The organism is Variovorax sp. P1_H2, from assembly GCF_056405295.1.
Window position 1 is genome coordinate 1 of record NZ_JBFUCJ010000050.1, and the last position, 44,273, is coordinate 44,273.

The 44,273-nt window shown below is 69.2% G+C and carries 40 protein-coding genes and 1 pseudogene; 10 read left to right on the top strand and 31 right to left on the bottom strand.

Annotated elements, in window-relative coordinates; genetic code table 11:
- Positions 1 to 99: 99 nt before the first annotated feature.
- Together tldD and rodA are read right to left on the bottom strand one after the other, a co-directional pair.
- Complete coding sequence (tldD, locus tag AC1D2E_RS18040) at positions 100 to 1,560, bottom strand: metalloprotease TldD (protein WP_478198661.1); 1,461 nt, start codon at positions 1,558 to 1,560, stop codon at positions 100 to 102.
- A 274-nt stretch (positions 1,561 to 1,834) separates the two neighbouring features.
- Positions 1,835 to 2,989, bottom strand: a complete 1,155-nt coding sequence (gene rodA, locus AC1D2E_RS18045) for a rod shape-determining protein RodA (RefSeq protein ID WP_478198662.1) — start codon at positions 2,987 to 2,989, stop codon at positions 1,835 to 1,837.
- 79 nt (positions 2,990 to 3,068) lie between these two features.
- Between rodA and AC1D2E_RS18050 the strand changes: the two genes are divergently transcribed.
- The 8 genes from AC1D2E_RS18050 (at position 3,069) to ruvC (ending at position 10,862) form a co-directional block, all read left to right on the top strand.
- Positions 3,069 to 3,659: a YqiA/YcfP family alpha/beta fold hydrolase gene (locus AC1D2E_RS18050; RefSeq protein WP_478198663.1), complete on the top strand. Its 591-nt coding sequence runs from the start codon at positions 3,069 to 3,071 to the stop codon at positions 3,657 to 3,659.
- A gap of 36 nt (positions 3,660 to 3,695) precedes the next feature.
- Complete coding sequence (locus AC1D2E_RS18055; protein WP_478198664.1) at positions 3,696 to 5,756, top strand: ribonuclease catalytic domain-containing protein; 2,061 nt, start codon at positions 3,696 to 3,698, stop codon at positions 5,754 to 5,756.
- On the top strand, positions 5,753 to 6,610 hold the full coding sequence (locus AC1D2E_RS18060; RefSeq protein ID WP_478198665.1) for an energy transducer TonB: 858 nt from the start codon (positions 5,753 to 5,755) through the stop codon (positions 6,608 to 6,610). Before AC1D2E_RS18055 ends, AC1D2E_RS18060 begins: the two co-directional genes overlap by 4 nt.
- Before the next feature lie 160 nt (positions 6,611 to 6,770).
- Positions 6,771 to 7,616 (top strand): shikimate dehydrogenase, encoded by an 846-nt coding sequence (aroE, locus tag AC1D2E_RS18065; RefSeq protein WP_478198666.1) that lies wholly within the window; start codon positions 6,771 to 6,773, stop codon positions 7,614 to 7,616.
- Positions 7,613 to 8,362, top strand: coding sequence for a monofunctional biosynthetic peptidoglycan transglycosylase (gene mtgA / locus AC1D2E_RS18070; RefSeq protein ID WP_478198667.1), 750 nt, complete (start codon positions 7,613 to 7,615; stop codon positions 8,360 to 8,362). The genes aroE and mtgA overlap by 4 nt, the downstream gene beginning before the upstream one ends.
- A gap of 69 nt (positions 8,363 to 8,431) precedes the next feature.
- On the top strand, positions 8,432 to 9,217 hold the full coding sequence (locus AC1D2E_RS18075; RefSeq protein WP_478198668.1) for a lysophospholipid acyltransferase family protein: 786 nt from the start codon (positions 8,432 to 8,434) through the stop codon (positions 9,215 to 9,217).
- A 13-nt stretch (positions 9,218 to 9,230) separates the two neighbouring features.
- Positions 9,231 to 10,295: a phosphatidate cytidylyltransferase gene (locus AC1D2E_RS18080; RefSeq protein ID WP_478198669.1), complete on the top strand. Its 1,065-nt coding sequence runs from the start codon at positions 9,231 to 9,233 to the stop codon at positions 10,293 to 10,295.
- A gap of 18 nt (positions 10,296 to 10,313) precedes the next feature.
- Positions 10,314 to 10,862 carry a crossover junction endodeoxyribonuclease RuvC gene (ruvC, locus tag AC1D2E_RS18085; protein ID WP_478173301.1) on the top strand — a complete coding sequence of 183 codons (549 nt, stop codon included), beginning with the start codon at positions 10,314 to 10,316 and terminating at the stop codon, positions 10,860 to 10,862.
- 15 nt (positions 10,863 to 10,877) lie between these two features.
- Here ruvC and AC1D2E_RS18090 read toward each other — a convergent pair whose 3' ends face one another.
- The 29 genes from AC1D2E_RS18090 to AC1D2E_RS18230 all read right to left on the bottom strand — a co-directional run bounded on the left by AC1D2E_RS18090 (position 10,878) and on the right by AC1D2E_RS18230 (position 42,937).
- Entirely contained in the window at positions 10,878 to 11,054 is a 177-nt protein-coding gene (locus tag AC1D2E_RS18090; RefSeq protein WP_478198670.1) for a hypothetical protein, read from the bottom strand.
- Positions 11,055 to 11,075: 21 nt separating this feature from the next.
- On the bottom strand, positions 11,076 to 11,999 hold the full coding sequence (gene lpxC / locus AC1D2E_RS18095) for a UDP-3-O-acyl-N-acetylglucosamine deacetylase (RefSeq protein ID WP_478198671.1): 924 nt from the start codon (positions 11,997 to 11,999) through the stop codon (positions 11,076 to 11,078).
- Positions 12,000 to 12,204: 205 nt separating this feature from the next.
- The gene (gene ftsZ / locus AC1D2E_RS18100; RefSeq protein ID WP_478198672.1) at positions 12,205 to 13,410 is read right to left on the bottom strand and encodes a cell division protein FtsZ; all 1,206 of its coding nucleotides are present in this window, start codon (positions 13,408 to 13,410) and stop codon (positions 12,205 to 12,207) included.
- Positions 13,411 to 13,572: 162 nt separating this feature from the next.
- Complete coding sequence (gene ftsA, locus AC1D2E_RS18105; protein WP_286368870.1) at positions 13,573 to 14,802, bottom strand: cell division protein FtsA; 1,230 nt, start codon at positions 14,800 to 14,802, stop codon at positions 13,573 to 13,575.
- Positions 14,803 to 14,824: 22 nt separating this feature from the next.
- On the bottom strand, positions 14,825 to 15,607 hold the full coding sequence (locus AC1D2E_RS18110) for a cell division protein FtsQ/DivIB (RefSeq protein ID WP_478198673.1): 783 nt from the start codon (positions 15,605 to 15,607) through the stop codon (positions 14,825 to 14,827).
- The gene (locus tag AC1D2E_RS18115) at positions 15,604 to 16,587 is read right to left on the bottom strand and encodes a D-alanine--D-alanine ligase (RefSeq protein ID WP_478198674.1); all 984 of its coding nucleotides are present in this window, start codon (positions 16,585 to 16,587) and stop codon (positions 15,604 to 15,606) included. Before AC1D2E_RS18115 ends, AC1D2E_RS18110 begins: the two co-directional genes overlap by 4 nt.
- A gap of 58 nt (positions 16,588 to 16,645) precedes the next feature.
- Positions 16,646 to 18,097, bottom strand: coding sequence for a UDP-N-acetylmuramate--L-alanine ligase (murC, locus tag AC1D2E_RS18120; protein ID WP_478173307.1), 1,452 nt, complete (start codon positions 18,095 to 18,097; stop codon positions 16,646 to 16,648).
- A gap of 154 nt (positions 18,098 to 18,251) precedes the next feature.
- Positions 18,252 to 19,313: an undecaprenyldiphospho-muramoylpentapeptide beta-N-acetylglucosaminyltransferase gene (gene murG, locus AC1D2E_RS18125; protein ID WP_478198675.1), complete on the bottom strand. Its 1,062-nt coding sequence runs from the start codon at positions 19,311 to 19,313 to the stop codon at positions 18,252 to 18,254.
- Between the two features lie 76 nt (positions 19,314 to 19,389).
- Positions 19,390 to 20,682, bottom strand: coding sequence for a putative lipid II flippase FtsW (gene ftsW / locus AC1D2E_RS18130; protein WP_478173309.1), 1,293 nt, complete (start codon positions 20,680 to 20,682; stop codon positions 19,390 to 19,392).
- The gene (gene murD, locus AC1D2E_RS18135; protein WP_478198676.1) at positions 20,679 to 22,451 is read right to left on the bottom strand and encodes a UDP-N-acetylmuramoyl-L-alanine--D-glutamate ligase; all 1,773 of its coding nucleotides are present in this window, start codon (positions 22,449 to 22,451) and stop codon (positions 20,679 to 20,681) included. The genes ftsW and murD overlap by 4 nt, the downstream gene beginning before the upstream one ends.
- Before the next feature lie 4 nt (positions 22,452 to 22,455).
- Entirely contained in the window at positions 22,456 to 23,634 is a 1,179-nt protein-coding gene (gene mraY, locus AC1D2E_RS18140) for a phospho-N-acetylmuramoyl-pentapeptide-transferase (protein ID WP_478198677.1), read from the bottom strand.
- A 54-nt stretch (positions 23,635 to 23,688) separates the two neighbouring features.
- Positions 23,689 to 25,146, bottom strand: coding sequence for a UDP-N-acetylmuramoyl-tripeptide--D-alanyl-D-alanine ligase (locus tag AC1D2E_RS18145; protein WP_478198678.1), 1,458 nt, complete (start codon positions 25,144 to 25,146; stop codon positions 23,689 to 23,691).
- Entirely contained in the window at positions 25,143 to 26,651 is a 1,509-nt protein-coding gene (locus tag AC1D2E_RS18150; protein WP_478198679.1) for a UDP-N-acetylmuramoyl-L-alanyl-D-glutamate--2,6-diaminopimelate ligase, read from the bottom strand. The genes AC1D2E_RS18145 and AC1D2E_RS18150 overlap by 4 nt, the downstream gene beginning before the upstream one ends.
- Positions 26,651 to 28,399: a peptidoglycan D,D-transpeptidase FtsI family protein gene (locus tag AC1D2E_RS18155; protein ID WP_478198680.1), complete on the bottom strand. Its 1,749-nt coding sequence runs from the start codon at positions 28,397 to 28,399 to the stop codon at positions 26,651 to 26,653. The genes AC1D2E_RS18150 and AC1D2E_RS18155 overlap by 1 nt, the downstream gene beginning before the upstream one ends.
- Positions 28,399 to 28,740: a cell division protein FtsL gene (ftsL, locus tag AC1D2E_RS18160; protein ID WP_478198681.1), complete on the bottom strand. Its 342-nt coding sequence runs from the start codon at positions 28,738 to 28,740 to the stop codon at positions 28,399 to 28,401. The genes AC1D2E_RS18155 and ftsL overlap by 1 nt, the downstream gene beginning before the upstream one ends.
- An 89-nt stretch (positions 28,741 to 28,829) precedes the next feature.
- Positions 28,830 to 29,753, bottom strand: a complete 924-nt coding sequence (gene rsmH, locus AC1D2E_RS18165) for a 16S rRNA (cytosine(1402)-N(4))-methyltransferase RsmH (protein ID WP_478198682.1) — start codon at positions 29,751 to 29,753, stop codon at positions 28,830 to 28,832.
- A gap of 8 nt (positions 29,754 to 29,761) precedes the next feature.
- Entirely contained in the window at positions 29,762 to 30,190 is a 429-nt protein-coding gene (gene mraZ, locus AC1D2E_RS18170) for a division/cell wall cluster transcriptional repressor MraZ (protein WP_478198693.1), read from the bottom strand.
- A gap of 514 nt (positions 30,191 to 30,704) precedes the next feature.
- Positions 30,705 to 32,027: an ATP-dependent protease ATPase subunit HslU gene (gene hslU, locus AC1D2E_RS18175; protein ID WP_478198683.1), complete on the bottom strand. Its 1,323-nt coding sequence runs from the start codon at positions 32,025 to 32,027 to the stop codon at positions 30,705 to 30,707.
- A gap of 17 nt (positions 32,028 to 32,044) precedes the next feature.
- On the bottom strand, positions 32,045 to 32,593 hold the full coding sequence (gene hslV, locus AC1D2E_RS18180) for an ATP-dependent protease subunit HslV (protein WP_478173318.1): 549 nt from the start codon (positions 32,591 to 32,593) through the stop codon (positions 32,045 to 32,047).
- Between the two features lie 52 nt (positions 32,594 to 32,645).
- Entirely contained in the window at positions 32,646 to 34,205 is a 1,560-nt protein-coding gene (locus AC1D2E_RS18185) for an STAS domain-containing protein (RefSeq protein WP_478198684.1), read from the bottom strand.
- A gap of 31 nt (positions 34,206 to 34,236) precedes the next feature.
- The gene (gene dksA, locus AC1D2E_RS18190; protein ID WP_478198694.1) at positions 34,237 to 35,037 is read right to left on the bottom strand and encodes an RNA polymerase-binding protein DksA; all 801 of its coding nucleotides are present in this window, start codon (positions 35,035 to 35,037) and stop codon (positions 34,237 to 34,239) included.
- A gap of 280 nt (positions 35,038 to 35,317) precedes the next feature.
- On the bottom strand, positions 35,318 to 36,364 hold the full coding sequence (locus AC1D2E_RS18195; protein ID WP_478198685.1) for a CobW family GTP-binding protein: 1,047 nt from the start codon (positions 36,362 to 36,364) through the stop codon (positions 35,318 to 35,320).
- A 95-nt stretch (positions 36,365 to 36,459) separates the two neighbouring features.
- Positions 36,460 to 37,662 (bottom strand): class I SAM-dependent rRNA methyltransferase, encoded by a 1,203-nt coding sequence (locus AC1D2E_RS18200; protein ID WP_478198686.1) that lies wholly within the window; start codon positions 37,660 to 37,662, stop codon positions 36,460 to 36,462.
- The gene (locus AC1D2E_RS18205; protein WP_478198687.1) at positions 37,659 to 38,660 is read right to left on the bottom strand and encodes a tyrosine recombinase XerC; all 1,002 of its coding nucleotides are present in this window, start codon (positions 38,658 to 38,660) and stop codon (positions 37,659 to 37,661) included. Before AC1D2E_RS18205 ends, AC1D2E_RS18200 begins: the two co-directional genes overlap by 4 nt.
- Before the next feature lie 156 nt (positions 38,661 to 38,816).
- The gene (locus AC1D2E_RS18210; protein WP_478198688.1) at positions 38,817 to 39,425 is read right to left on the bottom strand and encodes a YdcF family protein; all 609 of its coding nucleotides are present in this window, start codon (positions 39,423 to 39,425) and stop codon (positions 38,817 to 38,819) included.
- Complete coding sequence (locus tag AC1D2E_RS18215; RefSeq protein ID WP_478173325.1) at positions 39,422 to 40,111, bottom strand: DUF484 family protein; 690 nt, start codon at positions 40,109 to 40,111, stop codon at positions 39,422 to 39,424. Before AC1D2E_RS18215 ends, AC1D2E_RS18210 begins: the two co-directional genes overlap by 4 nt.
- Positions 40,108 to 40,983: a diaminopimelate epimerase gene (gene dapF, locus AC1D2E_RS18220; RefSeq protein WP_478198689.1), complete on the bottom strand. Its 876-nt coding sequence runs from the start codon at positions 40,981 to 40,983 to the stop codon at positions 40,108 to 40,110. The genes AC1D2E_RS18215 and dapF overlap by 4 nt, the downstream gene beginning before the upstream one ends.
- Positions 40,984 to 41,125: 142 nt before the next feature.
- Positions 41,126 to 41,626, bottom strand: a complete 501-nt coding sequence (locus tag AC1D2E_RS18225) for an ABC transporter ATP-binding protein (protein WP_478198690.1) — start codon at positions 41,624 to 41,626, stop codon at positions 41,126 to 41,128.
- A 111-nt stretch (positions 41,627 to 41,737) separates the two neighbouring features.
- Positions 41,738 to 42,937: an amidohydrolase family protein gene (locus AC1D2E_RS18230; protein WP_478198691.1), complete on the bottom strand. Its 1,200-nt coding sequence runs from the start codon at positions 42,935 to 42,937 to the stop codon at positions 41,738 to 41,740.
- Positions 42,938 to 43,117: 180 nt separating this feature from the next.
- On the opposite strand from AC1D2E_RS18230, the gene AC1D2E_RS18235 reads away from it, so the two are divergent.
- Positions 43,118 to 43,738, top strand: coding sequence for a hypothetical protein (locus tag AC1D2E_RS18235; RefSeq protein ID WP_478198692.1), 621 nt, complete (start codon positions 43,118 to 43,120; stop codon positions 43,736 to 43,738).
- A gap of 71 nt (positions 43,739 to 43,809) precedes the next feature.
- Positions 43,810 to 44,273, top strand: a pseudogene (locus AC1D2E_RS18240) (intradiol ring-cleavage dioxygenase); the annotation flags it as partial.

Sequence of the window (44,273 nt, forward strand, 5' to 3'; positions counted from 1 at the left end):
CTTTAGCACAGAAAAGGCCGGCGCCGGGCCGCCCCAAGGCGGCCTGCGGCCCCCTCGGGGGGCAGCGAGTACACGAAGTGACGGAGCGTGGGGGCCATTTCAGGCGGTACCGCCGACCGTCAATCCGTCGATCCGCAGCGTCGGCTGGCCGACGCCCACAGGCACGCTCTGGCCCTCTTTGCCGCAGGTGCCGACACCCGAATCGAGCGCCATGTCGTTGCCGATCATGGTGACGCGCGTCAGTGCATCGGGGCCGTTGCCGACGAGGGTCGCGCCCTTCACCGGGTACTGGATCTTGCCGTTCTCGACCCAGTAGGCCTCGCTGGCCGAGAACACGAACTTGCCGCTCGTGATGTCGACCTGGCCGCCGCCGAAGTTGGTGGCGTAGAGGCCCTTCTTGATGCTGGCGACGATTTCCTCCGGCACCCGGTCGCCGCCGAGCATGTAGGTGTTGGTCATGCGCGGCATCGGCGCATGGGCGTAGCTCTCGCGCCGGCCGTTGCCGGTCGGCTTGGCCTTCATGAGGCGAGCGTTGAGCGAATCCTGGATGTAGGCCTTGAGGATGCCGTCCTCGATCAGCACGTTGCGCTGGGTCGCGTTGCCCTCGTCGTCGACGTTGAGCGATCCGCGGCGGTCGGCGATGGTGCCGTCGTCGAGCACGGTGACGCCCTTGGCCGCCACGCGCTCGCCGATGCGCCCCGAGAAGGCGCTCGAGCCCTTGCGGTTGAAGTCGCCTTCGAGCCCGTGGCCGATGGCCTCGTGCAGCAGGATGCCGGGCCAGCCCGGCCCGAGCACGACGGTCATTTCGCCGGCCGGCGCCGGGCGCGAATCGAGATTGGTCAGGGCCGACTTGACGGCCTGGTCGACATACTCGGCGATGTGCGCGTCATCGAAGTAGGCCAGGCCGAAACGCCCGCCGCCGCCGCCGGAACCGACTTCGCGGCGGCCGTTCTGTTCGGCGATCACGGTGACCGACAGGCGCACCAGCGGCCGGATGTCGGCGGCCAGGGTGCCGTCGGCGCGCGCCACCAGCACCACGTCGTATTCGCTCGCCAGCCCGGCCATGACCTGGGCCACGCGCGGATCGCGCGATCGGGCCAGCTGCTCGACCTTCTCGAGCAGCTTGACCTTGGCGGTGCTGTTCAGCGTCGAGATCGGGTCGACGCCGTTGTAGAGCGAGCGGCTGCCGGCGATCTTGCGCGTCGGCGCCTTGACCCGCGCGTTCTTGCCGGCGGCCGAGATGCTGCGCACGGTGCGTGCGGCATCGAGCAGCGAGGCTTCGGAAATGTCGTCCGAATAGGCGAAGGCCGTCTTCTCGCCGCTGACCGCGCGCACGCCGACGCCCTGGTCGATGCTGAAGCTGCCGGTCTTGACGATTCCCTCCTCGAGGCTCCAGCCCTCGCTGCGGGTGTACTGGAAGTAGAGGTCGGCGTCGTCCACCTGGTGCGCCTTGATCTCGGCGAGCGCACGCGACAGGTGCGATTCGTCGAGGCCGAAGGGCGTGAGCAGGAGCTGTTGCGCCGTGACGAGGCGCTCGATGGTGGGTTCGCGGGAGATCATGCCGGGATTCTATGGCTCCCCCCCAGGTCGCGCTCACTTCGTGTAGCGCTCCCACCCCCTGCCGGGGGCAACACCAGCGGCCCGGCGAAGCCGGTTCCGCGGTGTTCCACGAACGGGCCTGGCTGCGCCGGCCAAGGAAATCGGCGCTGTCACTCTTATACGGCTGCGCGCAGCGCGTCTGTTCGGGGGCTGCCGCGGAACCGGMTTTGCCGGGCCGCCGGCAGCGCCCCCTGAAAGGGGGTGGGCGGCTACACGCAGTGAGCCAACCTGGGGGTCAGCTTTGTATCATTCGCTTGGCACGGGAAATGGACATCAGGATGCCCAGCCCCAAGCCCAGCGTGACCATCGCGGTGCCGCCGTAGCTGATGAAGGGCAGCGGCACGCCCACCACCGGCAGGATGCCGCTCACCATGCCCATGTTCACGAAGGCGTAGGTGAAGAAGATCATCGTGACCGCGCCCGCGAGCAGCCGCGAGAACAGCGTCGGCGCATCGAGCGCGATCGCCAGGCCGCGGAAGATCAGGAAGATGAAGGCGGCGATCAGCGCCAGGTTGCCGGCCAGCCCGAATTCCTCGGAATAGGCGGCGAAGATGAAGTCGGTGGTGCGCTCGGGGATGAACTCGAGGTGGGTCTGCGTGCCCTGCATGAAGCCCTTGCCGCCGATGCCGCCGGAGCCGATCGCGATCATGCCCTGGATGATGTGGAAGCCCTTGCCGAGCGGGTCCTTGGTCGGGTCCAGCAGGGTGCAGACACGCTGCTTCTGGTATTCATGCAGGATCTTCCAGTCGAAGCCGTTGGCGCACAGCTGGGATTCGAAGCCGACGATCAGCGCCACCACGATCAGGCCGATCACCACGGGCGGCACGATCAGCTTCCACGACAGCCCGGCAAAGAAGATCACCGACAGCCCGGTCGCCAGCACCAGCAGCGCGGTGCCGAGGTCGGGCTGCTTCATGATCAGCCCGACCGGCACCGCCAGCAGCACCGTCGCAACGACGAAATCGAGCGGCCGCAACTGGCCCTCGCGGCGCTGGAACCACCAGGAAAGCATCAGCGGCATCGCGATCTTGAGGATCTCGCTGGGCTGGATCACGACGCCGACGTTGATCCAGCGCTGGGCGCCCTTCTTGGTGATGCCGAACATCGCCACCGCCACCAGCAGGGCCACGCCGACGGTGTAGAGCGGCACGGCGGCGGTCATCAGGCGCTGCGGCGGCACCTGCGCCACCACGAACATGATGAAGCCGGCCAGCAGCATGTTGCGGCCGTGGTCGACGAAGCGGGTGCCATGGTCGTAGCCGGACGAGTACATGGTCAGCATGCCGGCGCAGGCCAACAGCAGCACGGCGAAGGCGAGGAAGCCGTCGAAGCCCTGGAACACGGGCAACAGGCGCCGCGCGAGCGAAGGTTGGTTGAAGACGGCCGACATGGGGCGCAATTATCCCCGCCCGGGGCCCGTCCGAAGGGCTCCAGGGGCATTTTCGGGCCCGGTTCCCGATAATCGCGGCATGCCGCCCACCACCCACCTGCTCTATCTCCACGGCTTCCGCTCCTCGCCGCGGTCGACCAAGGCCAGCCAGATGGCGCGTCGCGTCGCCAGCCAGCACCCGAACCTGCGCTGGTGGTGCCCGCAGCTGCCGCCCTCRCCGCGCGAGGCGATCGGGCTCGTGATGCGGGGCATCGCCGATTGGCCGCGCAGCTCGATGGCGGTCGTGGGTTCCTCGCTCGGCGGCTTCTATGCCACCTATGTCACTGCCACCACCTATTGCCGGGCGGTGCTGCTGAACCCGGCGGTCGATCCGGCCCGCGACCTGGTGCGCCATATCGGCGAACAGACCCTCTGGCACGATCCGTCCGAACATTTCCATTTCCGGCCCGAGTACATCGCCGAGCTGCGCGCGCTCGAGGCCGGCCCGCTGGACCGCCCGGAGCAGGTCTTCGCGATCATCGCCAAGGGCGACGAGGTGCTGGACTGGCGCGACATGTCGGACCGCTATCCGGGCAGCCGGCTGAAGATCCTGGAGGGCGGCGACCATGCCCTGTCGGATTTCGAGACCCAGCATCTCGACGACGTCCTCGCCTTCATCAACCCGGTCTGAACGCCTGGCCGGGCCGCGCATGGGACAATCCGCGCCATGTTTGTATTGTTCGAAGAAGCCGGCAAATACCTGGGCGGCCGCGTCCTGTCGGAGGCCGAGGCCTCGGCGCAGGTCGAGCTCGAGACCGGCAAGCGGGTCAAGGTCAAGGGCGCCAACATCGTGCTGCGCTTCGAGAAGCCGTCGCCGGCCGAGCTGATCGCCGAAGGGCGCGCGCTGGCGGCCACGGTCGACCTCGACCTGGCCTGGGAATTCGCGCCCGAGGGCGAATTCGGTTTCGACGAACTGGCCGCAGAGTATTTCCAGGCCCGTCCGACCCTGGCGCAGCAGGCGGCGGCACTGCTGGCGCTGTTCGACGCCCCGCACTATTTCCGCCGCGCCGGCAAGGGCCGCTTCAAGAAGGCGCCGGCCGAGATCATCCAGCAGGCGCTGGCCGCAATCGAGAAGAAGAAGCTGGTCCAGGCGCAGATCGCCGAATGGGCCGGCCAGCTGGCCGCCGGCGTCTGCCCGGCGCCGGTGCGCGAGCAGCTGTTCAAGATCCTCTTCAAGCCCGACAAGAACGCGCCCGAGTACAGGGCGGTGGTCGATGCCGCCCGCGCCACCCAGCGCCCGCCGCTCGAGCTGCTGAAGCAGGCCGGCGCGATCGACTCGGCCTACCAGTTCCACTGGCGCCGCTTCCTGTTCGAGAACTTCCCCAAGGGCACCGGCTTCCCGTCGCTGCAGGCGCCGGCGATCGCCGACGAGCTGCCGCTGGCAGCGGTGCAGGCCTTCTCGATCGACGATTCGCAGACCACCGAGATCGACGACGCGCTGTCGGTCCAGGGGCTCGGCAGCGGCACCGTGGTGGTCGGCGTCCACATCGCAGCGCCCGGCCTGGCCCTGATGCCGGGCGGTGCCATCGACCAGGTGGCGCGCACGCGCATGTCGACCGTCTACATGCCGGGCCACAAGATCACGATGCTGCCCGACCACGTGGTCGAGGCCTACACCTTGCAGGAAGGGCGCGACTGCCCGGCCGTCTCGCTCTACGCCACCTTCGACGAGGCGTCGCTGGCGCTGAAAGGCACCGAGACCCGGCTCGAACGGGTGCCGATCGTCGCCAACCTGCGCCATGACCAGCTCGACACCGTGATCAGCCAGCCATGGCTCGAAGACGCATCGGTCGGCGCCGCCGACACGCCCGCGATGCTGGCGCCGCTGCGCGCGCCGCTGTCCTTCCTGTTCAGGCTGGCGAAGCAGCTCAAGGCGCAGCGCGAGGTGGTGCGCGGCAAGCCCGAGAACTTCAGCCGGCCCGACTACACCTTCCGCCTGGTCGGCCACGAGGGCGAGCCGACCGGCAACGAAGAGGTGCAGATCGGCACCCGGCAGCGCGGCGCGCCGCTCGACCTGATCGTCTCCGAGGCCATGATCCTGGCCAACAGCAGCTGGGGCGGCTGGCTCGGCGAGCTCGGCGTGCCCGGCCTCTACCGCAGCCAGGCCAGCCTGGCGCCCGGCATCAAGGTGCGCATGGGCACGCGGGCCTTGCCGCACGCCGGCCTGGGCGTGAAGAGCTACGCCTGGAGCACGTCCCCGCTGCGCCGCTACACCGACCTCGTGAACCAGTGGCAGATCATCGCGGCGGCCCGCCACGGCAAGACCGCCGCGCTGGCGGCGCCGTTCAAGCCCAAGGATGCCGACCTGTTCTCGATCCTCTCGGGCTTCGATGCCGCCTACAGCACCTACAACGGCCACCAGGGCGGCATGGAACGCTTCTGGACCCTCAAGTACCTGCAGCAGCAGGGCATCACCGAGCTCGAGGCGACCCTGATCAAGGAGCTGCCGAACGGCGCCCTGGTGCGTGCCGACTCCCTGCCGCTGGTGTTCGAGGTGGCCGGCACGCAGGGCCTGCCGCGCGGCGCCCGGGTGCGCGCGCGGCTCGGCGAGATCGACGAGATCGCGCTCGACGTGCACGGCACCGTCATCGAGCGGCTCGACACCGCGCCGGCCGATGCGCAGGCCGAGGACGAGAGCGGCGAGGACGAGGAAGACGTCGCCGGCCCGATCGCCATCGCCGTCGACCTGGCCGACAGCGAGGCCGCACCGGAGAACGCACCGGCATGAACCTGCGCGACCTCAGCACGCTGCAGATCGCGCTCGGCGTGTCGGTCGTCGCGCACGCCGCATTGCTGACGGTGCGCTTCGTCGACCCGGAGTCCTTCAACCGGGTCTTCAAGGAGACGCCGCTCGAGGTGATCCTGGTCAACGCCAGGACCAACGAGCGGCCGGACAAGGCCCGCGCGATCGCCCAGGCCTCGCTGGCCGGCGGCGGCGACCTCGACAAGGGGCGCGCCACGAGTCCGCTGCCGCCGTCCACCTTCACCGCCATCGGCGACTCGATGGAGGATGCCCAGCGCCAGGTCGAGGCGATGCAGCAGCAGCAGATGCTGTTGCTGGCCCAGATCAAGCAGCAGCTCGCCAGCATGCCGGTGCCCGATCCGCGGGCCCAGGGCAACCCGAGCGAGGCCGCGGCCCGCGAAGAGAAGCGGCGCCAGCTGGTCGAGCTGCTGGCCGAGATCGAGCGCCGCGTCAACGAGGAGAACGCGCGGCCCAAGAAGCGCTACATCAGCCCGGCCACGCGCGAGGCCGCCTACGCCGCCTATGTCGATGCGCTGCGCCGCAAGATCGAGGTCCGCGGCACCGAGAATTTCCCCGAAGCCGCCGGCAAGAAGCTGTACGGCGAGCTGACCATGATGGTGACCGTCAACCACGACGGCTCGATCCTGTCGACCGACATCGTCGAGAGCTCCGGCGACCGCACGCTCGACCGGCGCGCACAGGCCATCGTGCGCAGCATCGGCGGATTCGGCAAGTTCACCGACGCGATGCGCCGCCAGGCCGACCAGATCGTGCTGCCCTCGCGCTTCAAGTTCACCCGCGACGAGACGCTGGAGACCCAGCTCTCGGCCAGACAATGAGCGTAGCGCCGGGCCGCCCCAAGCAAGCTCGTACCCCCTCGGGGGGCAGCGAGGACACGAAGTGCCGAGCGTGTGGGCTTCAATGCGCAGCGCCCGGCCGCTCCCAAGCAAGCTCGCACCGCAGTGCGAAGCACGGAGCTTTGATTTTGAGCATGCAACGATGACCGACCTGTACTGCGTGATGGGCCACCCGGTCGAGCACAGCCGCTCGCCCTGGATCCATGCGCGCTTCGCCGAACTGACCGGCCAGCAACTCCAGTACGGCCGCCGACTGGCGCCGCTCGACGACTTCGCCGGCGCGGTGGCGGCGTTCCGGGCCGAGACCACGGGCACGGCGCGCGGCTGCAACGTCACGGTGCCCTTCAAGTTCGAGGCCGCCGCGCTCTCGCAGCACCTGACGCCCCGCGCCGCGCTGGCCCAGGCGGTCAACGTGCTGAGCTTCCGCGACGATGGCGTGCACGGCGACAACAGCGACGGCATCGGGCTGGTCAACGACATCACGCGGCACGCCGGCGTCGCGCTGAAGGACCGCGACCTGCTGCTGCTGGGCGCCGGCGGCGGCGCGGCCGGCGTGCTCGGCCCGCTGCTCGAAGCCGGTCCGCGGCGCGTGGTCGTGGCCAACCGCACGCTCGGCAAGGCGATCGCGCTGGTGCAGCGGCACGCGGCGCTCGCGCTGCAGCACCACGTGTCCCTGGAAGCACAGCCGCTCGATGCCGTACCCGGCGACTTCGACGTGCTGGTCAACGCCACCGCGTCGAGCCTCGGCGGCGATGCCGTGCCGGTGCCGGCCAGCGTGCTGAAGCCCGGGTCTTTGGCCGTCGACATGATGTACGGCCCGGCGGCTGCCGGTTTCATGCAATGGGCGCGCGACCACGGCGCAGTGCCGCGCGACGGCCTCGGCATGCTGGTCGAGCAGGCCGCCGAGGCCTTCGAGATCTGGCGTGGCGTGCGACCGCCGACGGCGCCGGTGCTGGCCGAGCTGCGCGCCCTCGTCGAGGCCCGGTGAGGGCCGTCCCGCGCCTGGTGGGCTGCGTGCTGATCGCGGCCTTGGCGCTGCAGCTCTTCTTCATCCTGCGGATCGCCGCGATGGCGGTGATCGACCCGCAGTCGACGACCTTCCAGCGCTCCGAGGCCTGGCATCTCGCCACCCAGGGGCGCAGCAACGGCGGGCGCGAATGGCGCCAGCAGTGGGTGCCCTACCACCAGATCTCGGACACGCTCAAGCGCGCGGTGATCGCCAGCGAGGACAGCGAGTTCGTCTACCACCAGGGCGTGGAGTGGGAGGCGATCGAGCGGGCCCGCCAGCGCAATGCCAAGGCCGAGGAGCTCGCTGCGAAGCGCGCCGCGCAGATGCGCGCACGCGGCAAGGAGCCGCGCCCGGCGCCGCTGCGCGGCGGCTCGACCATCACGCAGCAGCTGGCCAAGAACCTGCTGCTGTCGGGCGAGCGCACGATGCTCAGAAAGGGCCAGGAACTGGTGCTGACCACCGCGCTCGAGCTCTTCCTGGGCAAGGAACGGATCCTGGAGATCTACCTCAACAACGTCGAGTGGGGCGAAGGCATCTTCGGCGCCGAGGCCGCGGCGCAGCACTACTTCAACAAGCCCGCTTCACGCCTCGGCGTCAACGAAGCGGCGCGGCTCGCCGTGATGCTGCCGAGCCCGAAGTTCTTCGAGCGCCGCCAGGGCTCGGGCTATCTGGCGAGCCGAACGGCAACCATCGCAGCACGCATGCCGGCCGCGGAAGTACCTTGAGCTCGCCCCCAGGTTGCCCGGACACGAAGTGCCGGGCAACCCGGGGGCGAGCCACCTATGATCAGCGCCATGCTTGCCAAGTTCATGGGGTGGGGACTGCTGGCCTTGATCCGGCTGCTCACGGGTGCCCAGGCACGCTGGTGGGGCTGCCCGCCCAAGGCCGAGCAGCGCATCTATTTCGCCAATCACCAGAGCCACCTCGACCTCGTGATGATCTGGGCCGCCCTCCCCGAGGAGCTGCGCAGCATCACGCGGCCGATCGCCGCACGCGACTACTGGGCCAACACGCCGTTCAAGCGCTGGATCACGACCGAGGTGTTCAACGCGATCTATGTCGAGCGCGGCGGCGGCGCGCCGGTGGTGCCGCCGGCGCCGCCCGAGCCGCGGCCCACCGAGCGGATCGAGCCGTCGTTCGACGATGCGTCGGCGCCGGTCGCGACGGCCGAGCCCGGCAGCGCCCAGTTCGAGATCCCGCTGTCGCCGCCGGCGCCCGAGCCTTCGCCCCTCGCGCCCCCGGGCAGCGCGGAGGCGCTGGCCCCCTTGCAACCCTTGATCGAAGCGCTGCACAGCGGCGACTCGATCATCATCTTTCCCGAGGGCACGCGGGGTCACACGGGCGAGCCGCAGAAGTTCAAGTCGGGGCTCTTCACGCTGGCCCGGATGTTCCCCGAGGCGGTGCTGGTGCCGGCCTGGATCGACAACGTGCAGCGCGTGATGCCCAAGGGCGAGGTGGTGCCGGTGCCGATCCTGTGCTCGGTGACCTTCGGCGCGCCGATCCGGCTCGAGGAGGGCGAGGAGCGCCGCCCCTTCTTGGACCGGGCGCGCGAGGCGGTGGTCGCGCTGCGCAACGTCTAGGGCCTGCCTGCACATGAACCAGTACCTGCGCAATCTCTCCCCGACCCACCAGGTCGCGGCCCTGTTCGTGATCGTCTTCGGGCTGCTGGTCATCGTCAGCACGGCGGCCTTCATGCTGAGCTTCAAGGAACGACGCAATCCGGTCCACGACGAGATCTGGCAGCGCGAGCTGCTCCACTTCCGCCTGCTGCTGCGCACCACCTGGTTCATGGCGGTGGTCTTCTGGATCGGCTGGGCGCTGGGCGAAACCGTCGCGACGCTGCTGTTCGCGCTGATCGCCTTCCTGGCGCTGCGCGAGTTCATCACCTTGTCGCCGACCCGGCGCGGCGACCACCGCAGCCTGATCCTGGCCTTCTTCGTGGTGCTGCCGATCCAGTTCTGGCTGGTCGCGACCGCGCACTTCGACCTCTTCACGGTGTTCATCCCGGTCTACGCGTTCCTCGCGATCCCGGTGGTGAGCGCGCTGGCCGACGACCCGAGCCACTTCCTCGAACGCACTGCCAAGCTGCAGTGGGGCATCATGGTCTGTGTCTACGGCATGAGCCACGTGCCGGCGCTGCTGCTGCTGTCCTTTCCGGGCTACGAAGGCAAGAGCGCCTTCCTGGTGTTCTTCCTGGTGATCGTGGTCCAGACCTGCATGCTGGTGCAGCACCTGGTGTCGCGGCGCAAGGCGATGCCGCCCGAGGGCGCCCCGCCGCCGCCCCAGCCGCCCGGCTGGCTGGGCGCGGTCCGGCACCGGCTCTTCATGCAGGAACCCTTCGCGCCCCGCGTGAGCCGCAGCTTCAACTGGACCAGCTGGGCGCTCGGCATGGCGATCGCCAGCGTGGTCGGTGCGCTGTTCTCCTTCATCACGCCCTTCAAGTTCGGCCAGGCGCTCGCGGTGTCGCTGATCGCCTGCGCGGCGGGCTCGATGGGCCACCTCGTGATGAAGGCACTCAAGCGCGACCGCGGCATTCCCCACTGGGGCCGTCGCGGCGTCGGCGTCACCGGCGCCAACGGCCTGCTCGACCGGGTCGATGCGCTCTGCTTTGCGGCACCCGTGTTCTTCCACTCGGTGCGCTGGTACTTCGGCGCCTGAAGGAACGGCCCCCTCCCAATGCGAATCCTCGGCATCGATCCCGGACTGCAGACCACCGGCTTCGGCGTGGTCGACGTCGACGGCCACGCGCTGCGCTATGTGGCCAGCGGGACCATCAGCACCCGCCACCTCGGCACCGGCGAACTGCCGGCGCGGCTCAAGGTGCTGTTCGACGGCATCGGCGAACTCACGGCGCGCTACCAGCCCGATGCGGCCGCCGTGGAGATCGTCTTCGTCAACGTCAATCCGCAATCCACGCTGCTGCTGGGCCAGGCCCGCGGCGCCTGCCTGACGGCGCTGGTGAGCCGCAACCTCACGGTCTCGGAGTACACGGCGCTGCAGATGAAGCAGGCGGTGGCGGGCCATGGGCGCGCGGCCAAGGCACAGGTGCAGGAGATGGTCAAGCGCCTTCTGCAGCTGCCGGGCCTGCCGGGGAGCGACGCAGCGGACGCGCTGGGGATCGCCATCACGCACGCGCACGTGGGAGCATCGCTGGCGCGCCTCGGGCAGGCGACGACGCTCGGACGCAGCACCAGCGGGCGGTATCGGGACGGGCGGACGCGCTAAGGTTGCGGGCTTCTTCTAGAACGCCCGCTCGGCGATCAGCACCGCAAAGAAGCCGAAGGCGGCCAGCAACGTCCACTTGAGCACGATCCAGCCGAAGCGCCGGTACTTGAGCTGCCCGGTGGTCGCATAGAACGCGAAGGCAACGCCCGACACCAGGAGCAGCAGCAGGATGGCCCAGCGGAACAGCAGCATCGAAGGCGGGCGTGCAGCGCGCTACCAGGCGCGCGCGACTTCGGCGAAGCCGGCCGGTGCACGCTTCTCGTCGTCGAAGGTCACGACCTCGTAGGCGTCCGGATGCGCGAGCAGTTCGCGCAGCAGCTTGTTGTTGAGCGCATGGCCGGAGCGGAACGCGCTATAGGCCGCGAGCAGCGGCTTGCCGATCACGTACAGGTCGCCCATCGCATCGAGAATCTTGTGCTTGACGAACTCGTCGTCGTAGCGCAGCCCGCCGGCATTGAGCACCTTGGTGTCGTCCATCACGATCGCGTTGTCGAGACCGCCGCCCAGGGCCAGGCCCTTGGAGCGCATGTACTCGACTTCCTTCGTGAAGCCGAAGGTGCGCGCGCGTGCGATGTCGCGGCTGTAGGAACCGCTGCCGAGATCGAACTCCACGCGTTGTCCGGTCGAGTTGACCACGCGATGGTCGAAGTCGATCTCGAAGCTGAGCTTGTAGCCGTGGTACGGCTCGAGCCGCGCCCACTTGGCATCGGCACCCTCGCCTTCGCGCACCTCGACCGGCTTCCTGACCTGGATGAAGCGCCGCGGCGCCGCCTGCGACTGGATGCCCGCGCTCTGCAGCAGGAAGACGAAGGACGAAGCCGAGCCGTCGAGGATCGGCACCTCGTCGGCCGTGATGTCGATCAGCAGATTGTCGATGCCCAAGCCGGCGCAGGCCGACATCAGGTGCTCGACGGTCTGGACCTTGGCGCCGCCCGACGAGATGGTCGACGCCAGCCGGGTGTCGGTCACCGACTCGGCCGTCATCGCGATATCGACCGGCTCGGGCAGGTCGACCCGACGGAACACGATGCCGTGATCCACCGGCGCCGGCCGCAGCGTGAGCTCGACCCGCTGCCCGCTGTGAAGCCCCACGCCAACGGCGCGCGTGATCGATTTGAGGGTGCGTTGGGACAGCACGGAGGACATTTTAGAGGCGCGCGCCGTCCGCAGCGCCGCACGCCTCGCTATGTCCCCGATAGCCGTCATATGGGCCTATCCGGATTGATTGATGGTTCGAAAAGCGTAGCGAGCGCCCCGAGGTTGCGCCGAGAAGCGCAGCCGTACTTGTGTACGGCGAGCATCGCAGGCGCAAGATCGGGGCGCGCAGTAGCTTTGCGAGCCATCAATCAGCTTGGCGGCGCAGGAAGGCCGGGATCTCGAAATCGTCCATGCCGCCCGAGGACAGCGCATCGACCTTGGCCGCGGCCATGGTGCGGTTGGTGCGCCACACGCTCGGCACGGCCATGCCGTCGTAGTTCGGCTGGCTGGCGGCGTGGCCGGTGCCCGTGCCGAGGGTCGGCACGGTGAACGGGATGTTGTCGGTGCCGGTGCGGATCACTTCGAGCGTCGGTGCCTGGCGGCGCGCATCCTGGCGCGACAGCCCGGTCGCGACCACGGTCACGCGCATCTCGTCGCCCAGGTTGTCGTCGTAGGCCGCGCCATAGATCACGTGCGCATCGGGAGATGCGTAGGCGCGGATGGTGTTCATCGCCAGCTTCGATTCGCTCAGCTTCAGCGAGGCCTTCGATGCGGTGACCAGCACCAGCACGCCCTTGGCGCCCGACAGGTCGATGCCCTCGAGCAGCGGGCAGGCCACGGCCTGCTCGGCGGCGATGCGGGCGCGGTCCGGGCCGCTGGCGGCCGCGGTGCCCATCATGGCCTTGCCGGGCTCGCCCATCACGGTGCGCACGTCTTCGAAGTCGACGTTCACGCCGCCGTACTCGTTGATGATTTCCGAGATCCCGCCGACGGCGTTCTTCAGCACGTCGTTGGCATGCGCGAAGGCCTCGTCCTGCGTCACGTCCTCGCCGAGCACGTCGAGCAGCTTCTCGTTGAGCACCACGATCAGCGAGTCGACGTTGGCTTCGAGCTCGGCCAGGCCGGCATCGGCGTTGGTCATGCGGCGCCCGCCCTCCCAATCGAAAGGCTTGGTCACCACGCCCACGGTCAGGATGCCCATCTCCTTGGCGATGCGCGCGATCACCGGCGCTGCGCCGGTGCCCGTGCCGCCGCCCATGCCGGCCGTGATGAACAGCATGTGCGCGCCGGCGATCGATTCGCGGATGTCGTCGACCGCGGCCTCGGCGGCATCGCGCCCCTTCTCGGGCTTGCTGCCGGCGCCGAGTCCGTTGGTGCCCAGTTGGATCGTCTTGTGGGCGTTGCTGCGCGACAGCGCCTGCGCGTCGGTGTTGGCGCAGACGAACTGCACACCCTGCACGCCGCGCTCCATCATGTGCGCGACCGCGTTGCCGCCGCCGCCGCCGACGCCGATCACCTTGATCTGGGTGCCCTGGTTGAACTCTTCGATCTCGATCATTTCGATAGCCATTTTTCTGACTCCTTGAATTTGCAGTTGCCGTGTATTGATGAATGAATTTTTTGTGGGTAACCGTTGAGCGCTGTCAGGGCGGAGGTCCGGTTCGTCGCCATCGCTCGTTGAAATGCAGGGGCGGACTCCCCCGCGCCAGCCAGAGACGGTGAGGGTTCATGGTCAGAAATTCCCCACGATGAAGTCCTTGAAGCGGCCGAACGCGGTTTTCACCGAGCCGTTCTTCTGCGCCACCTTGAAGCCGCGCAGCCGCGCGTAGCGTGCTTCCTCGAGCAGGCCCATCACGGTCGCGGCACGCGGCTGCGCGACCATGTCGGACAGCGCGCTCGAGTACTTCGGAATGCCGCGCCGCACCGGCTTCAGGAAGATGTCCTCGCCGAGCTCGACCATGCCCGGCATCACCGCGCTGCCGCCGGTCAGCACCACGCCGGACGACAGCACCTCCTCGTAGCCCGACTCGCGCACCACCTGCTGCACCAGCGAGAAGATCTCTTCGATGCGCGGCTCGATCACGCCGGCCAGCGCCTGCTTGCTCAGCATGCGCGGGCCGCGGTCGCCGAGGCCCGGCACCTCGACCTGGGTGTCGGGGTCGGCCAGCAGCTGCTTGGCATAGCCGTTCTCGACCTTGATGTCCTCGGCGTCCTTGGTCGGCGTGCGCAGCGCCATCGCGATGTCGCTGGTGATCAGGTCGCCGGCGATCGGGATCACCGCCGTGTGGCGGATCGCGCCGTTGGTGAAGATCGCCACGTCGGTGGTGCCGGCGCCGATGTCGACCAGCACGACGCCGAGTTCGCGCTCGTCCTCGGTCAGCACCGCCAGGCTGGAGGCCAGCGGGTTCAGCATCAGCTGGTCGACCTCGAGGCCGCAGCGACGCACGCACTTGATGATGTTCTCGGCCGCACTCTGGGCCCCGGTCACGATGTGCACCTTGGCCTCGAGCCGCATGCCACTCATGCCGATCGGCTCCTTCACATCCTGGCCGTCGATCACGAACTCCTGCGGCTCCACCAGCAGCAGCCGCTGGTCGCTCGAGATGTTGATGGCGCGCGCCGTCTCCACCACGCGGGCGACATCGGCCGGCGTGACCTCCTTGTCCTTCACCGCCACCATGCCGCTCGAATTGATGCCGCGGATATGGCTGCCGGTGATGCCGGTGTAGACGCGGCTGATCTTGCAGTCGGCCATCAGCTCGGCCTCCTTCAGCGCCTGCTGGATGCTCTGCACCGTGGCATCGATGTTCACCACCACGCCGCGCTTGAGCCCGTTGCTCGGCGCGATGCCGAGCCCGGCCAGCTTGAGCTCGCCGTTGGGCAGCACCTCGGCGACCACGGCCATCACCTTGGCGGTGCCGATGTCGAGACCGACAACGAGATCTTTGTACTCTTTGGACATGTGCTTCCTCTGTTCGCTCTCTCTACTTTTTCTTCGGGTCGGCAACGACCGTCGTCACGCCGCGCAGCCGCAGCGCATAGCCCTCGTTGTGCCGCAGGTCGGCGCCCTCGACCGCCGCCACCGTGCGCCCGTACTGGCCCGCCACCGGCGTCACGGTGCGCAGGAAGCGCTGCGTGCGTGCCACCACCTCCTCGCCCTGGCCGCGCCCGAGTTCGATCACGGCCCCGGTGTCGAGCAGCACACGCCAGCTGCCGCGGCTGGTCAGCGTGAGCTGGTCGATGGCGAGGTCGTAAGGCTGGAACAGCGGCGCCAGCACGCGGTACATGCCCAGCACCTGGCCGGCCTGATCGGGAGGACCGTCCAGCCGCGGCAGGTTGTCGTCGACCTCGGCCACGTTGGCCTCGAAGACCTCGCCGAAGCCGTTGATCAGCTTCGAGCCGGCCTCGTCGCCCCAGTGGGCGACCGGCACGTGCTCGGTCAGCGTGGCGCGCAGCTTGTTCGGGAACTCGCGCCGCACCACCGCCTTGCGCACCCAGGGCACCGACTCGAACGCGCTGCGCGCGCGCGCCAGGTCGACCGTGAAGAAGTTGCCCGCCAGCTGCGGCGCGACATTGGCGCGCAGGGTGACCGCGTTGTTGTGCGTGACCTCGCCGTCGACCTTGATGCCGGCCAGCGGGAAGAAGGGCTGCCGCAGCACCCACCAGGCGCCCGCCGCCAGCAGCATGACCGCGAACATCGCGAACACGAGGGTCGCGAGCACGTTCATGAGCTTGACGTCGAAGGGCACGGGGATGCTTCGTGTCATGGCGTGGCGGCGCCTCCAGGCAGACCCGAATCCAGCGTGGCCGTCGCCAGCACGCGCAGGCACAGGTCCTCGTAGGCGATGCCGGCCGCGCGGGCCGACATCGGCACCAGCGAGTGGCTGGTCATGCCCGGCGAGGTGTTCATCTCGAGCAGGAAGGGCTTGCGGTCGCTGGCGCGGATCATCAGGTCGGCGCGGCCCCAGCCGCGGCAGCCGAGCTGGTGGTAGGCGGCCAGCGCGATGCGGCGGATCTCGTGCTCCTCGGCCTCCGGCAGGCCGCTCGGGCAGTGGTACTTGACCTCGTCGGTGAAGTACTTGTTCTGGTAGTCGTAGGCGCCCTCGGGGGCGGCGATGCGCACTACCGGCAGCGCCACGGCGTCGAGGCCGCTGCCGAGCACGGCGCAGGTCACTTCCTCGCCCTCGATGAATTCCTCGCACAGCACGTCGGCGTCGTAGCGCACCGCCAGGGCGACCGCATCCTGCATCTGCGAGTAGCCCTGCACCTTGGTGACGCCGATGGAGGAGCCCTCGCGCGGCGGCTTCACGATCAACGGCAGGCCCAGCACGTCGGGCACGGCGTTGACCTGCTCGCGGCTCTGCTGGTCGAAGGCCAGGCGCACGTAGCGCGGCGTCGGCAGGCCGTCGGCCTGCCAGATGCGCTTGGTCATGACCTTGTCCATCGCCACGCTCGAGGCCATCACGCCCGAGCCGGTGTAGGGAAGGCCGAGCAGTTCGAGCGCGCCCTGCACCGTGCCGTCTTCGCCGTGGCGGCCGTGCAGCGCGACGAAGCAGCGTGCGAAGCCTTCGCGCTTGAGTTCGGCAAGATCGCGCTCGGCCGGGTCGAACGCATGCGCATCGACGCCGCGCGAGCGCAGCGCCTCGAGCACGCCGGTGCCCGACATGATGGAAATCTCGCGTTCGGCCGAACTGCCGCCGAACAGCACGGCGACCTTGCCGAAGGCCTTTGGATCCATGACGCTCATAGTGCAACCTCCGTGCTGCGCACCGCGGTACGAGCGCCTTCGGGCGGCCGGGCGGCGCTCACAGCGCCCTCCCTTCGCGCGTGAAGCGCTCCGATTTCTGCGGCGCCAGCGCGCCGATCTCGACCACCTTGGCCGGCACGGCGCCGATCGATCCGGCGCCCATGCAGATCACGACGTCGCCCTCGCGCGCGTTGTCCAGGATCGCCTGCGGCATGGCCGCGATCTCGTCGACGAACACCGGCTCGACCTTGCCCGCGACGCGCAGCGCGCGCGCCAGCGAGCGGCCGTCGGCCGCCACGATCGGCGCCTCGCCGGCGGCGTAGACCTCGCCCAGCAGCACCGCATCGGCCTGGCCGATGACCTTGACGAAATCCTCGAAGCAGTCGCGGGTGCGCGTGAAGCGGTGCGGCTGGAAGGCCAGCACCAGGCGCCGCCCCGGAAAGGCGCCGCGTGCGGCGGCGATGGTCGCCGCCATCTCGACCGGGTGGTGGCCGTAGTCGTCGATCAGCGTGAAGCGGCCCGTGCGGGCGCCGGAGAGCGGCACTTCGCCGTAGCGCTGGAAGCGCCGGCCCACGCCCTTGAAGTCGGCCAGGCCGCGCTGCACCGCTTCGTCGGGCACGTTGAGCTCGACCGCCACCGCGATCACCGCGAGCGCATTGCGCACGTTGTGTTCGCCCGGCAGGTTCAGCACGATATCGAGGTCGGGCAGCGTCACGCCGTTGCGGCGCTGGGCCGTGAAGTGCATCTGCGGGCCCACCGCGCGGACGTTGACCGCGCGCACCTGGGCATCCTCGTCGAAGCCATAGCTGGTCACCGGGCAGGACACCGCCGTCACGATCTCGCGCACGGCCGGGTCATCGATGCAGAGGATCGCGACGCCATAGAAGGGCATGCGATGCAGGAAATCGACGAAGGCCTTCTTGAGCTTCGCGAAGTCGTGCCCGTAGGTCTCCATGTGGTCGGCATCGATGTTCGTGACCACCGCCATCACCGGCAGCAGATTCAGGAACGAGGCATCGGACTCGTCGGCTTCGACCACGATGTAGTCGCCGCTGCCGAGCTGCGCATTGGCGCCGGCGCTGTTGAGCCGGCCGCCGATGACGAAGGTCGGATCGAGCCCGGCGGCCGCCAGCACGCTCGCCACCAGGCTGGTGGTGGTGGTCTTGCCGTGGGTGCCGGCGATCGCGATGCCCTGCTTGAGCCGCATCAGCTCGGCCAGCATCATGGCCCGCGGCACCACCGGGATGCGCTTCTCGCGCGCCGCCACCACCTCGGGGTTCTCGGCGTTGACCGCGGTCGAGGTGACGACCGCATCGGCGCCCGCGATGTTCGCGGCGTCATGGCCGACGAAGGTCGCGATGCCGAGGCTGGCCAGGCGTTTCAAGGTCGCGCTGTCGGCCAGGTCGGAGCCGGAGATCGTGTAGCCGAGGTTGAGCAGCACTTCGGCGATGCCGCTCATGCCCGAGCCGCCAACGCCGACGAAGTGAATGTGTCGAATGGCATGCTTCATACGCGACCTCCATCGATCGACGCTTGCCACACGGCGGCAAGCGCAGCGAAGCCCGTTCGGGAGATGCCGCGGAACCGGCTTTGCCGGGCCGCTGGCGTCGCCCCCTTGAGGGGGGAGGCGGCTACACGAAGTGAGCAAGCAACGAGGGTGGGCATCACTTCGCAAGCTCCTCGCAGGCGCGGACCATCTCGTCGACGGCCTCGCGTTTTTGCATGGTTTGGGCCTTCACGGCGCGTTCGAGGAGCGCAGCGCGCCCGGTGTTCTTCAGCAATTCGGCCAGCAATTCAGGAGTCAGTTCGGTTTGTTGAACGAGCCAGCCGCCGCCCGCGTCGACAAGGAAGCGGGCATTGGTGGTCTGGTGGTCGTCCACGGCGGAAGGAAAAGGCACGAACAGCGCTGCTGCGCCGACGGCCGCGATTTCGGTGACGGTGCTGGCGCCGGCGCGGGCGACGATCAGGTCGGCCTCGGCATAGGCCTGCGCCGTGTCCTCGATGAAAGGCGTGAGCTCGCCGTCGACGCCGGCGGCGGCGTAGTTGGCGCGCAGCTCGTCGATCTGCCTGGCGCCGCTCTGGTGCGTGACCTGCGGGCGCTCGGCCGGAGCAATGAGGGCCAGCGCCTTCGGCACCACGGCGTTGAGCGCGCGGGCGCCGAGGCTGCCGCCGACCACCAGCAGCTTGAGCGGGCCGACCCGGCCGGCGAAGCGCGTGGCCGGGTCGCGTTGCGACAGGAAGGCGGCACGCAGCGGATTGCCGACCCATTGCGCCTTCTTGAACACGTTCGGGAAGGCGGTGAAGACACGGTCGGCAACGCCCGCAAGCACCTTGTTGGCAAGGCCCGCGACCGAGTTCTGCTCGTGCAGCACCAGCGGCTTGCCGAGCAGCACGCTCATCATGCCGCCCGGGAAGGTGATGTAGCCGCCGAGGCCGACCACCACATCGGGGCGCACGCGGCGCACCACCGCCATGCTCTGCACGAAGGCACGCAGCAGGCGCATCGGCAGCAGGACCAGCGTCAGCGGCCCCTTGCCGCGGACGCCGCCGAACTGCACCGGCTCGAAGGCGAAGCCGCGCGGCGGCACCAGCTTCTCTTCCATGCTGCCCGGGGCGCCGAGCCAGTGGACGCGCCAGCCGCGCTCGCGCAGGGCCTCGGCCACGGCCAGGCCCGGGAAGATGTGTCCTCCCGTGCCGCCCGCCATGACCAGTGCCGTACGGCTCATACGCGGCCTCCGCGCATCAGCGGCGCATTCGCGCCGCAGCGCTTCGCGCTGACTCTGTTTTGGCGAAACCGCGTCCTCATACGCGGCCTCCGCGCATGAGGACGCGGTTTTCGTAGTCGATCCGCAGCACGACGGCCAGTGCCACGACGTTCAACAGGATCGCCGAGCCGCCGAAGCTCATCAGCGGCAAGGTCAGGCCCTTGGTCGGCAATGCGCCCAGGTTCACGCCCATGTTGATGAAGGCCTGGAAGCCGATCCAGATGCCGATGCCCTGCGCCACCAGGCCCGCGAACACACGATCGAGGGCGATCGCCTGGCGGCCGATGTGCATGATCCGGCGCGTGAGCCACAGGAACAGGCCGATCGCGAGCAGCACGCCGACCAGGCCGAACTCCTCGCCGATCACGGCCAGCAGGAAGTCGGTGTGGGCCTCGGGCAGCCAGTGCAGCTTCTCGACGCTGCCGCCGAGGCCGACGCCGAAGACCTCGCCACGGCCGATCGCGATCAGCGAGTGCGAGAGCTGGTAGCCCTTGCCGAGCGCATGCTCTTCGCTCCACGGATCGAGGTAGGCGAAGATGCGCTCGCGCCGCCAGGGGCTGGTCGCCACGATGGTGCCGAAGGCCACCACCACCAGCGCCGCGATGACGAAGAACATGCGCGCATTGACGCCGCCCAGGAACAGGATGCCCATCGCGATCACCGCGATCACCATGAAGGCGCCCATGTCCGGCTCGGCCATCACCAGCATCCCGACCACCACCACCGCGATGCCCATCGGCAGCACGGCGCGGAAGAAGCGCTCCTTGATCTCCATCTTGCGCACCATGTAGCTGGCGGCGTAGAGCACCATCGCGAGCTTGGCCAGCTCCGAGGGCTGGAAACGCATGAAGCCCAGCGGCAGCCAGCGGCGGGCGCCGTTGACGTTGATGCCGATGTGCGGGATCAGCACCGCCACCAGCAGCAGCAGCGAGGCGACGAAGAGCCAGGGCGCGGTGCGCTCCCAGGTCTTCATCGGCACCTGGAAGGCCAGCAGGCCGGCGATCGCGGCGATCACCAGCGAGGCCGCATGGCGCGTGAGGAAGAAGGTCGGCGTGTAGCCGGCGCGCGCGAAGCGCGGACTGTCGGACAGCGCGATCGAGGCCGAATAGACCATCACCAGCCCCCAGGCCAGCAAGGCCACGGTGACCCAGACCAGCGCCTGGTCGAATCCGAGCACCCGCACCGGCGCCGCCTTGGTCTGGGTCATGCCGGCGTTGCCGAGCCGCACCGGCAAGTGCATCGGCAGCGCATCGATGCCGCTCCTGGCGCGGCCGAACCAGCCGCCGAAGCGGCCGGATTTCTCGGGCGTGGCGGTGGTCGCGGTGTTCATTGCGCATCCTCCACGGGGTGGGTCGGCAGATCGGCGAGCGCCTCCACGGCCTCGCAGAACACCTGGGCCCGGTGCGCATAGTCGCGGAACATGTCGAAGCTGGCGCAGGCCGGCGACAACAGCACCGCGTCGCCCGGATGGGCGCGCCCGGCCGCCAATGTCACCGCCTCGGGCAGCGACGCCGCATGCAGCAGCGCGGTGCCGGTGCCGGCCAGGGCGGCCTCGATCTGCGGCGCATCGCGGCCGATCAGCACCACGGCGCGCGCGTACTGCGCGACCGGCGCGGCCAGCGGCCCGAAGTCCTGGCCCTTGCCCTCGCCGCCGAGGATCACGACCAGCCGGCGCTCCTCGCCGAGACCGACCAGGGCCGCGACGGTGGCACCGACGTTGGTCCCCTTGCTGTCGTCGAAGTACTCGACCTCGCCGACGATCGCCACCGGCTCGACCCGGTGCGGCTCGCCGCGGTATTCGCGCAGGCCGTAGAGCATCGGCGCCAGCTGGCAGCCGGCCGCGGTGGCCAATGCCAGCGCGGCCAGCGCGTTGAGCGCGTTGTGGCGGCCGCGGATGCGCAGCGCGTCCGCGGGCATCAGGCGCTGGATGAAGATTTCCTCCTCCTCCACCGCGGCGCCGCGCTTGCGCTTCTGCGTTTCATCGGCCTCGAGGGCGCGCACCAGCCAGGCCATGCCGTTGAGGCGCTCGATGCCGTAGTCGCCCGGACGCAGCGGCATCGCGGCGCCGAAGGTGATGACGCTGCGCGCCACCTGGCCCCGGGCCAGCTTCACCGGCGCCGGCCGCATCGCCATGACGGCAGGGTCCTCTCGGTTGAGCACCATCACGCCTTTGCTGCCGAAGATGCGTGCCTTGGCCGCGGCATAGGCCGCCATGTCGCCATGCCAGTCGAGGTGGTCCTGCGACAGGTTCAGCACGGTGGCGGCGGTCGGCTCGAAGCCCTGGACGCCGTCGAGCTGGAAACTCGACAGCTCGAGCACCCAGACTTCGGGCAGGTCGTCGGCATCCATGCGGGCCGACAACGTGTCGAGCAGCGTCGGGCCGATATTGCCGGCCACGGCGACCGACTTGCCGGCGCGCTCCACCAGCTGGCCGGTCAGCGCGGTGACGGTGGTCTTGCCGTTGGTGCCGGTGATGGCCAGCACGGCCGGCATGTAGCCCTGCGGCACCGGCGGCGGCAGCACGACCTCGGGCATGGGAGAGAAGGAATCGTCGTCCTCGTCGGGCAGCGCGGCGGCGATCGCCTCGGCCGGGCGGGCCGACTCGAACTCGGGCGCGTCGGCAGCCGGCGCCTGCGGCTCGAAACCGGGGTCATGGAGATCCGCTTCCGGGGCGGAAAGCGGCTCCGGTTCCGGCGATGCCGGCTCGGTGGCTTCGGCAGCGGGCGCAGCCGCGGGGGCTTCGACCACTTCGACCGTGCGCAGATCCGCGAGCGCACGCGCGAACAGGTCCAGCTCGCCACCGACCGTCAGCCCCATGGCCCGCGCGGCATCGACCACCACCGCCACCGAGGCCGGCGACAGGCCCGGCGAGCGGTAGACCGCGCGCACCGGCGTGCCTTCGACCAGCGCGGCCGACAGGGGCCCGCCGACGAACACCGCATCGGGCAGTTCGGCGCGCAGCGTCGCCAGTTGCGGCGGCGCCTCGCGGGTGTCGGCCACCGTGAGCACTGCGCCGTGGCGCGCGCACCAGCGTGCCATCGCCAGGCCGGACGCGCCGAGACCCAGGACGAGGACGTGGAGGTCTTTCAAGTGCCGCATGGTGTCAACGCAGCTTCAGGGTGGACAGGCCGACCAGGCACAACAGCATCGTGATGATCCAGAAGCGGACCACGACCTGCGTCTCGCGCCAGCCGCTCTTCTCGAAATGATGGTGCAGCGGGGCCATCTTGAGCACGCGCCGGCCCTCGCCGAAACGCTTCTTCGTGTATTTGAAGTAACTGACCTGCGCCATCACCGAGATCGCCTCGACCACGAAGATGCCGCCCATGATGAAGAACACGATCTCCTGCCGCACGATCACCGCGATGGTGCCGAGCGCGCCGCCGAGCGCGAGCGCGCCGACGTCGCCCATGAAGACCTGCGCCGGATGGGTGTTGAACCACAGGAAGGCCAGGCCGGCGCCGGCCATTGCCGAACAGAACACCAGCAGCTCGCCCGAACCCGGGATGTGCGGAAACAGCAGGTACCGCGAGTACACCGCGCTGCCCGTGACATAGGCGAACACGCCGAGCGCCGAGCCGACCATCACCACCGGCATGATCGCCAGGCCGTCGAGGCCGTCGGTGAGGTTCACCGCGTTGCTGGCACCGACGATCACCAGGTAGGTCAGGATCACGAAGCCGATGCCGCCGAGCGGGTAGCTGATCTCCTTGAAGAAGGGCACCAGCAGGTTGATCTTCGGCGGAAAGTCGAGGTCGAAGCCCGAGCGCATCCAGGTGAAGAACAGCTCGAGCACGCGCCAGTTGGAGCTCTCGGAAATGCTGAACAGCAGGTAGAAGGCGGCCACCAGCCCGACCACCGATTGCCAGAAGTACTTCTCGCGCGAGCGCATGCCCTCGGGGTCCTTGCGCACCACCTTGCGCCAGTCGTCGACCCAGCCGATGGCGCCGAAGCCCAGCGTGACCCACAGCACGATCCAGACGAAGCGGTTCGAGAGCTCGAACCACAGAAAGGTCGAGAAGGCGATCGAGAACAGCACCAGCACGCCGCCCATGGTCGGCGTGCCGCTCTTGGTCAGGTGCGTCTCCATGCCGTAGCTGCGCACCTGCTGGCCGATCTTGAGCGCGGTCAAACGGCGGATCACGTAGGGGCCGGCGGCCAGGCCGAGCAGCAGCGCGGTCAGCGCCGCCATCAGCGCGCGGAAGGTCAGGTACTGGAAGACCCGCAGGAAGCCGAATTCCGGCGACAGGCTCTGCAGCCACAGGGCGAGGCTCAGCAGCATGGGCGCAGCCTCGTCGGGAAATGATGCATGGGCGAACAGGCCTCGATGCGCGACTCATGCGCCATGACCGGCCTCCTTGTCTTGTTGTCGTGATTCGGCCCAGCCGGTGACGGCCTGGACCACGCGCTCCATCTGCATGAAGCGCGAGCCCTTGACCAGCACGCTCGCAAGCTGCGGCAACTGCGCCTGGACGGCGGCGTTGAGCGAATCGATGTCTTCGAAATGCCGGCCCTCTCCGGCAGGGCCGGCCCCGCGATAGGCGGCGATGCTGTGCGCCGACTCGCGGCCGAGCGCGAACACCGCCTCGATGCCGCGCTCGCGGGCCCGCAAGCCGATCTCGGAATGGAACTGCGGCCCCTGGTCGCCGACCTCGCCCATGTCGCCGATCACCAGCAGGCGCGGGCCCGGCAGCGCGGCGAGGACGTCGATCGCCGCCAGCATGGAATCGGGATTGGCGTTGTAGGTGTCGTCGACCAGCGTGATCGAGCGCTGGCCCGCGAGCGGCAGTGCGATCGCCCTGGAGCGGCCCTTGACCGGTTCGAAGGCCGACAGGCCGTCGGCGATCCGCTCCAGCGAGACGCCGCTGGCGAGCGCGCAGGCGATCGCCGCCAGCGCATTGACGACGTTGTGCCGGCCGGCGATGCGCAGCGTGAAGCGCAGGTCGCCCAGCGGCGTGCGGGCACCGACCTGCCAGGCACCGTCCACCCAGTCGGCCGCCACCAGCGCGATGTCGGCGCCGGCCTGCTCGCCGAAGCTCAGGCAGCGGCGCGATGCACCCCGCTGCGCGATCTCCTTCCACAGGGGCGTGAATGCGTCTGCGTACGGGAAGACCGCGGTGCCCTGCGGCGGCAGCGCCTCGAACACCGCTGCGTTCTCGCGTGCCACGGCCTCGACCGTGGCCATGAACTCCTGGTGCTCGCGCTGCGCGTTGTTGACCAATGCGATGGTCGGCCGCGCGATCCGCGCCAGCCGCTCGATCTCGCCCGGATGGTTCATGCCGAGTTCGACCACCGAGCGCTGGTGCCGCCGACGCAGGCGCAGCAGGGTCAGCGGCACGCCGATCTCGTTGTTGAAGTTGCCGGCCGTGGCCAGCGCGCCCTCGCCGCAGGCGGCACGCAGGATCGACGCGATCATCTGCGTCACGGTGGTCTTGCCGTTGCTGCCGGTGACCGCGATCAGCGGCAGTTCGAACTGGGCGCGCCAGCCCGCCGACAGCGCACCGAGCGCGCTCAGGCTGTCGGGGACTTCGAGGCCCGCCAGGCCTGCGGCCTCGAGGCCGCCATGGGCGATCGCGGCGACGGCGCCGCGGGCCCGGGCATCGGCCAGGAACTGGTTGGCATCGAAGCGCTCGCCCTTCAGTGCGACGAACAGGTCACCGGCCGCCAGGGTGCGGGTGTCGGTGTGGACGCGCTGGATCGGCGTCGCGGGGTCGCCGACCAGGCGCGCACCGGGGATCCATGCCAGGGCCTGGCCAAGGGTCATCATGGGCGTCGCTGCGGGCGTGTCGCTCATGCGCCGCTCCTTGCCGTGAGCGCATCGAGCGCATGGATCCGGTCCGAGAACGCGATCCGCTCGCCGGCGATTTCCTGCCAGGCCTCGTGGCCGCGGCCGGCGAGCAGCACGACGTCTTCCGGCCGGGCCTGGGCCAGCGTCTCGGCGATCGCACGCGCACGGTCGGGCTCGACCTGCGCGGCTTCGGGCCGCGCCAGCCCGAGCAGGATCTGGCTGATGATCGCCGACGGCCTCTCGCTGCGCGGGTTGTCGCTGGTCACGACCACGCGGTCGGCCTGCGACTCGGCCACCGCGGCCATCATCGGGCGCTTGGCGCTGTCGCGGTCGCCGCCGCAGCCGAACAGGCACCACAGCGCGCCGCCGCGCTGCCGCGCCAGCGGCCGCAGGCCGGCCAGTGCCTTGTCGAGCGCGTCGGGCGTGTGCGCGTAATCGACCACCGCCAGCGGCCGGCCGGGCAGGCTCAGGCGCTCCATGCGGCCCGGCACGCTCTCGAGCCCGGCGCAGGCCTGCACGGCCGCATCGAGCGGCAGGCCGAGCGCGCGCAGGGCGCCCAGCACGCCGAGCAGGTTGGCAACGTTGTACTGGCCGATCAGCGAGGTCGCGAGACGCTGAGCCGGCACGCCTTCCTCGATCACCGAAAAATTGAGGCCCCGGGCGTCGTAGCCGATGTCGTCCGCCCGCAGCCGGGCCGGGGCGCCCTCGGCCGACACCGTCCAGACATCGAGCGCGCCGACACCGCGCTCGATCAGGTTGGCAACCAGCGCCGCGCCGTGCACGTCGTCGATGTTGACCACCGCGGCGCGCAGGCCGGGCCAGCGGAACAGTTCGGCCTTGGCTTCCCAGTAGGCCTCCATGCTGCGGTGGTAGTCCAGGTGGTCCTGGGTGAAATTGGTGAACACCGCCACCGCGATCCGGCTGCCGTCGAGCCGGCGTTCGGCAATGCCGATCGACGAGGCCTCGACCGCGCAGGCGCCGAAACCGCGGTCGACGAAGGTGCGCAGTTCGCGCTGCAGCATGACGGGATCGGGCGTCGTGAGCCCGGTGTAGGTCAGCTCGGGCGGCACGCCGATGCCCAGCGTGCCGACCACGGCACAGGGCGAACGCCCGGCATCGGCCGGCCGCGACGACAGCGCCTGCGCCAGCCACCAGGCGGTCGAGGTCTTGCCGTTGGTGCCGGTGACAGCGATCAGATCGAGTTCGGCCGAGGGCGTGTCGTAGTAGGCGGCCGCGATCGGCCCGGTCGCGGCCTTGAGGCCGGCGTAGGTGGCGATCGCCTCGCCATCGAAGCCGAAGGCCGCGCTGCCCTCCTGCTCGACCAGGCAGGCCGCGGCGCCCTTCGCCAGCGCGCCGGCGACGAAACGCCGGCCGTCGGTCGCGGCCCCGGGCCAGGCGATGAAGCCGTCGCCCGCGCCGACCGCGCGGCTGTCGGCATGCAGCGCGCCGCGCACGCGCGAGCGCAGCCAGGCGGCGGCTTCGGCGGGGTTGTGCAGCGTCGTCACGGCCATCAGAAACTCTCTTCCACGCCCTTGGTCACGACCAGGGGTTTGACTGCCAGATCGGGCGCCACGTTCATCATGCGCAGGGTCTGCTGCACGACCTCGCTGAACACCGGCGCCGCCACCAGGCCGCCGAAGTACTGGCCGTTGCTGGGCTCGTCGATCATCACCGCGACGATGATGCGCGGCTTCTCGATCGGCGCCATGCCGGTGAACCAGGCGCGGTACTTGTTGCTCGCATAGCCCCTGCCGACCTGCTTGTGCGCGGTGCCGGACTTGCCGCCCACCGAATAGCCGATGGTCTGCGCCAGCGGACCGGTGCCGCCCGGGCCGGCCGCCATCTGCAGCATCTTGCGCACCGCGAGCGCGTTCTGGGCCGAGAACACCTTGACCCCGGCCGCCGGCTCGCTGCTCTTGAGGATCGTCGCCGGGATGATGTCGCCGTCGTGCGCGAAGGCGGTGTACGAATGCGCCATCTGGAACAGCGAGGCCGACAGGCCGTACCCGTAGGCCATGGTGGCCTGCTCGACCGGCTTCCACGACTTCCAGGGCCGCAGGCGGCCGGTGACCGCACCGGGGAACTGGATCTGCGGCTTCTGGCCGTAGCCGAGCGCGGTGTAGGTGTCCCACATCTCGCGCGGCGTCATCTTCTGCGCGATCTTGAGGGCGCCGATGTTGCTCGACTTCTGGATCACGCCCTCGACCGTCAGCGCGCCGTAGTTGTGGGTGTCGCTGATCGTGAAGCCGCCGATGCTCATGCGCCCGGGCGCGGTGGAGATCACGGTCTGCGGCGTCACGCGGCCGGCTTCCAGCGCCATGCCGACCGTCACCGGCTTCATGGTCGAGCCGGGCTCGAAGACGTCGGTCAGCGCGCGGTTGCGCAGCTGTTCGCCGGTCAGGTTCTGCCGCTTGTCGGGGACGTAGCTCGGGTAGTTGGCCAGCGCCAGCACCTCGCCGGTGATGGCGTCCAGCACCACCACGCTGCCGGCCTTGGCCTTGTGCATGGTCACGGCGTCGCGCAGCTTCTGGTAGGCGAAGAACTGCACCTTGCTGTCGACGCTGAGCTGGATGTCCTTGCCGTCCACCGGCGGCACCTGCTCGCCGACGCCTTCGACCACGCGGCCGAGGCGGTCCTTGATGACGCGGCGCGAGCCTGTCTTGCCGGCCAGGTCCTTGTTGAAGGCCAGCTCGATGCCTTCCTGGCCGTGGTCCTCGACATTGGTGAAGCCGACCACGTGCGCGGCCGCCTCGCCCTCGGGGTACTGGCGCTTGTATTCCTTGCGCTGGTAGATGCCCTTGATATTGAGTGCCGCGATCTGCTTGGCGATCGGCTCGTCGACCTGGCGCTTGACCCAGACGAAGGTCTTGTCCTCGTCCTCGAGCTTCTTGTCGAAGTCCTTCTGCGGCATCTCGAGCAGCTTGGCCACCTGCTTGAGCTTGGCCTTGACCTCCGGGTCGTCGCGCTCGATGTCTTCGGGGATCGCCCAGATGCTCGGTGCCACCACGCTGGAGGCCAGCAGCAGGCCGTTGCGGTCGAGGATGCGGCCGCGGTTGGCGGGCAGCTCGAGCGTGCGCGTGAAGCGGACCTCGCCCTGGCGCTGGAAGAAGTCGTTGTCAAGCACCTGCACGTAGGCCGCGCGGGCCGCCAGCAGCATGAAGCCGCCGGCGATCGCCGCGACGATGAACTTGCTGCGCCAGACCGGCGTCTTGCTGGCAAGCAAGGGGCTGGTCGTGTACTGGACGCTGCGGCGCGGCATCAGTGCGCTCCCTTCGACTGTGCGGCGCGGCCTGGCGGCGTCGCCGACGCAGGCGCCACCACCGCGGGAATCACGGTGCCGTCGGCGCGGACGTACTGCGTGATGGCGGGCGTGGTGGTGCGCATCCTGAGCTGCTCCTTGGCCAGCTTCTCGACCCGCAGCGGCGTCGCCTGGGCCCGCTTCTCGACCTGCAGCCGGTCGCGGTCGAGCTCCAGGCGGCGGGCCTCGAGCTCGATGCGGTGCAGCTCGGTGAAGAGCTGGYGCGACAGGTACTGCGTATGGACGAGGTAGACCGCCGAGCCGAGCACGGCCAGCAGGAGAAGCAGGTTGAGCCGGGCCATGTCAGAGCCCGCCCGGCCGCCCGAAGGGCACTGAACGCCCCCTCGGGGGGCAGCGATACACGAAGTGATGAGCGTGGGGGCGCTTCATTTCAGCCCTCCCCGGTGCGCTCGGCCACGCGCAGGATCGCGCTGCGCGAGCGCGGATTGCCTTCCACCTCGGCCTTCGAGGGCTTGATGCGCGCCAACGCCTTGAGCTTCATCGCCTTCGGCGCGGCAAAGGGCGCGCGGCGGTCGTAGACCTCCTTCGAGTGCCGGGCGATGAATTGCTTCACGATGCGGTCTTCCAGCGAATGGAAGCTGATCACCGCGAGCCGGCCCTGGGGCTGCAGCACGGTCAGGCTGGCCTCTAGCGCCTGTTGCAGCTCTTCAAGCTCGGCGTTGATGAAAATCCGAAGAGCCTGAAATGTGCGCGTTGCAGGGTTCTGGCCCGGCTCGCGGGTTTTGACCGCGCCAGCCACGAGCTCGGCCAGCTCGGCGGTGGTTGAAATTGGGCCCCGTTCTTGTCGGCGAGCAACAATCGCCTTTGCAATCTGAACAGCAAACCGTTCTTCGCCATAGTCACGAATCACCTCCGCAATCTGCTGAGCCTCGGCTGTGGCCAGCCATTCGGACACGCTCTCGCCGCGCGTGGTGTCCATGCGCATGTCGAGCGGCCCGTCGAAACGAAAAGAAAAACCCCGAGCGGGGTTGTCGATCTGGGGAGAGCTGACACCGAGGTCCATCAGCAGGCCGGCCACACTGGCCGGCGGCAGCTCCCCCAGATCCTTGAAGCCCTGGTGGCGGATGGAAAAACGCGCATCCTCGATGCGCGCTGCTTCGGCCACCGCTTCCGCGTCCTTGTCGAACGCGATCAACCGGCCCGTCGGCCCCAGCCTGGCCAGAATGGCGCGGGAATGGCCGCCGCGCCCGAAAGTCGCATCCACGTAGGTGCCGGTCGCCTGCGAAGCGTCCGGGATCAGCGCCTTCACCGCCTCTTCCAACAAGACGGTCGTATGGGTCCACGGTTGTTCCACTGCGCGCCTCAGAACGAAAAGTCCTGGAAGACATCCKGCATCTGGCCCTGCGTGGCCTCGGCCTCCTTGGCCTCGTAGCTTGCCTTGTCCCAGAGTTCGAAGTGGTTGCCCATGCCGAGCAGCAGGGCGTCGCGCGAAATGCCGGCGGCGGCGCGCAGTTCGGGCGAGACCAGCACGCGGCCGGTACCGTCCATCTCGACGTCCATCGCATTGCCGAGGAAGACCCGCTTCCACCACTGCGCCGACATCGGCAGCGCGGCGATGCGCTCGCGGAACTTCTCCCATTCGGGACGCGGGAACAGCATCAGGCAGCCATGCGGGTGCTTGGTGATCGTGAGTTGGCCGGCCGCGGTCGCGCTCAGGACGTCACGGTGCCGGGTCGGCACGGAGAGCCGCCCCTTGGCATCCAGACTGAGCGATGAAGCGCCTTGAAACACGACCACGAGACCCCGGTGTTGGGAGGTGTCGCGAGGCCCGAATCAGGCCTTGCTGGACACTTTTTCCCACTTAACTGCACTTTTTTCCACTGTAGCAGGAAACACCTACCGCGCAACCAGGCGTCACGGGTATTTTTTGTAATGGAATCAACGACTTAGCGATGTTTTTGCAAGCTCAAAAACGCCGAATTCTGTTGCAAATGAAGCACTTAGCTCACGCAATGAAAGTAATGCAAGAGATAGGCTCGCCCCCAGGTTGGCTCACTGCGTGTAGCCGCCCACCCCCTACCGGGGGCAACACCAGCGGCCCGGCAAAGCCGGTTCCGCGGTGTTTCACCAACGGGCCTGGCTGCGCCGGCCAGTAAGAAGCGACGCACTGTTTTCGACGGCGGCGCGCAGCGCTCGCCTGTTCGGGGGCAGTCGCGGAACCGGCTTTGCCGGGCCGCTGACTGCGCCCCCGGCAGGGGGTGGGAGGGCTACACGCAGTGAGCCCGACCTGGGGGCGAGCCAATTTTCAGAGGATGAATCGAGAAAGGTCTTCGTCGTGACTGAGTGCCTGAAGGCGCTGATCCACATAGGCGGCATCGATGTGCACTGCTTGGCCGTCCAACCTGGCGGCATCAAAACTGACTTCGTCGAGCAAACGCTCCATCACGGTCGACAACCGGCGGGCGCCGATGTTCTCGGTCCGTTCGTTGACCTCGAAGGCGATGTTGGCCAATCGCGTGATGCCCTCGGGCGTGAACTCGAGCGTGACGCCCTCCGTGGCCAGCAGCGCCTGGTACTGCCTGACCAGCGAGGCCTGGGTCTGAGTCAGGATGCCCTCGAAATCGGCCACCGACAGCGACTGCAGTTCGACCCGGATCGGGAAACGGCCCTGCAGCTCGGGAATCAGGTCGCTCGGCTTGCTCAGGTGGAAGGCGCCGCTGGCGATGAACAGGATGTGGTCGGTGCGCACCACGCCGTACTTGGTGCTGACCGCAGTGCCCTCGACCAGCGGCAGCAGGTCGCGCTGCACGCCCTGGCGCGAGACATCCGCGCCCTGGGCCTCGTTGCGGCTCGCCACCTTGTCGATCTCGTCAATGAAGACGATGCCGTTCTGCTCGGCATTGTGGATCGCCTGGGTGCGGATCTCGTCCTCGTTGACCAGCTTGGCGGCTTCCTCGTCGATCAGCAGGCGCATCGCCTCGGCGATCTTGAGCTTGCGGTTCTTGCGCTTGGTCTGGCCGAGCTGGCCGAACATGCTGCGCAGCTGCTCGGTCATTTCCTCCATGCCCGCCGGGCCCATGATCTCCAGGGGCTGGCGGGTCTCCGCGAGGTCGATCTCGATCTCCTTGTCGTCGAGCTCGTGCTCGCGCAGCTTCTTGCGGAAGGCCTGGCGGGTCGGGCTGGAGGTGTCGCTCGTTGCGCCGTCGGGCAGGCGCGCGGGCGGCAGCAGGACGTCGAGGATGCGTTCTTCGGCGGCATCCTCGGCCCGCATGCGGACCTTGGCGCTCTCGGCCTCGCGGGTCTGCTTGATCGCGATCTCGGCCAGGTCGCGGATGATCGAGTCGACGTCCTTGCCGACGTAGCCGACCTCGGTGAATTTCGTCGCTTCCACCTTGATGAAGGGGGCATCGGCCAGCCGGGCCAGCCGGCGTGCGATCTCGGTCTTGCCGACCCCGGTGGGGCCGATCATGAGGATGTTCTTGGGCGTGATCTCGGCGCGCAGCTTCTCCTCGACCTGCTGGCGGCGCCAGCGGTTGCGCAGCGCGATCGCGACCGAACGCTTGGCCTGGGACTGCCCGACGATGTGGCGATCGAGTTCGGAGACGATTTCCTGGGGGGTCATGGACATGAAGGGGCTCGCGCTTCTCAGAGGGTCTCGACCGTGTGGTGCATGTTGGTGTAAATGCAGAGATCGGCGGCGATCTCCAGCGCTTTCTTCACGATCTGCTCGGCCGGCAACTCGGAGTTCTCGACCAGCGCCTTGGCCGCGGCCTGCGCGTAGGCGCCGCCGGATCCGATCGCGATGATGCCGTTCTCGGGTTCCAGCACGTCGCCGTTGCCGGTGATGATCAGCGAGGTGGTGGCGTCGGCCACCGCCAGCATGGCCTCGAGACGGCGCAGCACGCGGTCGGTGCGCCAGTCCTTGGTCAGCTCGATCGCCGCCCGGGCCAGGTGTCCCTGGTGCTTCTCGAGCTTGGCCTCGAAACGCTCGAACAGCGTGAAAGCGTCGGCGGTCGCGCCCGCGAAGCCGGCCAGCACCTTGCCGTGGTAGAGCCGGCGCACCTTGCGCGCCGTGCCCTTGATGACGATGTTGCCGAGCGTGACCTGGCCGTCGCCGCCGATGGCGACCTGGTCGGCGGCCCCGGCCACCTTGCGCCGGACGCTGATAATCGTGGTTCCGTGAAATTGTTCCATCGAAGCAATCTCAGGGCAAAGGCCCGGATCTCAACCCCGGCAGCCGCCGAAGTCAGTCTTTTCTGAGGACGACCGAGGCGTGGTCGGCGATGCCGATGACTTCGAAGAAAGCCGCCACCAGGCGGTGGGCGTCGACGAACTGGAGCTTCTGGCCGCGGCCGTGGTGGTCGGTGACCCAGTTGAGCAGGGTGCCGGCGGCGGCAAAATCGATCCGCACCAGGGCCGCACAGGAAACGGTGGGCGTCGTCGAATCGGCCAGCTCCGCATCGAGACGCTGCCAGGTCGAGAGCGATTCCCCGACCAGGTCGCCGACCAGCAGGCTGGGGCCCGCGCTCGCCGCGGCCGGCGCTGCGCCGCCGGAATCGATCGAGGCCCCCCTGTCAGCAGGCTTCGCCGCCGGAAAGGCGTCCAGCGACCCATAGTTGCCCTTGGGATCCTCCCAGGGCGGCGGCGACACCTCGTAGGTAATGCAGTAGTTGAGCGCCAGCAATTCGAATTCGTCGGCCCGGTGCATCATGCGCAAGGCCGCCATGTGCAGCTGCCACCAGACCGCATCGACGCCCCGGTCGTTGGCCGGCGTGGCTTCGGCGAGCACCAGCAGGAGACGGTCGGCGGCGCGAAAACGCAGCTGTACCGTGGAATCGGCCCAATGGGTGAACAAGGCCCGCAGCGGCCCGGCGGCATCGGGCTCGATGGCATCGAGCGCGCTCCAGTCGAGCCGCCAGGACGGACCTGCGGCGCCGAGCGCGCGCGTCAGGCCGATCAGGCCCTGGCGCGAGAGCCGCGGCGGGCTGGCCCAGTCGGCATCAYTGGCCGCGACCGGTGGCGGCTCGAGCGGGCCCGCCGTCGAGGCACGGGCCGAATTCGCCAGGGCGCGGAACGACATCCACTCGGGCGCGGCCTGCTTCATGCGCTGTGCATAGCGGGTGCTGGCGGCCACGAACTTCTCGGCATCGCCGATGGCACGGTAGAGGTCGAGCAGCGTCCGCCAGGTGTCGTCTTGTTCGGCGGTCGGGCTGTCGGGCGCCAGCGCCTGCAGCAGGATCGCCTCGGCGCCCGCATCGTCGCCGTGGGCGTAGCGGATCGCGGCTTCCTCGATGCTGCCGTCGTGCGCCGGCAGCTGGACCTGCAGGCCCTGGACCCCGCCCTGCGGCACGCCGGGCACGGTGTCGGCATAGGCGCGCGCGTGCTGCTCGGCCATGTGCGAACCGTCGGCGGACGCACCCCCTGCGGCCGTCGCGGCGCGCGGGTCGCGGCCCTTCCACCACTGCTGGGACATCTGCTCTTCGATCTCGTCGATCTTCTTGAGCGTGAGCGCCCTGCCCTCCGATTTGCCGGAGGTGCTGCTGACATTGAAGGAAGACGGCGTGGCCGCCGGGTCGCGCCCGCCGGCCGCCTCGCGCTGGCGCAGCTTGCGCAGCATGTCGAACTCGCGGCGGCGCACGAAGTCGTTGCGCTGCCGCCGCTCGATCATTTCCTTGAGCATTTCACGGCTGTAGCCGTTTTCGAGCGTCGACGACTCGTCGGCGTCGAGCTCGGACCAATCCTTCAGGGGATTGCGAACGAACTTCGCCACCTTCGACAGCAAGCGACCGGAATCTTCCTTGGCCATGCGCAGCGTCTCCGTCCGATTTCTCCCGTGATCAGTCGCCGAACATTTTCTGCTTGAGTTCGCGGCGCTGCTGCGCTTCGAGCGACAGCGTGGCGGTCGGGCGGGCCAGCAGGCGGCCGACGCCGATCGGCTCGCCGGTCTCGTCGCAGTAGCCATAGTCGCCGGCATCGATGCGCTGGATCGACTGCTCGATCTTCTTCAGCAGCTTGCGCTCGCGGTCACGGGTGCGCAGTTCGAGCGCATGCTCTTCCTCGATGGTGGCGCGATCGGCCGGATCGGGCACGACCACCGTGTCCTCGCGCAGGTGCTCGGTGGTCTCGCCGGCATTCTCGAGGATGCCGCGCTTGAGTTCCTGCAGCTTGAGGCGGAAGAACGCCATCTGCTTCTCGTTCATGTACTCGGAATCCGGCATGGCGATCACTTCGGCGTCGCTCAGCTCCTCGGCCGACTTGGTCTTCCAGTTGTTGACCAGCTTGGGATCCTTCTTGACCGCGATCGGCGGCGGCGGCACCAGCGCGTTCGAGGTGATCTGGACGAAGCTGGACTTGGCCGCCGTGGAGGCCACCGATTGCGGCATGGAGGGGACCGTGAGCTGGGACAGCCGCGACACGCGGCCGCCGCGGGCGGGTGCGGCGGTCGTTGCGGGTGTCGCCGGGGCGGAAATGGTGGAGGCGGCAGCCGTTTTTTTCATGGGACTCGATGGTGCAGGTGGCGCGGCGGGGGCGCCGGCCGGTTTGGAAGAGGAGGTGCTCGCGGCCGCAGGGGCCGTGCTCCGGGCGGGAGACGGGGACGGCGCGGCATGCTTGGCGGAAACCTTCTTCGCCGCGGGCACAGCCTGCTTGGCAGCCACCGTCTTCTTGACGGCGGGCTTCGTCGCGGGCTTGGCGTGGGCGGCGGGTTTCTTCACGGTGACTGGCTCCTTCGATGGACTCGGACGCGCATTCAGATCATGGGTGCTCGCCGATGGCGAACCCCGGGGTTATACCCCCGAATTCGGCTCCGAAACGCGCCCGGCCCTATGCCGGAAGTCACACTCGCTCAAAGAAGGTCGATCGCAGCCCCCGGAACAGGCGCGCGATTGTATAGAGAACCCCGGGCGCGTGGCCGGAGGATCAGACCAGGCACTGGTCCAGGCCCTGTTCCAGGATCTCGCGCGGCAGGTCGATTCCGATGAACACCATGCGGCTGGTGCGCTTTTCGTCGCCGCCCCAGGCCGGGCCGAGGTCGCTGCCCATGAGCTGGTGCACGCCCTGGAAGATCACCTTGCGCTCGGTGCCCTGCATGTGCAGAACGCCCTTGTAGCGCAGCATCCGCGGTCCGTAGATGTTGACGATCGCACCCAGGAAGTCCTCCAGCCGGGCCGGATCGAAGGCCCGGTCGGAGCGATAGACGAAGCTCTTGACGTCGTCATCGTGATGGTGGTGGTGGCCATGGCCCTCGTCCGCATGCGAGGGATGGTCGCAATGCTCGCCATGGTCATGGTCGTGGTCGTGCGCCTCTTCCTCCTTGAGGAAGTCCGGGTCGATGTCCAGCTTGGCGTTGAGGTTGAAGCCGCGCAGGTCGAACACGTCCTCGATGGGGACTTCGCCGAAATGCACCTTCTGCTGCGGCGCCCGCGGGTTCATGTGCTTGAGCCGGTGGATCAGCGCGTCGGTCTCCTCCTCGGCGACCAGGTCGCTCTTGCTGATGAAGATCTGGTCGGCGAAGCCGACCTGGCGGCGCGCCTCCTGGCGGTCGTTGAGCTGCTGCGGGGCGTGCTTGGCATCGACCAGGGTCAGGATCGAGTCGAGCAAGTAGCTCTCGGCAATCTCGTCGTCCATGAAGAAGGTCTGGGCCACCGGGCCCGGGTCGGCCAGTCCGGTGGTCTCGATCACCACGCGGTCGAAGTCGAGCAGGCCCTTGCGCTTCTTGGCCGCCAGCAGCTGCAGCGCCTCGCGCAGGTCTTCGCGGATGGTGCAGCAGATGCAGCCGTTGCTCATCTGGACGATCTGCTCCTTCGACTCGGTGACCAGGATGTCGTTGTCGATGTTCTCCTCGCCGAACTCGTTCTCGATCACGGCGATCTTCTGGCCGTGGGCCTCGCTCAGGATGCGCTTGAGCAGGGTGGTCTTGCCGGAGCCGAGGAAGCCGGTGAGGATGGTGGCGGGGATGAGGGCCATGGGGATGCTCCGGGGAAACGAGGGGAACGGGGGAAACAGGCGAAGGCGGGAAGTTTAGCGACGGCCGCCCGGCCCCGCCGCGGCAGGGACAAAGCCTACTTGCGCACCACCACCAGGCCTTTCAAGTACTCGCCTTCGGGGAACTCGATGGTCATCGGATGGTCGGGCGCGGCGCCAAGGCGCTCGGTGATGTAGCCGTCGACCCCGGCATCGATGCCGGCCGAGGCGACGATCTTGTGGAACAGGTCGGCGCCGATGCCGCCCGAGCACGAGAAGGTCAGCAGATGGCCGCCCGGCGCCAGCAGCTTGAAGGCCTGCCGGTTGAGGTCCTTGTAGGCGCGCGCGGCGCGCTCGGCGTGGGCCACGGTCGGCGCGAACTTCGGCGGATCGAGCACGATGGCGTCGAACTGCCGGCCCTCGTCGACGAAGCGGCGCAGGCTGGCATTGACGTCGGCATCGAGGAATTCGGTGCGGGCCTCGTCGAAACCGTTGAGCGCCACATGGGCCCGCGCGCGCTCCAGCGCCGGCAGCGAGGAATCGATCGAGATCAGCTCGGCGCCCTCGACCGCCCCGGCCGCCTGCAGGCCGGCCAGCGCGGCGACCGTGAAGCCGCCGGTGTAGCAGAAGCAGTTCAGCACGCGGCGAAAGCGCCGCCGGGCGGCCAGTTCGGCGAAACGCCGGCGGCTGTCGCGCTGGTCGAGGTAGAAGCCGGTCTTGTGGCCGGTCGCGATGTCCAGGCCCAGCTGCCAGTCGTGCTCGCGGATCCGCAGTTCGGTCGGGCCGCTGCCGCGCAGCCAGCCGGTCTGCGGCTTCAGGCCCTCGCGCTCGCGGCCGCTGGCGTCGGAGCGCTCGTACAGTTTTTCGAGACCGGTGGCGGCGAGCAGCGCGTCGGCCAGCACGGCCTTCCAGCGCTCGACGCCGGCCGACAGGAACTGCGCCACCAGCGTGTCGCCGTAGCGATCGACGATCAGGCCCGGCAGGCCGTCGGCCTCGCCGTGCACCAGGCGCACGCCATCGCTCTGCACGTCGAACAGCTGGCGGGCGCGGACCGCCTGCGCGACCCGTGCCGCCAGGAAGGCGGCGTCGATGCGCTGCGCCTCGTCGAAGCTCCAGGCACGGGCCCGGATCTTCGAATGCGGGCTGTACGCGGCCCAGGCCAGGAAGCGGCCATCGTCGGCCTCGATGCGGACCGTCTCGCCGGCATCGCCGCCGCCCTTGGCGATCGCCGATTCGAAGACCCAGGGGTGGCGGCGCAGCAGCGAGCGCTCCTTGCCGGAGCGGAGACGGAGAAGCTTCATGGGTTCCTGCTCTTGTTCTTGCGCAGCGCGCCGCCGGTCGGCGGCGGGCCCTCGTCGCGGGCCTGGGCCCGCGGATGGGCGGCATCGTAGGCCTTGGCGAGATGCTGGAAATCCAGCCGGGTGTAGACCTGCGTGGTGGAGATGTTGGCGTGGCCCAGCAGTTCCTGCACCGCCCGCAGGTCGCTGCTGGACTGCAGCAGGTGGCTGGCGAAGGAATGCCGCAGCATGTGCGGGTGCACCGGCGCCGACAAGCCGGACTTGAGGCTGCGTCCGCGCAGCTGCTTCCAGACCGCATGGGCCGAGAAGCGGGTGCCGTTGCGGCCGATGAAGAGCGCCGCTGCGTTGCCGGGGTCGCGCAGCCGGGCGGCCTCGAGCGCCGCGCAGTCGTCGCGCAGCGCCAGCCAGGCCCGCAGCGCCTCCAGCGCCTTGCTGCCCACCGGCACGATGCGGCGCTTGCTGCCCTTGCCGAGCACGTGGGCCTCGGCGGCGTCGAGGTCGATCCAGCCGCGCGCCGTGCCGCTGGCGCGCACGTCCAGGCCGATCAGCTCGCCGACGCGCAGGCCGCAGCCATAGAGCAGCTCGACGATCGCGCGGTCGCGCGCCTCGTCCCAGGGGTCGGCCTCGGCATCGTGAAGGTCGGCCAGCCGCACCGCCTCGTCGACCGCGAGCGCCTTGGGCAGCGGCCGCGCAGCCTTCGGCGCATGGACATCCTGCACCGGGTTCGATCCGACCAAGCCTTCATTGCCGAGCCAGCGGTAGAAGCTGCGCCAGCACGAGAGCACCAGCGCGATGCCGCGCGACGCGTGGCCGGAGCCATGCAGCTGGGCCATCCAGCGCCGCACGTGGGCGGTCTGCACCTGATCGAGCGCCAACCCGGCAGCCGCGGCGTTCTGCGCCAGCGTCGCCAGGTGGATGGCGTAGAGCTCGACCGTGCGCGCCGCCAGCCGGCGCTCGACCCGCACATGCTCGAGGTACTTCTCGATCCAGTTCGAGTTCAAGATGCGGCTCCTGCCAGAAATCCGGAAACCTGCGCCTTCCGGCCGGCGCAGCCAGGCCCCTTCGTGGAACGCCGCGGAACCGGCTTCGCCGGGCCGCTGGCGTTGCCCCCGGCAGGGGGTGGGCGGCTACACGAAGTGAGCCAACCTGGGGGCGAGCTAAAAGTACCTTGCATTGTTCACGATCGCCAGCGGCTCGCGCAACGCGCCCTTGAAGGCCATGCCCCAGCGCTGCCAGCAACTGCTCGGCGCGGCCGCGAACTGGACGTCGAACAGGCGATCGAAACCGGAGGCGCGCGCCAGCCGCTCGGCTCGCCACAGGTGGTAGGGCTCGGTCACGATGACCACGCTGCGGATGCCCGCGGCCCGCAGCACGTCGCGCGACATCGACAGGTTCTCGCGGGTCGACTGCGACACCGGCTCCAGCAGCAACGCACCGGTGTAGCCCATGCTGCGCGCGTGCTGCGCCATCACTTCGGCCTCGATGCGTCCATCCTCGCTGTCGACACCGCCGGTGAACACCAGTTGGCGCACCGTGCCGGCCTTCGCCAGCGCCAGGCCGGCATCGACCCGTCCGGTCAGGCAGGGGTTCGGCCGGCCATCCTTGTAGGCCCGGTTGCCGAGGACCAGCGCCGCATCGGCGGGGCGCTGCGGCGGCTCGGCGAGACGCGCGAGCGCATGCCGCCAGACCATCAGGTGGATCGCCGCGTAGCCCGCCACCCCGATCGCCAGCGCGCCCAGGACGCCGCGCCGCAAACGCCGGTTCAAGGCCGCAAACGCGACAGCGCGCCCGAGGCCAGCTCGGCGATGCGCTCCAGGAAGTCGGTGCCCATCTCGGCATTGAAGCGCTGGGCATCGGGCGAGGCCAGCACCAGCAGGCCGAAGGCCGGCGCCTCGGGCTCGGGCCGCAGCGGGATCAGCGAAATCGACACCGCCGCCTGCGGCTCGGCCAGCCAGCCGGCGGCCTCGAAGCCGGCGTTGAGGCCGCAGTAGGGCGCGGTCAGCGAGGTGGCGAGGGCCTTGACGTCGTCGCTGACCCACTGGGCGTAGGGCTCGCCCTGGTAGGCGCTGTCGCAGTCCCAGACCTTGATGGCGGTCTGCGGAACCATGAACAGGGTCTGCAGCTGGCCGGCGATCTGCGCCGGCAATCCGCGCGGGTCGCGGGTCGTCAGCAGGCCGCGGGTCCAGCGCTGCAGGCGGTCGGCCGTGACGACGTTTTCGGTGCCGTGGCGAACCATGTCCATCACGCGATGCTCGAGCGCCTTGATCTTCTCGCGCAGCATCTCGGCCTGGCGCTCCTGCAGGCTCACGGCGCGGTTGCCGTGCGGGCTGGTCAGTTGCACCTGGCCGAGCAGTTGGGCGTGGCGCTCGAAGAAGTCGGGCGTGTTCGCGAGGTAGTTGGCGATGTCGTCTTCGGTGATCGGATTCATGGGGTTGGTGTTGATGGGGGTCATGACGGGTCCGGCACCTCGATGTCGCCCTCGAAGACGGTGACCGCCGGCCCGGTCATCAGCACCGGGGCGCCGTCGCCGGCCCATTCGATGGTGAGCAGTCCGCCATGGGTCTGGACGTCGACCCGGGCATCGAGCAGGCCGAGCCGGATGCCGGCCACCACCGCCGCGCAGGCGCCGGTCCCGCAGGCCAGGGTCTCGCCGGCGCCGCGCTCGAAAACACGCAGGCGCACCCGGGAGCGGTCGACCACCTGCATGAAGCCGGCATTGACGCGCTGCGGAAAGCGGGGATGGCGCTCGATCAGCGGGCCCTGGGCCGCGACCGGCGCGGTATCGACGTCGGCGACGATCTGCACCGCGTGCGGATTGCCCATCGACAGCACGGCGAGGGCGACGATGGCACTGCCGGCATGGGTATCGAGCGCCAGGTGCCAGGTGTGCCACCCGCCTTCAGGCTGCGGGTTGAGCCCGGCGGTGTCGAAGGGCACCCGGGCCGGATCGAAGATCGGGGCGCCCATGTCGACCGTGACCCGGCCGTCGGCGCCCATCCGCGGCTCGATCACGCCGGACAGCGTCTGCACGCGCACCGCATCCTTGGCCGTCAGCTGGCGCTCGCGCACGAAACGCATGAAGCAGCGCGCGCCGTTGCCGCATTGCTCGACCTCGCCACCGTCGGCGTTGTGGATCACGTACTGGAAGTCGATGCCTTCGGCCGGCGACGGCCGCACCGAGAGGATCTGGTCGGCGCCGACGCCGAAGTGGCGGTCGGCCAGGAAGCGGTACTGCGCGGCGTCGAGGCCGAGCGGCGCGCGGGTTTCGTCCAGCACGACGAAGTCGTTGCCGGCGCCCTGCATCTTGGTGAAGCGGATTCGCATCGGGGGATTATCCGCTGCCCCGATGCGCCCTCGGGGTCGAATCGGGTGCAGTCCCGGGCCAGGGATACCGCGGAACCGGCTTTGCCGGGCCGCTGGTATCGCCCCCTGGAGGGGGAGCGTCGCAGGCGCATCGGGGGTGGTCTCAGAACTTGCGGTTGTAGGTGAAGATGAGTCCGGCGGTCCCGAGCGTCCCGACCTGCAAGGCGTCGTCCTTGGTCAGCCGCCAGCCGATCACGGGAATGACGCCGATGCCGAAGCCGTTGTGGTTGAACGGCACGTTGTCCTCGTACTCGTCCTTGTAGCCGTAGAGGATGCCGGCCGACAGCTTGACGTAGATCGCGGGGTTGCCGAACAGCCCGTCCCAGCGATAGCCGTAATAGCCGTAGCCGGAGGCCTGGCCGAACGAATTCCGGAACGCCGAGAAACCCCACATCCAGCCGTCCTCCCGGTTGCGCTCGATGCCCAGCAGGTAGACGTGCTTGTGATCGTTCTCGTTGCTGAAGTGGACCGCGAAGGGCCCGATGACCGCTTCCCACCACCCAGAACCGGATGAATCCTGAACGTCCGTCGATTGGGCGAATGCGGCGGGCGACGCCAGGGAGAGCAAGGTGATACCAAGTAGGGCGCCGGTCCGTAATTTCATCTGGCGGGATTCTGCCCGGAAGATCATCCAAATTCCACCTTTCACACCAGGGTCATATTTGTAAGTACTTGCATCGTCTCGCCGTGTCCAAGCCCTGGGCCGACAGCGCGATCAGGTCAACGCGCCGTCGCGGGCCACGATGCGGCCGCCGGCCACCACCAGTCGGCGCACCGGACGCGCCACGATGGCCTCGGCGACGGTCCGGGCGTCGACCAGCACCAGGTCGGCGCGGTCGCCCGGCGCCAGGCCGTAGGCCGCAAAGCCGCAGCCGCGGGCGCCGGCGTGAGTGACGCAGTCGAGCGCGACGTCGAGTTCGTCGTCGCGGCGCAGGTTGTAGCGCAGGCCGATCAGCATCGCGCGCTCGAGCATGTCGGGGTTGCCGTAGGGCGACCAGGTGTCGCGGATGCCGTCGTTGCCGCCCAGCACCGTGAGGCCCGCCTGGCGACACGCCATCAACGGCGGCACGCTGCGCGACGCCGGTGCGCTGGTGATCAGCACCATGCCGAGCTGCGCCATGCGTGCGATCAACGGGTCGCGCTCCGACGGCGGCAGGTCGCCGAGGCAGAAGCCGTGGCTGATCGCGACCTGGCCCTGCATGCCGAGCGCGACGACGCGGTCCATGATCAGCCCGAGCGAGAAGGCGCCCATCGCGCCGGGCTCGTGCAGGTGAATGTCGATGCCGCAGCCGCGGCGCTCGGCGATGCCGAACAGCGTATCGAGCGAGCGCACCGGATCGCCATCGATCGCACAGGGGTCGAGCCCGCCGAGCACGTCGGCGCCCTCGGCCATCGCCTGCTCGAGCAGAGCCGCAGTGCCGGGCCGCTGCAGCAGGCCCGACTGCGGGAAGGCGACGATCTGGATCTGCTGCAGCGCCTGCAGCGCGCTGCGCGTGCGGGCCACGCCTTCGAGGTGGCGCAGCCCAGCCTGCGTATCGATGTCGACATGGGTCCGCAGCCGCGTCGTGCCCCGGGCCAGGAAAGCCCGGGCCAGCGCCAGCGACTGGCTGGCCGCGTCATGGCCGCTGGCGTGGCGAAAGGCACGCTCGTTGTCGATCTTGTCGACCAGGCGGGTGCCGACCTCGTTGCGGTACCAGTCCATGCCCCACAAGGTCTTGTCGAGATGGGTGTGGCCTTCGACCAGTCCCGGCAGCAGCAGGGCGCCGCCGCCCTCCTCCAGATCGACCTGCGTCTGCGCCGGCGCCGCCAGGGAGGCGCCGACCGCCGCGATCCGGCCGTCGCGCACGAGCAGGTCGACCGGCGCCTTGCCCAGGGGGCGAACGTTGCGGACCAGGAGGGCATGGGGCAGGGACATGGAAGGCCTCGGCGAACGGAAGACGAAGCCACGATGGTACGAGCGGCACCGACCCCGAACCGCATGCTGCACCCCGAATGCGGAGACATCTTGAAGGCCCGGCGCGGCGGGCCGATGTTGTTGCGCCAGCGCCTCAGCCAGGGACTAATGCGCGGCATCGCAACTGAATTTCGCTTTCCGATGAACCCCATCCCCGCCTGCTTCGCCCTCCTCCTCGCGCTGCTGCTCTGCCTGCCCTGGCGCCTGCTGCGACCGCGGGCCGCCGCCGCCCGACCGGCCATCGCGCGCCTTGCCCATGCGGCCGGGCCGCGCAGCCGCACCGACATCCGCCAGCTGCTGCACCAGATGTCGGAGTCGCTGCACGGCCGGCTGCAGGCGGCCGGCATGGCGCTCGAACTGAAGCTGCCGGCCGATCCGCTGCCGGTGGTGCTCGACCTCCCGGGCATGCAGGAGGTGCTGGCCCGCATCGTCGAGCTGGCGTGCCGCGCGATGCATGCCGGCAGCACGCTGCAGGTGCTCGGCCGCATCGACGGCGCCCACGCCGTCGTCAATTTCATCGATGCCGCCCCCGGCCTCGACGAGCCGCGCCTCGCGCGCTGCTTCGATGCCGCCGCCGCCCGCAGTCCGCGCTGGCGCAGCGATCTCGACGCCATCGCGAGCGTCGCGCTCTGCGAACAGATCGTGAGCGATCACCGCGGGCGGATCTATGCCGCTCCGTCGCCGCTCGGCAGCCTCGGCATCACGCTGAGACTGCCGCTGGAACGCCAGGCCGCCGGCGCCGCGCGCCTCCAGGGCCTGTGACTGCACACGATTTCTCCCAGATCGTGGCGCACAGTCGCAGCCGCGCGAGTTCCGCGCAGGAGGAAACACACATGCCCGATTCCCTGTCCCCGATGCCCGCAGCCGGCCGCCGCCAGGCGCTCGGCGCGCTCGGCTCCCTGGGCCTGCTGACGCTGGCCGGCTGCGGCGGCGGAGGCGCTGCCGGCAGTACCGGCACGTCGACCCTGTCGACGGCCCTGGCAACGAGCGCCAGCACCGCCACGGACAGCGCCACGGCGGCCGAAACGGCGGCAGCCACGACGTCCGCCACCACCAGCAGCTGCCAGGTCGTGCCCGAGGAAACGGCCGGCCCCTACCCCGCGGACGGCTCGACGGCCAGCAACAACAACTACAACGTGCTGGCACTCGCCGGCATCGTGCGCTCGGACATCCGCACCAACGTCGGCAGCAGCGTCCAGGTGGGGGGTGCACCGCTGACGCTCTCGATCACGCTGACCAACACGCAGTCCGCCTGCGCGCCGCTGGCGGGCTATGCGATCTACCTGTGGCATTGCAC

What these genes read in the sequence shown, in the direction of transcription:
- murD (WP_478198676.1), bottom strand. Translation starts at nt 22,451, where the DNA reads ATGCGGCACTTGAAAGACCTCCACGTCCTCGTCCTGGGTCTCGGCGCG.
- AC1D2E_RS18115 (WP_478198674.1), bottom strand. Translation starts at nt 16,587, where the DNA reads ATGAGCGTCATGGATCCAAAGGCCTTCGGCAAGGTCGCCGTGCTGTTC.
- murC (WP_478173307.1), bottom strand. Translation starts at nt 18,097, where the DNA reads ATGAAGCATGCCATTCGACACATTCACTTCGTCGGCGTTGGCGGCTCG.
- ftsA (WP_286368870.1), bottom strand. Translation starts at nt 14,802, where the DNA reads ATGTCCAAAGAGTACAAAGATCTCGTTGTCGGTCTCGACATCGGCACC.
- hslV (WP_478173318.1), bottom strand. Translation starts at nt 32,593, where the DNA reads ATGGAACAATTTCACGGAACCACGATTATCAGCGTCCGGCGCAAGGTG.
- AC1D2E_RS18195 (WP_478198685.1), bottom strand. Translation starts at nt 36,364, where the DNA reads ATGGCCCTCATCCCCGCCACCATCCTCACCGGCTTCCTCGGCTCCGGC.
- ruvC (WP_478173301.1), top strand. Translation starts at nt 10,314, where the DNA reads ATGCGAATCCTCGGCATCGATCCCGGACTGCAGACCACCGGCTTCGGC.
- AC1D2E_RS18200 (WP_478198686.1), bottom strand. Translation starts at nt 37,662, where the DNA reads ATGAAGCTTCTCCGTCTCCGCTCCGGCAAGGAGCGCTCGCTGCTGCGC.
- dapF (WP_478198689.1), bottom strand. Translation starts at nt 40,983, where the DNA reads ATGCGAATCCGCTTCACCAAGATGCAGGGCGCCGGCAACGACTTCGTC.
- AC1D2E_RS18150 (WP_478198679.1), bottom strand. Translation starts at nt 26,651, where the DNA reads ATGGCCGTGACGACGCTGCACAACCCCGCCGAAGCCGCCGCCTGGCTG.
- rodA (WP_478198662.1), bottom strand. Translation starts at nt 2,989, where the DNA reads ATGTCGGCCGTCTTCAACCAACCTTCGCTCGCGCGGCGCCTGTTGCCC.
- AC1D2E_RS18155 (WP_478198680.1), bottom strand. Translation starts at nt 28,399, where the DNA reads ATGCCGCGCCGCAGCGTCCAGTACACGACCAGCCCCTTGCTTGCCAGC.
- mraY (WP_478198677.1), bottom strand. Translation starts at nt 23,634, where the DNA reads ATGCTGCTGAGCCTCGCCCTGTGGCTGCAGAGCCTGTCGCCGGAATTC.
- AC1D2E_RS18225 (WP_478198690.1), bottom strand. Translation starts at nt 41,626, where the DNA reads ATGAAATTACGGACCGGCGCCCTACTTGGTATCACCTTGCTCTCCCTG.
- ftsZ (WP_478198672.1), bottom strand. Translation starts at nt 13,410, where the DNA reads ATGGCTATCGAAATGATCGAGATCGAAGAGTTCAACCAGGGCACCCAG.
- hslU (WP_478198683.1), bottom strand. Translation starts at nt 32,027, where the DNA reads ATGTCCATGACCCCCCAGGAAATCGTCTCCGAACTCGATCGCCACATC.
- ftsW (WP_478173309.1), bottom strand. Translation starts at nt 20,682, where the DNA reads ATGAACACCGCGACCACCGCCACGCCCGAGAAATCCGGCCGCTTCGGC.
- tldD (WP_478198661.1), bottom strand. Translation starts at nt 1,560, where the DNA reads ATGATCTCCCGCGAACCCACCATCGAGCGCCTCGTCACGGCGCAACAG.
- AC1D2E_RS18080 (WP_478198669.1), top strand. Translation starts at nt 9,231, where the DNA reads ATGAACCAGTACCTGCGCAATCTCTCCCCGACCCACCAGGTCGCGGCC.
- AC1D2E_RS18110 (WP_478198673.1), bottom strand. Translation starts at nt 15,607, where the DNA reads ATGACACGAAGCATCCCCGTGCCCTTCGACGTCAAGCTCATGAACGTG.
- AC1D2E_RS18215 (WP_478173325.1), bottom strand. Translation starts at nt 40,111, where the DNA reads ATGACCCCCATCAACACCAACCCCATGAATCCGATCACCGAAGACGAC.
- AC1D2E_RS18060 (WP_478198665.1), top strand. Translation starts at nt 5,753, where the DNA reads ATGAACCTGCGCGACCTCAGCACGCTGCAGATCGCGCTCGGCGTGTCG.
- AC1D2E_RS18235 (WP_478198692.1), top strand. Translation starts at nt 43,118, where the DNA reads ATGAACCCCATCCCCGCCTGCTTCGCCCTCCTCCTCGCGCTGCTGCTC.
- AC1D2E_RS18090 (WP_478198670.1), bottom strand. Translation starts at nt 11,054, where the DNA reads ATGCTGCTGTTCCGCTGGGCCATCCTGCTGCTGCTCCTGGTGTCGGGC.
- AC1D2E_RS18055 (WP_478198664.1), top strand. Translation starts at nt 3,696, where the DNA reads ATGTTTGTATTGTTCGAAGAAGCCGGCAAATACCTGGGCGGCCGCGTC.
- aroE (WP_478198666.1), top strand. Translation starts at nt 6,771, where the DNA reads ATGACCGACCTGTACTGCGTGATGGGCCACCCGGTCGAGCACAGCCGC.
- AC1D2E_RS18230 (WP_478198691.1), bottom strand. Translation starts at nt 42,937, where the DNA reads ATGTCCCTGCCCCATGCCCTCCTGGTCCGCAACGTTCGCCCCCTGGGC.
- murG (WP_478198675.1), bottom strand. Translation starts at nt 19,313, where the DNA reads ATGAGCCGTACGGCACTGGTCATGGCGGGCGGCACGGGAGGACACATC.
- AC1D2E_RS18145 (WP_478198678.1), bottom strand. Translation starts at nt 25,146, where the DNA reads ATGAGCGACACGCCCGCAGCGACGCCCATGATGACCCTTGGCCAGGCC.
- AC1D2E_RS18075 (WP_478198668.1), top strand. Translation starts at nt 8,432, where the DNA reads ATGCTTGCCAAGTTCATGGGGTGGGGACTGCTGGCCTTGATCCGGCTG.